Genomic DNA, 57,671 nt, shown 5'->3' with positions numbered 1-57,671 from the left:
GGCGCAACCACGGAAGTCTTCCTGCGCGAACCATTCACCTAGGGCTTCCGCGACGACGGACAACTCGGCACGCTGAGCAAAACGAGCCTCCACCTCGTCGACAAACCAGCGCATCCAGAACTCATGACGACGGTCCAGGAACGCTGCAATAAGTTCGCTCTTGGAGGCGAAGTGCCGGTAAAGCGACATTTTTGCGACGCCTGACTCGGCGATGATCTTGTCGATGCCCGTGGCACGGAACCCGTCCTGATAGAACAGGCGCGCCGCGGTTTCCAATATCCGGTCGCGTGCGGAGGGTTGTGACATTTCGGCCCCTTTTTTGCCAAATCATGCCTCCATTATGGCAGACAGACCTGTCTCTGCACAGGCGCCGAGAGGCACAGAAATTTCTTGACAGACAGACCTGTCTACACCAATATTGAGACAGACCTGTCTCAATCATTCACGGTCGGTACGTCAAGGAGACTGTCATGTGTCCCTCAGATTGCGAAGTCACTGCCCTTCATCAGGCTCTGCAGGCCGATAAGTCGAATCCGGCCACATGGCGCTGGTACAGCGACCTGGTCGACAAGCAACGACTCGCGCTTCGCCTCAAAGAAGACCAGTGGGTCGTCGCGATTGACGGCAGCGACTTTGCATGCGCCGAGGGGCTGTACGCGGCCGTGCGTTGGGCGCACATCATGACGCACTCGGGCGGTTACATCACCTTCGCGGTGTAAGCGAGCGAAGTCCGCCCTGCACACGGGCTAATCGCCAGACTAAGCGATCGAGAACACGCAGCACTGCTCTTATCCACCCTTCGGCCCGGTATCGGGTCTTCATCCACCAGCCACTGAGGTAACACCATGTCGACCAACACTGAACTCCGTCCGCCGCTTCCTCCTTTCACACGCGAATCCGCCATCGAGAAAGTCCGTCTCGCGGAAGATGGCTGGAATTCGCGCGACGCCGTCAAGGTTGCACTCGCCTATTCGCTCGACACGAAATGGCGCAATCGCGCAGAGTTCGCGAACAATCGAACGGAAGCGCAGGCGTTCCTCGAGCGCAAGTGGAAGAAGGAGCACGAGTATCGTCTGATCAAGGAACTGTGGGCGTTCGGCGGCAATCGCATTGCCGTACGCTACGCCTACGAATGGCACGACGACTCGGGCAACTGGTTCTGCTCCTACGGCAACGAGAACTGGGAGTTCGGCGAGGATGGCCTTATGCAGCGCCGCTATGCGTGCATCAACGACATGCCGATCAAGGAATCCGAGCGCAAGTATCACTGGCCCCTGGGCCGTCGGCCGGATGATCATCCCGGCTTGTCGGAGCTCGGCCTCTAATAGCTGGGCTGGTCGTATCGCTTCGATTGGAAGTACGCGGGAAAACGAAGGCAACGGTGAGGCAGTCTCTGCGACGACGGCCTCCCGAAGTTTGGTATGACGGAGCATCCATAGACCCCACTCGCTCTCTCACTCGAATCCAAGGGTGGACCCAAAAGGGCCAACGGGGCTTTTCGCACGTCTCCACAACAGCCGCTCAATGTCGCGCGTAGCTTTTGCAGACATCGCAAAACAGCAGGATAACGAAATAACGCCGCACAGCGACATTATGGTTGGTGCGCCCAAACTCGTGCAATACGGATCGCGCCTTGCTTGCGCGGCGCGCTCCACTTCCGAGTCGGTAGAGTTGGTGCCGATCGACTCAATTATGTCAAACGAAAATATTGAATCACCGCTCGACCACTTCCTTGGCTGGTACTCCTCACTGCCGACGGAACAGCAAGAAGTCATCGCCTTGAGTGCGCATTTCATTCCAGGTTTCAACATTGACGTCGCAGAAGCGATCGAAAAGAACAACGCAGCAGTTCTCTTTGCTGATCGTGTTGTGTCATATAGAGACCGTTCATCGAGCGAACGCTGTGCGGCAACGGTCCTTCACATGTGCCTCGAACATATCGCGTTTGCTAACCAAGGTACCGGCAATTGGCGTGAGCGACAGGCAGCCCTTCGCGAGTATGCCGACGACTTTGGATATCCGGCGCTTCACGATGCAGCAAACGCTGCACAATTTAAGCACGCGCAGTGGGTGCAAACTCGCAAGAAGTGGAATCAGCTGAAAGCTGGTCCGTTCTCCATTGATGCCATCTCCAACTTTCGGGTCTTCGGTCCAAGTGGAGCAGCCTCCTGAAACGCCGGACACGGTCACCCACCTGCGATAACGGGCAGGCATACGACTGTGGTTTTGACCAACACTGTTGTAAGAGTCGGGCAACACATCGCCCGGCGTTTCGCCGCCGTGCAAACGAACGGTCGAAGGTGCGCGCGACCGCACGACACAGAGCGGGAGGTCGAGGGCAAGCAGAAAAGGCGGACACGATGGTCGCTCGAACGAAGATCATTAGGAAAGTCTACGAACCAAAATAATTTCCCTCAGCGCGTGCGTACTAACGGCCCGGTTCAGCGTATCCGCAACCCATCGACGACCTCCCTCATGATCGGCTTGGATGCGTGCCTTGATTCGATGGATGAAGGATCGATGCAATTTCAATAGCGTCCAAGACTGGTTTTCGATAGATTCGATAGGGATAGCCAATAGGTGAGGGAATTCCCGTGTTGCTACGTCATATCCGTTACTTCCTTGCAGTAGCAGAACAGAAGAACTTCACGCGCGCTGCCGAGGCGCTTCATGTATCGCAGCCCACCTTGTCGCAGCAGATCCGGCAGCTCGAGGACACCCTGGGAACACTGCTGTTCGACCGTTCCGGCAGAACTGTGCACCTGACCGACGCGGGCGAAGCGTGGATGCGTTATGCCAAGCTCGCGCTACAGGACCTTGACGCAGGGGTGAGGGCGATACACGACGTGGCGGAATTGAGTCGGGGCAGCCTGCGTTTCGCAGTAACGCCGACCTTTACGGCTTCCTTGGTCGGGCCGGTCGTCGATGGCTTCCACCAGCTGCATCCTGGCATCAGGATCGATATCCGCGAACTCACACAGGATCAGATGGAGGCGCAGCTTGCAGACGACAGGCTTGATATCGGTGTCGCATTCCATCCGGCCTTTTCAGTCGACATCGAAAGCCAACCCCTCTTCGCGGAAACGCTGAGCCTGGTGGTAGGCCGCAACCACCCGCGTGCCGCACGCCGCAAGGCACTCGCGGGGCCTGACTTTGGCAAGGAGCCGCTGGTCTTGCTGAACGACACATTCGCGACGCGCCGGTTCATCGATGAGCATTTTGCGCGTCACGCTATTCGACCGCTTGTCGCAATCGAAGTGGATACGGTCGGTGCAATCGTCGAGATCGTGCGTCGCGGGCAGCTGGCGACGGTTCTCCCTGATCACATCGCACGCGTGCAAGAGGGCCTACATCCCGTGCCGATCGATCCCCCTCTGCCAACGCGTACGGCTGCCGTCTTAGAGCGCAAGGGTGCGTATCGCACTGCGGCAAGCAGGGCGTTCTTACAACTGCTGACTGAGCAGTTTGGAAAGCCGACGTGACCACCCCCGACATCGCCGTCGTTGCGTAGTTGAGTAACTTGCTTTGAAGCTGATGCCGCGCGAGGGATTGGCCCGCAACAGCGCGTTTTGCCGAGATCATCGACAGGAAGCCCGCTTTTGCTGACCATTGGATGCTGCAACTGACGATCCGCCGGACATAAACACATCGAGGCGACTCGCACTTTGTGAGGCGGCGTACGACTCGCTTCGTCGCAGCCGCTTGGTCTGGCGTCACGAGCCGTGGAAAACCGTATCGTTCAGGCGTTGCAGCGTACCGTCCTGCTCGGCCTGGATCAGCTCGTTGATCACGTCGCGGCGGGTCAGTGCGCGCTGGGCTTCCGGCGCCGCGTTCCGCTGGATCAACGGTGCAGCGGAGTGGTAACCGGGTGCAGCCGCTTCTGCGGAAGAGGCAGCAAACGCGGTCGTGGTGGAAGCAGCCAGCGTGAGTGCCGACAGGACGTAAGAAATGTGACGGATGCTCTTGTTCATAATGTTTCCCTTTCCTTGTTTCGATATGAATTAGGTAGTACTAACTGTAATGATGTTGCGGTTCATAGTTTCTGCTAGCCGAATCACCGGACGAGATTCGCGCACCGCCCGACAAAACGAGCAGTACCAGTGAACTTCAATACACGCCCAACAATCCGTCGTTCTTCGCAACCAGATCGTTGGGCGCTAATCGCTCACCGCGGCTGTAGCGATCCGGGCTTCAAAGCCCCAACTCGCTCAGCCCCGGATGATCGTCCGGCCGACGGCCCAGGGGCCAGTGATACTTGCGCTCGGATTCCTTGATGGGCATGTCGTTGATGCACGCATAGCGGCGCTGCATAAGGCCATCCTCGCCGAACTCCCAGTTCTCGTTGCCGTAGGAGCGGAACCAGTTGCCCGAGTCGTCGTGCCATTCGTAGGCGTAGCGTACGGCAATGCGATTGCCGCCGAACGCCCACAGTTCCTTGATCAGACGATACTCGTGCTCCTTTTTCCACTTGCGCTCGAGGAACGCCTGCGCTTCCGCTCGATTGTTCGCGAACTCGGCGCGATTGCGCCATTTCGTGTCGAGCGAATAGGCGAGCGCGACCTTGGCGGCGTCGCGCGAATTCCAGCCATCTTCCGCGAGACGGACTTTCTCGATGGCCGTCTCCAGCGTGAACGGGGGAAGCGGCGGGCGAATTGCTGCGGGTGAAGTCACTTCGGATCTCCTTGTGGGGTACAGCGCGTTGTTGGTGCTCGACGTGGAGCCCGGCCCCGTCATCGTGCAACCCGAGAGCGCAAGGCCGCCCGAAGCAAGCGCGGCACCGGTGCTCAGTAAGAATTTTCGTCTTCGCATCATTGGTTCAGAACGGCTTGGTCGGCAGATACTTGCCGTTGAGCGTGATGACGGCACGCTCGCCGCCTTCCGGGTCCGGAACCTTCTGGATATCGAGTTTGAAGTTGATCGCGCTGATGATGCCGTCGCCGAATTTCTCGTGAACCAGCGCCTTCAACGTTGAACCGTACACCTGCACCATTTCGTAGAAGCGGTAGACGGTCGGATCGGTCGGCACGCCACCCGGAATGCTGCCGCGCACGGGAATGGTTTGCAGGAGGCGCACGGCGTCGTCGTCGAGCCCGAGGCGTTCCGCGACGAGCTTCGCCGCATTCTCCGGTAGCGCATGCTGACCAAGCAGCGCGGCTGTCGTGTATGCGAGGCTCAGGCCCGTGCCTTCGTTGATGGCTTCGAACGTGAGGTTCTTGCGCACCTTCGCGTCGACGATCGTTTCCGTCAGAGCTTCGCGCGCGTTCGGTGTGACTTGCGATTGGGTCATGATGTTGCTCCTTGAGTAAATCAACCTAGTGAGATCGGCAGTCGGTGTGACGAGCCGGGAATCAGAGCGCAGCCACGCACTCGGCGGGCGTCGCGGTGACATCGGGATGCGCGGCGAGCGGCACGAACTGGCGAGTCGCGGCGTCGAGCGCGTCGATCGAGCCGGATTCGATGTCGTAGACCCATCCGTGCAAATTGAGGCGGCCTTGCGCGAGTCCCAGTGCAACGGAGGGATGGGTCTTGAGGTTGTCGAGCTGTGCGATGACGTTCTCGCGCACCATCGAGTCGACGCGCTCGCGCTCGCCTGCATGTTCACGCGCCTCGTTGACGAGCTTCGCCGAGTCGGCGTAGCGCAGCCAGTTCGCGACGGCGGGCATATGGTCGAGGCACTTGCACGTTGCGACGGCCGTCATCGCGCCGCAGTCCGAGTGGCCGCAGATCACCACATCCGTCACGCCGAGCGCGGCGACTGCATATTCGACGGTTGCCGACACACCGCCCGGCTCGGGACCGAACGAAGGCACGATGTTGCCGGCGTTGCGGATTACGAACAGATCGCCCGGTTCGCGCTGAGTGACCAGTTCGGGAACCATGCGGCTATCGGAACAGGAAATGAACAGAGTGCGCGGCGTCTGGCTGGTGGCCAGCTTGCGGAACAACTCCCTGCGAGCGGGCATGATGTCCCGTTGAAATTTCAGAAAACCGTCGATGATCTCTTGCATGGTCAGCTCCATTCAGTCTGGCGTTCGTCGCCGCGTCGGTCAGTGCGATGCGTTGAACAGAGAATGGACCTGTTGCGTCATAGTGTCCAAGACGGGTTTGTGATGCTAACCATAGGCAAGACCAATTGTTGTCGGACACGAGGAAATTCGCCGTGCTGTTGTGTGATGTCCGTTACGTCCTGGCCGTCCCGGAACACCGCAATTTCACATACGCCGCCGAGGCACTGCACGTTTCGCAGCCCACGCTGTCGCAGCGGATACGTCAACTGGAAGACACGCTGCGCACTCAGCGGCTAGACCGTTCGGGGCGGAACGTGCAATTCATGGATGCCGGCGCGGCGTGGATGCGCTATGCGAAATCCGTGCTACGGGATCTGGATGCGGGCGGGCGTCGGCAGTCGAGATATCCTCCTGGTCATTCGGCTGTTGGTCTTCGTGAAGAACAAGCGCTGCCCCAAAATCAACGGAGACTGCGGCGGCTCAACATCGGAGGACCGGTTCATGGCGAACAAGAGTCATTGGCGCGAACGTCGCCATGGCACTCAATTCTTGTCCGAATCTGCCGTTAACTCATGGGGCCGGCCCTGAGAGGGCGGTGTTCCGGCGTGTGGATTGGCTGGACAAGGGGGCCGTCAACCGCAGTCTCGAGGCCACAGTGCCGCGCTCGTCGCCGCGACGCCCCGACGATGGGTCAATTCCTCGTTTGCGAGTTCGATGAGTACGCAACCATTCGAGGCAGGTGATCTCATATCCTGCCTGCCGCCGCAGGCGCGCCCGAAGATTGCCGGATCGAAGTGCGCCGGCGAGGGTTTTTCGTATTGGTTAGAGAATGTATCCGAACAGTTATGATGTTCCGATTGCGCGCCTCGTTGCGCGTCAGATTCTGTCCTGCGCCCCCGCCACGCCGGTGCGGGAGGTCGCGCGACGCATGTTCGCCGAACGTTGCAGTTCGATCGTCGTGATGAAGGATGAACAGGTCGTCGGGATCTGGACCGAGCATGATGCACTGTCGGCCGGCGATAATCCGCGCGAACTCGATCGGCCGGTCAGCGAGGTGATGAGCCATCCGGTGCTGACGCTCGAGGCCAATACGCCGCTGGGTGAAGCCGCGATGAAGTTCAAGCAGTCGGGCGTGCGGCACTTCGTGGTGGTCCGGGACGGCGCCGCGATCGGCGTGCTGACGCAGACCGACATCGTCGTGAACCAGGGGGCGGAATTTTTCCTGCACCTGAAGCCCATCGAATCGATCCGCGTTCATCCGCCTGTTGTGGTGCCCGAGCAGACCGCGCTGCACGAAGTCATCGCACGGATGCGTGCGCAACGGCTCGATGCGATCCTCGTCGGCTACGACGATGGCGAGCACGGCATCCTTACCGAGCGGGACATCGTCCGGCTCTTGGCAGACGGCGGGGCCCAAGGCGCGGTCGGCGCCTACGCGAGCAGGCCGCTGCAGATGCTGACCGCAAGGCAGAGCCTGTATGCGGCGCAGCGTTTCATGACCGAGCACAGTGTGCGGCATGTTGGCATCGAGGACGAGGATGGCCGGCTGACCGGGCTGCTCTGTTTCGCGGACGTGCTGCAGAGCATCGAGCACGAATACGCGAACGAGCTGCGCAGCGCGTTGCGCGAGCGCGACGAAGCGCTGGGTCTCGCGCGCTTTAACCTGCGCATGGCGGATCGGGTGTTCGAATCGGCGCTCGAAGGCATCATGGTGACCGACCGGCACGCGAAGATCGAGCGTGTCAACCAGGCCTTTACGCGGTTGACCGGGTACACCGAGGACGAAGTGGTCGGGCGCAACCCGGGGCTGCTGAGTTCCGGGCGCCAGACGCCCGATTTCTACAAGCAGCTGTGGCATTCGCTCACGACCGATGGCCACTGGCAAGGCGAAATCTGGAATCGCCGCAAGACCGGCGAGCTGTTTCTCGAATACCTGACGATCACCAGCATTCGCGACAGCGAAGGCGAGATCTCTCACTACGCGGCGATTTTTTCCGACATCACGCAGCGGCGCCAGGCGGAGGAGCGGCTGGGCTATCTCGCCACGCACGACGTGCTCACCAATCTCGCGAACCGGATGCTGTTCGAGGAGCGGCTCACGCACGCGATCGTTCATGCGAAGCGGTTCGGTCGCAAGGTCGCGGTGATGTACCTCGATCTCGACCGGTTCAAGCTGGTCAACGATACGCTCGGCCACAACGCTGGCGACGAGGTGCTGAAGATGGTCGCGGAGCGCATCGTCGCGAACGTGCGCGCGAACGACACGGTGGCGCGCATGGGCGGTGACGAATTCGCGCTCGTGCTCGAGGAGGTCGACGATGTCCGCGACGTCGGGCGAGTCGCGCGCAAGCTGCTGGACGAAGTGGGACGGGCGATCGATATCGGCGATCGCCAGATCTTCGTGACGCCGAGCATCGGTATCAGCATCTATCCGGACGACGGCACCGACGCGGAGGACTTGATCCTGCTCGCGGACCAGGCGATGTACGGTGCGAAGAGCCGTGGCAGGAACGTGTTCCAGTTCTTCGAGAGCAAGATGACGTCGTCGGCGATCGAGCAGCTGGAGACGCTCGGCGAGTTGCACCGCGCGCTCGAGCAGAATGAATTCCGCCTGTTCTACCAGCCGCAATACGATCTGGCCAGCGGCCGGATCGTCGGCGTGGAGGCGCTGCTGCGCTGGTTGCATCCGAGCAGGGGTTTGGTGCCGCCGGGCGACTTCATCGGGCTCGCGGAGCGATCGGCGCTGATCGTCCCGATCGGCAGGTGGGTGCTGCACGAAGCCTGCCGCCAGGCGCGCCGCTGGCTCGACGAGGGCTTCGAGTTCGGGCGTGTGTCGGTGAACGTGTCGGCGCGGCAGTGCTTTACCGACCACTTCCTGAGCGACCTGACGACCATTCTCAGCGAAACCGCGTTGCCGGCCGAATACCTGCAGCTCGAGTTGCTCGAAAGCATGGCGATGAACACCCGCGAGGAAATCGGCATCCTGCTGCGCGAACTGGCGACGCGGGGGATCAGCCTCGCGATCGACGATTTCGGTACGGGTTATTCGTCGCTGGTGTATCTGAAGGATCTGCCCGTCGATACGCTGAAGATCGATCAGTCGTTCCTCACGGACTGCGGCTCGGGCAGCACGGACGACGCGATCGTGCGCGCGATCGTTGCAATGGGGCGCGCGCTGGGGCTCGATGTCGTGATGGAGGGCGTCGAGACGGCAAAGCAGCTGGCCTTCCTGCAGGAGATCGGTTGCCACCAGGGGCAGGGCTTCCTGTTCGCACGGCCGCAGCCTGCCGACCAGCTGGTCGGCATCTCGTCGCGCCGCGGCGCTGAATTGCTGGCAGAGTGAGCCGATCGCGCCCCGGCCGTTCCGGCTGCGGCGCGACTATCCCGCAGACAGTTCGATCGACGGGCACACGGGATCCAGCGCCCGCTCGGAAAGCCAGTTCCAACGCACTGCATTCGGCCGTGCACGCGTTACGGCTGGCTGGGTACTGGTTTTTCCGAGGTGCGCAGGCGGCCGGGCCGCTTTCCCGTGACGCGCACCGCGAGCTTACGTACGCAGCGCGGCGAGTAATGGTGCCCAGAATGCGCGGCTCCCATACGCCGCGACATCACAATCGGTTTCGAAACGGATCGCGATCGCGGCCTCCGCTTCGGTCAGCGGGTCCGCATGCTCGATCTGTCGTGCCAGCACGGCCGTGTCGGCATCGGAGGCATCGCGTCCGGATGCCGCCCGCGCCGCGACACGTGCGGCGAGCGTCGCCTGGCTCGCGGTGAAATCGAGAATCGCGACCCGCGCGCCGCGGCGTGCGGCGAGCGAGATGAACGCCGCGCGGTTGCGTTCGCGCAGGAACGTCGCGTCGATGATCGCCGTGTAGCCGCTGTCGAGCACCACGCCGGCCTCTGAAAGCAGCCTTTCGTAGACCCGGTCGATCGCCGTGTCCGAATAGGCGCCGCGCGGCAGACGGGTGCCCCCGGGGACACCGGCATTCCGCTTGCGTTCGACATCGCTGGACAGCCGGATCGCCCCGAGCCGCTCCGCCAGCGCACGGCTGGCCAGCGATTTGCCCGAGCCGGAAACCCCGTGACACAGGAGCAGCATCGGTTGCGCATCGCGTCGTGCATTAGCCATGGTCGACGCGATGCGCAGATAGCAGGCACGCGCCGCTTCGTCACCGCGTAATCGTGCGGTCAGCGCGCGCACCAGTGCCCGATAGACGAAGTAGCACGGCAGCACGCCCAGTGCCGCATGGTCGCCCGTGCGTGCCAGCCATCCGGAAAGGAGGCGGTGGGCGCAATCGTCGCGCCCGTGGGCGGAGAAATCCATCAACGCGAACGCGAGATCGCTCGCCACGTCGATCCAGCGCAGCGTGTCGTCGAATTCGATGCAGTCGAACATCAGGATCCGGTTGCGCCAGCGGACGATATTGTCGAGATGCAGATCACCGTGGCACGCGCGCACGAATCCGTGTGCATGCCGATCGGCAAGCCGCGGTGCGATGCGGGTCAACTCGGCTTCGTACCAGGCGCGCAGCGCGGCCTCGTCCGTCACGGCGACGTCGAGCGTGTCGAGCAAGGGCCGGCACTGGGCCGCGACGCATTCCGCGCTGCCGGGATGGCCGCGCGGGGCGCGGCGCGGCGCATGCAGATGAAGGCGGCCCAGCATATCGGCGAGGGCGTCCGCATCCGCCAGCCCTTCATCGAGCGACGTGCTGCGTGCGGACAACATCCCTCGCGCGTCGAACCGGCGCATGCGCACCACGTACTCGCCGGGCGCCGCCTGCTGCCGCTGACGGCGCCCGCCAATCCGCACCGGCGCATCGAACGCGCATCGTCGGCCGCGTGCGACGAGCGGCCAGACGCCCAGGTACAGCGGGCCGGCAAACGGCCGATTGAGCGTGCATTCCGCGAGCGCACAGCGGCGGCGCCGCGCAGCGCGCACGAGATCGACGAACGCGAAACGCACCGGCTTGATGCGCTTGTACGCGTAGCGCCCCGCCAGATAGACGACGGACAGATGGGTTTCGATCCGCTCGATGCGGCCCGCGGGGTGCGGATACGTGGCGGGCCGACTCAATGCGCGATCGAATTGCATCGCCTTTCGTCGTGCATTTCCGCGGCCCAGCGCAAACGGTACGTGAGGCGTTCGGGACATGATGGACGGATCGGTATGGCGGGCGCGCGCGTCGTTGCCGCACCGCGCAGGTTGGATTCGAACGAGAACGGCACGTTCCAGTCTGCTCGATTTTGTCGGATCGGTGTGGCAAGCCACACACCACCGCTTGACGGACTCCATTGCAGCCGAGCAGCGCGCGTGCCGACTTGATACGCGTCAAGCCTGCAACGAAAGAGGACGCTTGACGCAAGTCAACCGCGCTCGCGGGAGCGGCAATACAGTCGGTTCCAGCACCCGTGAAGGCGTGACAGCGCGCGGCATGTTGCATGCGCGCCGCGACATGGCGGGATTGGCGGCCGCCGGGCGCGGTCATGTGCTCTTGGGGGCCGCCGGTGACAATGTGAACAGTACCCAGTCACTCCACTGGCGCGAGGCTTCCGGCATGCGGACGCGCGCGCTGCAGCAACTCCATGAGCCGCTGCGCAAGCGGCGAGACATAGCCGCCCACGCGTAACACTGCGCCGACGTTGCGCGCGAGATTCAACTCGGTTTCGTCGATGTTCAAGGGCAAGATTCCGCGCTGCGAGTTGGCCGTCGCATTGCCCGCGATGCAGAGCATGCGCGAGCCGCGCACCAGTTCGAGCAGCGCGGGAATCGCGAAGTCCGTTTCGACCCGCAACGCCGGCTCCGGCAATCCCTGGCGGCGAAAAGCGTCGTTCACCTGACGGCGCAGCGGGATGTTCATGCCCGGCAGCAACCATTCCTCATTCGCCAGATCGCGCAGCCTGAGCCGCGTCTTGCGGTGCAGCAGATGCGATTCGTCGGCCATCACATGCAGACGATCGCGAAAGAGCGGCAGCGTGTCGAACTCCTTGCTCATGTCCGGCGGCTCGGGCGCGACTGCCATGTCCAGTTCGCCGGCCTTCATCAGCGTGAACAGGTCGTTCGCGAGCCGCCGCCGCAGACGCAGCCGCGCGGCCGGGCGCTCGTTCATCAACTGCCGGCAGGCGCGCAGCACGATCGAGTCGGGCACCGTGGGCGAATAGCCCACCCGCAGAATGCCTTGCTCGCCAGTCTGGATCGCGCGCGGTTCCTTGAGCGCATCCTGGTATTCGAGCGCGATACGCTGCGCACGCTCGACGAACACCGCGCCGCCAGGCGTGAGCGCGACGCCGTTCGGGCCACGGTGAAACACCGCCTGGCCCACTTCGCTCTCGATGCGCTTGACCGCCTTGGTCAACGCGGGCTGACTCATGCCGAGCGCTTCTGCGGCCTTGCCAATGCTGCCGCAGCGACGGACTTCCAGCAGATAGTCCAGATCGCGTGTCTCCATGCCATTCCCCTTGGTTATGGGTTTATAGCCACCGCTTCATTGCGGGAATGAACGACATCTTACACACTGGCTCGACATTCATTGGAGACCTGAATGAGCTTCCCGTATTTTCTGCGGCGCGCGGCGGCCTTCTGGGGTGACGTGCCCGCCGTGATCCATCGCGACCGCCCGCTCACTTACCGGCAACTCGAGGCGCGTTCGAACCAGCTTGCGCACGCGCTTATCGCCCTCGGTCTGCGGCGCGGCGACCGCGTGGCGGTGCAGTCGCGCAACTGCACGGAACTGGTCGAGATCGAATGCGCGCTGTACAAGACGGGTCTCGTGAAAGCGGCGCTCAATCCACGCTTTACGACGGCGGAAGCGTCGGACGTGGTGGAAAACTGCACGCCGCGCGTGCTGATCGCGGGCCGCGGCTATACGGGCTATACGCGCGCCATGCCCGGTTTTGCGAGCGTCGAGACGTTCATCGCCATCGGCGGCGCCGAAGGCTATGTCGATTACGAAGCGCTGCTGGGCCGGGCTGCTTCGCACGCGCCCGATTTCGCCAGCCACGCGGACGATCTCGCCGTGCTGCATTTCTCGTCGGGCTCGACCGGCAAGATCAAGGCCGCGATGCAAAGCTACGGCAACCGCATGGCGTCGCTGCGCAAGCTGCTGATCGGCATGGACACGCAGCCGCGCCCCGGCGACCGGCTCGCGCTCGTCGGGCCGATTACGCATGCGTCGGGCATGCTCATGCAGCCGTTTCTCTATTGCGGCGCCACGCTCGTGCTGTTCGACGCATTCGAGACCGCGCAATTTCTCGCCGATCTCGAACGCCTGCGCGTCACGCACGTCTTCATGGTGCCCGCGATGATCAACATGCTGCTCAACGAGCCTGCGCTCGCGCACACCGACCTGAGCGCGCTGAAGTCGCTCTCGTATGGCGCCGCGCCGATGGCCCCCGCGCGCATTCAGGAGGCGTGGGCGCGCTTCGGGCCGATTCTCTCGCAAGGCTATGGCGCGAGCGAATCGACCTCGGGCGTCACGCGTCTCACGATTGCGGACCACGCGTATGCGATCGCGCAGTGCCCGGAACGTCTCGCTTCGTGCGGGCGGCCGATGGGCGAGACCGAAGTGTGCGTGCTCGGCGAAGACGGGCGGCCGCTGGCGGCGGGTGAAGTCGGCGAAATTGCCGTGCGCGGCGAGGACGTTTTCAAGGGCTACTGCGGCGCGCCCGACCTCACGGCCGAAGTGCTCGTGAACGGCTGGCTGATGACGGGCGATCTCGCGCGCACCGATGAAGACGGCTACCTGTATCTGGTCGACCGCAAGAAGGACATGATCGTCTCGGGCGGCTTCAACGTCTATCCGACCGAGGTCGAGGCCGTGCTCTATCAGCATCCCGACGTGCTCGAAGCCTGTGTGTTCAGCGTGCCCGACGAGCGCTGGGGCGAGGGCGTGAAAGCGGCGGTGGTGCTCAAGCCGCAACGCACGGCGAATCAGGACGCGCTGGTCGCGCATTGCCGCAGCTTGCTCGCCGACTACAAGCTGCCGCGCTCGATCAGTTTCGTCGCGGAACTGCCGCGCAACGCGAGCGGCAAGATCGCGCGCAAGATGGTGCGCGAACAGTACTGGCAAGGCGCGGAGCGGCGCATCAACTGAGGATTCCCCATGATGTTCGAACAGGTAGGAGATGCGGTATTCGACGCCACGCGCGAGGGCATTCGCCGTTTCGTGGCCGATGAACTCGAGCCGATGGAGCGCGAACTCGGTCTCGATTCGGAGAGCGTCTGGCCGAAGGACGTGTTGCGGCGCGTGTGGCGGCGTTCCGCCGAACTCGGTTATTACTCGGCGTGCCTGCCGGTGCAACTGGGCGGCAAGGGCTTTTCGGTTCTGCAGCAGTGCGCGCTGAAAGCCGATCTCGCGGCGAGCGGCTGCTCGCTCGCCATGCACGTGCTCGGCGATCTGGGCGGGCCGCCGCGCGTGGGCAACATGCTCAAGTACGCGACGCCGGACCAGTTGCAGCGCTACTTCATGCCGGTGATCCGCGGCGAGAAGTCGACCTGCTTCGCGTTGACCGAGCCGCATTCGGGCTCGGACGTGCAGAGCATCGCGACGAGCGCCGTGGCGGACGGCGACGATCTGATCGTGAACGGCCACAAGCACTACATCAGCGGGGCACCGTTCGCGGACTTCGCGATCGTGATGTGCGTGACCGACGCCACGACCACGCCGCCTGCCATCAGTGCGGTACTCATCGATCTCGATCTGCCGGGCGTGACGGTCGAGCAGGCGTACGTGCCGATGTCGGGCCAGCATATCGACGCGGACATCCGCTTCGAGAACGTGCGCGTGCCGCGCACCAACCTGTTCGGCGGCGCGGGCAATGGCTTCAAGCTCGGCATGTCGCGCATCAACGTGAACCGTTTGCTACATTGCCCGACCATGCTCGGGCTCGCGACCTCGGTGTACGAAGCATCGCTCGATTACGCGCGCAGCCGGCGGCAGTTCGGCGGTCCGATTGCGAGGTTTCAGGCGATCCAGCACATGCTGGCCGACATGGCGGCCGCGTTGTGGGCCTGCGAAAGCATGATTGCGCAGACGGCCATGCTCGCGGATGCCGGCGGCGACCTGCGCATGAAAGCGGCCGCGTGCAAGGTGTTCGTTTCCGAACGCTGCTTCGAGATTGCCGACAAGGCGGTGCAGATTCACGGCAACGTGGGCGTGACGCGCCATCATCCGGTGGAGCAGGCGTTCCGCAAGCTGCGGATGTTCCGCATTTTCACGGGGACGAGCGAGATTCAGCGCAACACGATTGCGCGTGCGATTCTCGATACCGGCGCGCAGGCCTCGTAAGCGGTCCGGAGCAGGTTGGGCGAACCCGTCGGGTTCGCGCCGCCGCCTAGCGGCGAGCAAGAGAAAAAGACTGGAGACAAGGATGTCCGCATACGGCAGAGACAACCCTAACTATCGGCCCGCGCGCGCGTGGTCGATCGCCATCATGCTCGCGTTGCTGATGACGGTGAACTTTCTCGACAAGGTGGTGTTCGGCATGATCTCCGTGCCGATGATGCGCGACCTCGGCCTTACGCCCACGCAGTTCGGCCTGATCGGCGGCAGCCTCAACTGGCTCTTCGCAATCGCGGCCGTGGTGGGCGGCGTGCTGGCGGACCGCGTTGCCACGCGCGCCATCCTGCTGCTGATGGCGCTTTCGTGGTCGCTGCTGCAATTGCCGATGCTCTTCGCGGGTTCGATGACGGTCGCGCTCGTCACGCGCGTGCTGCTCGGCGCCGGCGAAGGTCCGGCATCGCCCGTTTCGCTGCACGCGCTCTACAAGTGGTTTCCGGACCAGAAGCGCGGCCTGCCCGCCGCCGTGCTCTATCAGGGCAGCGCGCTCGGCTTGTTCGTCGCCGGTCTCGCGATACCGGTCATCACCGCGCGCTGGGGCTGGCGCACCAACTTCGCTGTGCTGGCCGCGCTCGGCTTCGTGTGGTGCGTGTGCTGGTTTTTCTTCGGCGCCGAGGGCCCGCTGGAACGGCCGCGCGCCCTGCGCGACGAACGGCGCGTACCCTGGCGCACGCTGTTGGCCGACCGTACCATCGCCGGCAATTTCTGCGGGCATTTCGCGGCCAACTGGGTACTCGCTACCAGCCTCACGTGGATGCCGCACTATCTCCAGGCCGGACTGGGCTTCGGCGCGGAGAATTCCGGGCGACTCTTCGCGTTGTTCGTCGCGATTACCACGCCGATGGGCCTCGGGCTCGCGTGGCTCTCGCAGCACCTGCTGGGCGCGGGGATGCCGTCGCGCAAGTCGCGTGGTGTCTTCATCGCCATTGCACTCGTGGCAGCCGGGGTCTTGCGCTTCGCGGTGTATCTGCCCGCGCTCGGGCCGCTCGTGAAGGTGCTGATGCTTACGCTGAGCAGCGGGCTCACGCTCGCGATGTATTCGGTCGGCCCCGCCATGCTCAGCGAAGTTGCGCCGGACGGTCAGCGCGGCGCGGTCCTCGCGTTGAGCAACGCGATTGGCTCGCTGGCCGGACTCGCCGCGCCCGTGCTCACGGGCGTGCTGATCCAGCACGCGCACGGCATGACGGCCACGGCACAGGGCTTCGAACAATCGTGCGTACTGTGCGGCTTCGTGCTGATAGGTTGCGGCGTGCTGTGCGCGCGCTGGCTCGACCCGCAGCGCTCGCGCGCCGCCATTCAAACCGTGCGCGAAGCCGAAGCCGTTTTGTCCTGAGCGCGGCTGCGCTTTCGCCGCTCTTCCCCTGCGCAGGGCCGCGAGCCTTGCGCGTCTCTCATTTCACCACGCCATGCAAAACACTCCGATTTCATCGGCGCTTGCCGATCTGCCCGTGCAGCGCGCGACCGAGGCGACTCGGCAAGCTAATCACAACGCGTTGCAGGCACTGCCCGCGAACGACGATCTCGACATGGAGGAAGCGCAACGCGGCTTTATCGGCACGCTTGCCGACGCCGAGATTCGCGATGCCTATGGCCGGCTTGTCTGGAGCATGGCCGACTATGCGTTCCTCGACGAAGAAACCGCGCCGCCCACGGCGCATCCCGCGCTATGGCGTAAGGCGCGGCTCAATTGCCTGCATGGGTTGTTCGAGGTCATGCCGCGGATTTATCAGGTACGCGGCTTCGATCTCGCGAACATGACGCTGATCGAAGGCGATACGGGTCTCATCATCATCGATCCGCTCACGTGCCGCGAAACGGCGCAGGCGGCGCTCGAACTCTTCTACGCGCACCGGCCGCACCGGCCTGTTCTGGCCGTGATCTACAGCCATAGCCATACCGATCACTTCGGCGGCGTGAAGGGCGTGGTCGACGAGGCACGCGTGCGCGCGGGCGAGGTCGCCGTGATCGCGCCCGCGGGCTTCATGGAAGAGGCCGTCGCGGAAAACGTGATGGCGGGCACGGCCATGGAGCGGCGCTCGCAATTCCAGTTCGGCCAGACGCTCGCGCGCAATGCCTGCTGCCAGATCGACGCGGGGCTCGGCAAGACGATGCCGAACGGCACCGTTACGCTCATCGAGCCGACCCAGCTGATTCATCAGGAAAGCGAAACACATACGATCGACGGCATCGACATCGTGTTTCAGTTGACGCCCGATAGCGAAGCGCCCGCCGAAATGCACTTCTTCTTTCCGCAATTGCGGGCGCTGAACGTGGCGGAGAACGGCACGCGCACGCTGCACAACCTGTGTCCGCTGCGCGGCGCGCAGGTGCGCAACGCGAAGGCCTGGTCGCGCTATCTGCATCAGGCGCTCGAACGCTACGCGGGCGGCGCGGACGTCGTGTTCGCGCAGCATCACTGGCCTACGTGGGGCACCGCGCGCCTCACTTGTTTTCTCGAACAGCAGCGCGATCTCTACAAGTACCTGCACGACCAGACGCTGCGCATGATGAATCGTGGCGGAACCGCCGCCGAAATCGCCGAACGGATGACGCTGCCCGATACGCTTGCCGCGCAATGGCATACGCGCGGCTATTATGGCACGGTGTCGCACAATGTGAAGGCGATCTATCAGCGCTACCTGAGCTGGTACGACGGCAATCCGGCGCATCTGCACGCCTTGCCGGACGAGCTTTCCGCGCCGCGCTACGTGGAGTACATGGGTGGCGCCGAGGCGATGCTCGAACGCGCGCGCCGCGATTTCGAGCGCGGCGAGTATCGCTGGGTCGCCGAGGTGATGAACCGCCTCGTGTTTGCACAGCCGACGCTGCGCGAGGCGCGTGAACTGGGCGCGGCGGCGCTTGAGCAAATGGGCTTTCAGGCGGAATCCGCGACGTGGCGCAACGCCTACCTGCTTGGTGCGCGTGAACTGCGCGAAGGCGCGGGAGCGGGGGCCGGACAGATCATGCGTAGCCAGGACCTCGTGCGCGTGCTGAGCGACGGCGTGTTTTTCGACTACCTGGCCGTGATGGTCGACGGTCCCAAGGCGCAGACGCTCGACATTCGCATGACGTGGCGCTTTACCGACCGCGATGCATGCTATGCGCTGTATCTGAAGCATGGCGCGCTGACCTGGTCGGCTACGCCGCATCGCGAAGGCCACGACCTGGATATCACCATGGAGCGTGCCACGCTCAATCGCATCCTGCTCGGCGAGACGCAGTTCGGCGCCGCGCTGGCGGAAGGCGAGATCGTGCTCGAAGGTACCAAGGCGCTGTTCGGCGCGTTCCTCAACACGCTGGAAAAGCCCGACGGGCGTTTTAACGTCGTCGAGCCGTGATGTCGTGCAGGCGCATCCGGCGCGCAGCCGGATGCGAACGTCAGAGCGATGCGCCCGATACGCGAATGCGGTTATCGACGTCGATGACGCCTTCGACCTTGCGCGCGGCCTCGACCGCGAATGTGACCTGCTTGTTGTAGTTCACGGCGCCGGAGAGCATGACGTGTCCGCCGCGTACCGTCACGATGATGCGCGCGGAGTTCAGGCCGCGCGTGCGCGCCAGTGCGTTTTCCACGCGGTGCGCGAGCTTGCGGTTCGCGGCCCTGGCGGCTTTGACGTCGCTTGCGGCTGCCTTCGTACCGGTCGCGGACGAGGGCGCCGCTTCTGATGCAGCCGGTTGGGCGCTCGCGCAGTCGCCGAGCGCGGCGAGCATCACCACGACGGCGATGCATGGGATGCGAGTGGATATCTTCATGTTGACGTGTAAATGCTGAGTGAGGAAGAACGCGGCAAAACTGCCTAGAACCGCGTCATGAGGCCGAGCGTGACGCCGGTCGTCGAGCTTGCGCCGCTGCGCATGCCGAGCCCCGCGATGTTCATGGCGTCGGTTCGATAAGCGCCGGAGAAGCCGTTGTAGTCGACTTCGGCGTAAAGCTCGGTGCGCTTCGAAAGGTAGTACTCGGCGATGGCATAGGTCGTGATCTTGTGCCCGCTGCCGTCTTTGGCATTGGCGAGATGACGGGCGCTGTCGTAGTACGCGGCGGCCGTGAATTGCAGCCCGGGGGTGGCCACGACCATGACGCCGATGCTCGGAATATGATCGCGCCGGGTGGGTTGGCCTTCAGTGGCCGCGCTCACGCTGAAATCGGCGTAGCTCATGTAGAGGCGCGCGGGACCGAGTTGCAGCGAGCCGCCTGCGTGAAAGGTCTGGGCCCATTGCGTCGCGGTCGCGTTCCAGGTCTTCTGATAGCCGAAGCCGCCGAGCGCCGGGCCCCATTGGTACATGGCGGTACCGGAGACATTGGTGCCCGAGCGCAGATTGCCGGCGACGCCGCCCGGCGAATAGCTGGCGCCAAAGCGGAAACCGCCTGCACGACCGATGTAGCTGATCGTGTTGTTAAAACGGGTTTCGTTGGTGAAGTAGTTGAAGAAGTAGAGCGCGTTGGGCTGGATGGCGAGCGACTGTGCCTGACCGCCGGTGGGATCGACGAGCGTGGCGAAGTACTCGCTCGCGCTGACCTGGCGGCCGAAGGTGAGCCGCCCGAAGCTGCCTGAAAGACCGACGAACGCTGCCTGCGAGAAGAGTACCCCGGCGCTCTTCAATGCGCCGGTTCCGCTGTTGAAGGCGTTTTCGAGCTTGAAAATGGCAGCGAGGCCATTGCCGAGGTCTTCCCTGCCGTAAAGGCCGAAACGATTCACGGTGAGGATGTTGTTGTTGAACATGACTGCGCTACCGCCCTTCTGACCATTGACCCAGCGCACGCCCCCACCGATGTCGCCATACAGCGTGACGCTGGATTGCGCATGAGACAGACAGGGTGACAGACCGGCAATTAGCGCGGATAAAACGATCTTTTTCATTTGTCTCCTTCGTTCATTGTTATTCGATAAGACTGCGAAGTGATGGGCGATGGCAGATTCGCCTCGACAGATTCGTCGCTGCCTTCGGATAGTGTGGAGCAGGAGAACGCCCTGGGCCATCAAGCGTCGGGAATAGAACCATTCCTCCTGGAGATGTCCGTGGTAACGCGAAGTGGCGGCGCGGACGTGCCAATGGCATGTCTGACGGTTATCCCCTTATGCCTGATGCGGCCTTGACGCCGATTTGCTCATCTTTCATTCTCGGGCGACGGTAAAAACATCATCAGATTGGAGCGTGCATCGACATGAATCGCCTCGTCCATCGTTCGAATCCCGCGCTGCTCGCCTTTTTGTTGGGCGCGGCATGCGTCTTTGCACCTACTACGCGTGCGGACGTCCCACGTGAACCTGTCGCGAAATCCGACAGCACCGCCGCTACCGGCGCGCGACCGGAAACCACGCTGCGCTGGAAGCTGCGCAACACGCGCATGTTCATCCCTACCGCGAACGTCGAGCGCGCACGTACGCCCCTCGCGCTGCCCGACGGCCCGCAGCTCGATCCGGATTCGATTGCCTTCACGGTGGATGGCACGACGCTCACACTTAGCGACTACCTGCGCCGCACGCAGACCGATGGTTTCATCGTCGTGCGCGACGGGCACGTCGTGCTCGAGCGCTATTTCGACGGCTTCGGCCCGCATCAGACGCATATGTGGGCGTCGATGACGAAATCGGTGACGGGCCTGCTCGCCGCGCAACTGATCACCGCCGGCAAGCTCGCGCCCGACGCGCCTCTCTCGACGTATGTGCCTGAACTCGCCGGCACGCCGTTTGGCGACGCGACACTCCAGCAGAATCTCGACATGGAAGTGTCCGTGCGCTATCCGGCGGCATTGCCACCGGACCTCGGGCTCTTTGCGGCAGTCGGCTTCGTACCGCGCGGGAGTGGCGCGCCCGACAGCATCCATCGCTTCCTGAAAGCCGCGCTGCCTTCGCCCGATGCACGAGCGGGTAGACTCTGGTATTACCAAAACGGCTCGCCGGAAGCGGTGGCATGGGCGATCCGGCGCGTGACGGGCGAGTCGTGGAGCGCGCTGGCATCGCGCGAGATCTGGAGCAAGCTCGCCGACGACGACGCCGATATCGTCGTCGATCACACCGGCACGGAAATGGCAAGTGGCGGCCTCAACACCACGTTGCGCGATGCGGCGCGCTTTGGCGAACTCGTGCGCACGAGCGCGACCGGCGACAACGCGCGCTTTCCCTCGAGCTCAACACGCCTCGCCCTGCAACCGGCCTCGAACGCCGCGGCTTTCGCAAAGGGCAATCTCGCGCCTGGCCGGCCTGGCTACAGTTATCGCGACTACTGGTATCAATTGAACGATGGCGATGGTTCATTCGCGGCGAGCGGCCGCTTCGGTCAGGCGATAGTCGTCGATCCGCGTGCGCGTCTCACGGTCGTCAAGTTCTCATCGTCGCCCGATCAGGCAGCGCGCCCGACGAGCGCAACGGGCGGAGCGATCGAGCACGCGCCGCTCGATACGGCCGACGCCTTGCATCGTGCAGTCATTGCCATCGCGAAGGCGGCGCGACGCTGAGTGCGATAGGAGCCCGATTTGCGCGCAGCGCCGGGAAGTCGTGCAGCAGGTAATTGAACAGCACGACTATTCGGAGCGCCGGGCGTGCGCGCTCATTGGCTTGAATCGCCGAACGTTCCGGCGGCCGGCGCCGCCTGACGCCGACCACGAAGTGCGGCAACGGCTGCGCGAGCTGGCACAGGAGCGGCCGCGGTTTGGCTCGCCCCGCCTGCATGTCTTGCTACGTCGAGAGGGCCTGGTCCAGAACCACAAGCGCACTGAGCGGCTGTACCGCGCAGAAGGCCTATCTGTTCGCCTGAAGCGTCGAAAGAAACGCCCGAGTCATCTCCGCGTGGTCATGCCGACGCATACGCATGTTGACGATCATCGACGAGTGGAACCGCGAGTGCCCGCACATCGAGGTCGACTTCTCTCTAACGGGTGTACGCGTGGCGCGTGTGCTCGAGCCGTTGCGGCAACGAGGACGATGTCCCAATCTGATTCAGGTGGATAACGGGCCGGAGTTCATCAGCAAGGCTCTCGATGCCTGGGCGCACGAACATGGCGTCAAGCTGCAGTTCATCCGTCCAGGCAAGCCGGTGGAAAACGCGCACATCGAAAGCTTCAACGGCCGACTGCGCGAAGAATGTTTGAACCAGCATGCATTCGTCAGTCTCGACGATGCACGCACGCGAATCGAAGCCTGGCGCACTGACTACAACTCAGTGCGCCCGCATAGCGCCTTGGGGCAACTGGCGCCGGACCAATTCCGGCAACTGCATCAACCCAAAACCGGCGAGCCCACTAAATTACGAATGGTGTACTCGGCGGGGTAGGGTCACTTGGCATCGTCCGGAATCGCGCGTGATCCACCCCACGCCCCACTACGCCCGGTCAAGCAGGTCGACGAGCAGCCTGGCCCCGTCGGCCCCCTTCGTGGAATCGGTCCACAGCCGGTCGATCATCTTCCGGTACATCGCGACGGCATCCGCCGACGTGGTGATCGTCGCGATGCCGGTACGAATGTTCGGCAGCTCGCCGAGCCGGAACGGCGATACCGCGATATGCGCGCTGTCGTCGTCCTCGAAGATCTGGAAGGTCTCGTTCGGCAGGTTGTCGCTGACGATGCCGATACGCACGCCTTTCGCATCGTCCTCGAGCATCCCGACGATCCGCATCACTTCCCGGCGCGCGGCGAGTTTGCGCTCGAGCTGCACGCCCGGCGGCAGCCCTAGGCGGCCGACAAGGCCGTGGTGCAGGAACTGCTCGATCTGGCGCAGCCCGATCAGGCTCGTCACGTTCAGCGGTGCGCGCCGGAACGCGGCTTTCCGGTCCGCGAGGATCGCCATCACTTTCGACAGCGTCTGCCGCCACGCGGCATCGGTCAGCGACGGCGGGATGCTTTCCTCGAGCATCTGGCGCAGCCAGCCTTCGTAATCGTCGGAGGTCAGCAGGAACGAGAACGGATCGAAATGCGCGAAGATCCGCTGCGAGCGGCTCTCGATCTGCCGCATGCGCTCGAAATAGCTGATCGCCGAATCGTGATACTCGACCTCGACGCCCATCAGGTTCGCGAGCGACACGCCGAACAGCGCGGCGAGCCGCTCGAGCGTATCGATCTTTACAATCTCGCCGCGTTCGAGCTTGTAGACCGCCGCGCGCGAGATGTTCAGGCGCTCGGCGACATCCTCGCTGCGCAACTCGGCAGCCATCCGGTACGCGCGCAAGCGCTCGCCAATGCTGTCGAAGTCGAAGCGCGCGCCGCGCAGACGCGTTTTTCGGGAACCGGCGGTGGACATGAAGTACCTCTGAGTGGCGGGTGAAAAATCGACAGACACCGGGTTGCGCGACCGCGCCGCGCCGCCATCCTGCCGGGGGCATCGCGAAGATCGATGTTTGTCTATTTTTTTGTATCGGGTATTTTAACGTAGCCGACAACGGATGCTCGCACATCCGCGGCTTGCGCTCGTCTGGTGCGCGGTAACGGCCTGCGCCCGGACCGTGTCCGTGCGCGTGCACATCGTCTAAATATTTGGACGAACGGCGAGCGCGCGGACGCTGTCGGCGATAGAGGCATCGCCCCTTCCAGACATTCACACGTGCCGGCCCATTGCGCCGGGAGGAGAAAAGCATGACGTTGCGTACCCCGCGCGCCCGATTTCGGGCAGGATTCCTGATGGCCGGCGCGGCAGGCGCCATTGGCGTCGCGCCGCTCGCGCACGCGCAGTCGAGCGTGACGCTGTACGGCGTCGCCGACGCTTTCGTCGGTTCGGTGAAGCAACCCGGCGGGCGCACGGCGCTCGTGCAGTCGGGCGGCGGGATGACGACGTCGTTCTGGGGGCTCGGCGGCAGCGAGGATCTCGGCAACGGCAACAAGGCGTTCTTCGTGCTCGAAAGCTACTTTCAACCACAAAGCGGCGCGTACGGCCGCTACGCCGGGGACAGCCTGTTTTCGCGCAATGCGTACGCGGGATTGCAGACGCGGTTCGGCCAGCTTCGTCTTGGCCGAATCACGACGCCGCTGTATCTCGCGACGATCCAGTTCAACCCGCTGTTCAATTCGTACACGTTCTCGCCGATGATCTTCCACACGTTCAAGGGCGTGGGCGCCGAGGGCGTGGTCGGCGATTCGGCGTGGAACAACGCGCTCGCCTATACGAGCCCGACGTTCGGCGGATTCAATGCGGGGCTGCTGTATGCACTCGGCAATACGGCCGGCCGGAACGGCGCGAAGAAATGGAGCGTCAACGCGAACTACGCGCGCGGCGCATTCGCGGCCGCCGTGGTCTTCCAGTACGTGAATTTCAGCGCGACGCCTGGCGATCTCGACGGCGCGCTCGCCGCGGCGCCGGGCCTGTCGAGCCAGCGCACGGTGCAGGTCAGCGCGTTGTACGACTGGCGTGTCGTGAAGCTGTTCGCGCAGTACATGAACGTCGCGAACCGCGCGCAGCGCGGCAACTTCCACGGCGATACGCTGCAGGCCGGCGTCAGCGTGCCGATCGGCGTGGGTTCGCTGCTGGCGAGCTACGCGTATACGCATTCGAGCGGGGCGCTCGCCGACGGCGCGCATCGCAGCACCGGCGCGCTCGGCTACGACTATCTGCTGTCGAAGCGCACCGACCTCTATTCGGCGATCAAGGTCGATCACGTCGGCGGGCTGTCGACCGGCATCACGTACGGCGCGGGCCTGCGCACGCGTTTCTGACGCAGGCATCGCGATGCGAGGCTTCCCGGTTTACCCCGATACATCGGACGCTTGCATTCCGTTTTTGATGCGGGTAGTCTAAATATTTAGACGAGGAGGAAAGCATGAACCTTATGGACGCCACGCAGTGGCTGGCACAGGACGTCGTCGGCTTTTCCGACATTCACCGGTTCGCGACGCGCTGCCGGGACGCGGCGGCGCCGCACGGGCGGGAATCGGCGGCGCTGGTGCTGCTCGCACAGGCGGCCGCGACGTTCGCCGAACGGCAGGAGGGCGTGGCGGTCTGCACGGAGACGGTGCAGGCGTTTCTCGCCGAACTGCGCGAGCACGCGCGGCGGCTGAGCGATGCGAGCGGGCGCTCGGACGACGCGCTGCTCGCGGCGCTCAACGGCTTCGCCGCGCAGGTGTCGAAGGAACTGGTCGTCTGATGCGCGACGCCGGCGCGAATCCGCCCGGGCCACGCCCTTAAGCTGTGCGATGCCGACGATCGGGTTGTGGTCCGTCTGTCTAAAAAAAACGACAAACGACCGCGAGGCGGACCGCCGGCATCGATATCCCCTCCTCACGATACGGACAATCATGGAAGCGAACCTTCGATCCTCCGCGGCCGCGCCCGCCGACGCACCGCCCGAACGGGTGTCGCGCTACGCGTGGAAAGTGCTGGCCGGTTCGGCCATCGGCTATGCGATGGACGGCTTCGACCTGCTGATCCTCGGCTTCATGCTGCCGGCAATTGCGGCGTCGCTGCACCTCGGCGCGCAGCAGGCGGGGGCGCTCGTCACGTGGACGCTGGTCGGCGCGGTCGCGGGCGGCGTGATTTTCGGCGCGCTCAGCGATCGCTACGGCCGCGTGCGCGTGCTGACCTGGACGATCCTGCTTTTCGCGGTGTTCACCGGGCTGTGCGCGTTCGCACAGGGCTTCTGGGATCTGCTCGCGTACCGGACCATCGCCGGCATCGGCCTCGGCGGCGAATTCGGCATCGGCATGGCGCTCGCGGCCGAAGCGTGGCCTGCAGCCAAGCGCGCCCGCGTGTCGTCGTACGTGGCGCTCGGCTGGCAGAGCGGCGTGCTCGCGGCGTCGCTGCTGACGCCGCTGCTGCTGCAGAGCGTCGGCTGGCGCGGCATGTTCGCGATCGGCGTGCTGCCCGCGATCGTCGCCTGGGTGCTGCGCAACAAGCTGCACGAGCCGGAAGTGTTCGTCCGGAGCCCGCAGCCGGCGCGCACGGGCGCGCGTTTCCGGCTGCTGTTCGCCGATGCGCGCACGACCCGCACGAGCATCGGCATCGTCGTGCTGTGCGCGGTGCAGAACTTCGGCTACTACGGGATCATGATCTGGATGCCGACGTTCCTGTCGAAGCAGCTCGGCTTCTCGCTGACGAAATCCGGATTGTGGACCGCCGTGACGGTGCTCGGGATGATGGCCGGCGTCTGGCTGTTCGGACACCTGGCCGACCGGATCGGCCGCAAGCCGACGTTCCTGCTGTACCAGCTCGGCGCGGTGGCGATGGTGTTCGCGTATTCGCGGCTGACGGACCCGGCCACGATGCTGTGGGCCGGCGCGCTGATGGGCATGTTCGTGAACGGCATGGTCGGCGGCTACGGCACGCTGATGTCCGAAGCGTACCCGACCGCGGTGCGGGCGACCGCGCAGAACGTGCTGTGGAACGTCGGCCGTGCGATCGGCGGCCTCGGGCCGCTCGTCGTCGGCGCGCTCGCCGCGCGCTATTCGTTTCAGATCGCGATCGCGATGCTGGCCGCGCTGTACGTGCTCGACATGATCGTCACGGTCACGCTGATTCCGGAACTGAAGGACCGCGCGCTCGACTGACGCGCGTGCCACCCGCCCAACCGTAACGAGGAGAGAACGATGGACGTGATCGACGGGGCGCGCGCCTGCGCGCAGCCGTGGGCGGCCACGGTCGCCACGCACGCGTGCGACGTGGTCGCGCATCGCGCGGTGAACCGGCGCTATCGCTATCTGCGCGTGCGCGCCGACGCGCCGCTCGCGAGCGTCACGCAGGCCGGCCAGTTCTATCAGCTCGTCTGCCCCGTCAGCGATCTGCACCGGCCATTCCTGCCGCGCCCGATGAGCGTGTACGGCGTCGGCCCCGGCGCCGGCGAAATCGAGTTCCTGTACAACGTGACCGGCGAAGGCACGCTTGCGCTCGCGCAGCTCGGCGTCGGCGCGCGGCTGTCGATCGTCGGCCCGCTCGGCCGCCCGTTCACGCTCGACGCCGGTGCGCGACGGCTGCTGCTCGTCGCGCGCGGCGTCGGTCTCGCGACGATGGCGCCGCTCGTGCAGCGCGCGGCGCAGGCGGGCATCGCGCTGACGGTCGTGATGTCGGCGCGCACGCCGGACGACCTGATGACCGCGGAATTCCTGCGCGGCGCGCCGGCCGACGTGCATGCGGTGTTCGACAGCGACGGCTCGTCGGCGGTCGCGAACGTGGACGCGCTGCTGCGCGCGGGAATCGCGCGCGATCGTCCGGACGCGGTCTACACGTGCGGCTCGCAACGGTTGCTCGCGCTGCTGCAGCGCGTGCTCGCCGACCATCCGTCGATGCGCGGCGAGGTCGCGCTCGAGCAGCGGATGGCATGCGGGATGGGCGTCTGCCTGTCGTGCGTGCGGATGTTCGACGACGGCGCGACCCGCGCATTCCGGCGCGTGTGCCGCGAGGGCCCGGTGTTCGCGATTCGCGACGTGGTGACGGAGGTGGAGGTGGAAGTTGGCTGACCTGAGCGTACGCGTGGGCGAACTGCGCCTGCGCAATCCCGTGATGCCGGCATCCGGCTGTTTCGCGATCGAGTATCGCGATGCGCTCGACCTGAGCGGGCTCGGCGCGCTCGTGATCAAGAGCGTGTCGCCCGTCAGCCGCCCGGGCAACCCGACGCCGCGTGTCGCCGACGCGGGTGACGGCATGCTGAATTCGATCGGCATTCCGAGCCGCGGCATCGACGACTATCTCGAACACGTGCTGCCCGCGTACACGGGCCACGGCACGCCGGTCGTCGCGTCGGTATCCGCCGATACGGCGGACGCGTTCGCGCGCGCGTGCGAGGCGCTGTCGCGGCCGGACGTCGCGGCGATCGAGGCGAACATCTCGTGCCCGAATCTCGAGGCGGACGGCATGGCGTTCGGGATGGACCCGGGCATGACCCGGCAGGTCGTCGACGCGATCCGCACGCGCACCGGGCATCCGCTGTGGGTGAAGCTGACGCCGAACGCGGGCAACATCGCGAAGATCGCGCAAGCGGCGCAGGACGCGGGCGCCGATGCGATCGTGATGGGCAACACGGTGCTCGGCATGTCGATCGACGTGCGCACGCGCCGGCCGTCGCTCGGCAACGTGATGGGCGGCCTGTCCGGGCCGTCGATCAAGCCGATCGCGCTGCGGCTCGTCCACCAGTGCTACCGCGCCGTGTCGATTCCGGTAATCGGTTGCGGCGGCATCCGGAGCGCCGCCGACGCCATCGAGTTCCTGCTCGCCGGCGCGAGCGCGGTGCAGGTGGGCACTGCGTCGTTCCGCGATCCGGGCGTGATGCGCACGATCATCGACGGGCTCGAGCAGTTTTGCGCGGACGAGGGCATCGGCGCGATCGCGTCGCTGACCGGGCAGGTCAGGCTCGACGCGGAGCTGAGCGAGCGCTGGCAGCGCTTTTGCGCGGCGCCGGCGCGCGCGGGCGGCACGACGGCGGGGGCGTGATGAACGCGCATACCGACAGGCCGGACGCGCCGACGGACATCGAGGTGCACGACGCGGCGGCGCTGCCGCTTGCCGAACTGACGGCGCTCGCCGAGCAGTGGTTCGACGAGATTCGCGTGCTGTCGGCCGACGGCGTGGGCGTCACGCGCGAGAGCTACGGCGACAGCGAAACGGCGGCCGCGCAGCGGCTGGCGGCGCACGCCGAACGCGAGGGCATCGCAGTGCGCGCCGACCGCGCGGCCAACCTGGTCTTCAGCCTGCCCGACGCGGACCCGCATGCGCGTGCGATCTGGGTCGGCTCGCATCTCGACTCGGTGCCGCATGGCGGCAACTACGACGGGCTCGCGGGCATCGTCGCGGGGCTGCTGTGCCTCGTCGCGCAACGGCGCAGCGGCCGCGCGTCGCCGCACCCGTTGAACGTGATCGCGCTGCGCGGCGAAGAGAGCGCCTGGTTCGGCAAGGCCTACATGGGATCGAGCGCGCTGTTCGGCCGGCTGACGCCGGACGATCTCGCGATGAAGCATCGCAGCACCGGCCGCCCGCTGGCCGACTGCATGGCGGCGGCGGGCGTCGACATCGACGCGGTGCGGGCGCGCAAGCCGCTGTTCGACGTGCGGCGCGCGCATGCGTATCTGGAGCTCCACATCGAGCAGGGGCCCGTGATGGTCGCGCGCGGGCTGCCGGTCGCGGTCGTGTCCGGCATTCGCGGCAACGTGCGGCACAACTGCATCAGCTGCATCGGCGAGGCCGGCCACTCCGGCGCGGTGCCGCGCGACCTGCGGCACGACGCGATCTTCGCGGTCGCCGAGCTGATCACGCGGCTCGACGAGCACTGGCGCCGACTGCTCGAGCGCAACATCGATCTCGTCGTGACGACCGGCATCGTGTCGACCGACCAGGACGAGCATTCGATTTCGCGGATTCCCGGCCAGGTGCATTTCAGCTTCGAGGCGCGCAGCGAGAGCACGGAGACGCTCGACGTCTTCCATGAGCTGCTGATCGCCGAATGCAATTCGATCGCGCGCGAGCGCGGCGTGCGATTCGATTTCGACCGGCGGTTGGCGAGCGCGCCGGCGCGGATGGATGCCACCCTGCGCGCCGCGCTTGCCGATGCGTGCACGCGGCTCGACGTGCCGTATGCGACGCTGCCGAGCGGCGCGGGCCACGACGCGGCGCTGTTCGCGAACGCGGGCGTGCCAAGCGGGATGCTGTTCGTGCGCAACGATCACGGGTCGCACAACCCGCGCGAGGCGATGTCGATTGATGATTTCATGCTGGGCGTGCGCGTGCTCGCCGACACGATTGCGCGGCTGTGACCGGCGACACGGGAAGCGATGGCGGCCGACGCGCCGTGGATCCGGAACGCGTGCGGTTCACGCCGACGGAACGTGTGCGCCCGCGCCGCCTTCCGCGCGGTTCACGTGCGCGAGCACGAATGCATAGACGTCCTCGAGCGCCGACACGATGCGCGTGCCGGCCGCGACGCCATCGAACGCGCTCGCGGGCCCGGTGCAGATCAACGGCTTCGCGAAGCGCGTCGCGAGGCGGATCTCGTCGAGCGTGCCCTTGCTCCCCGGCAGCGCGACGACGACGTCGCTCGTCAGCACGTTCACGTAGTTGCGGCTCAATGCGTCGTCCGGCGCGTCCGCTTCCTTGCGCGGCAGTGGCGTGACGATAGGCAGGTCGATGAACGGATTCGGATAGCCGGCGATCGGCACGAAGCCGAACAGCGGGTGCGCTTCGCTCGGCACGATGCCGATCGAGCGGCCGCGGCGCCCCGGCGTCGTCGCGTACGCGCGCGCGATCGACAGCATCACGCCGCGGCCGGCGCCCGTCAGCAGGTCGAATCCTTGCGTGGCGATCCACGTTCCGAGCGGCGTCGCCAACTCCGGCCATTCGTTCTTGCCCGAGCCCATCACGCCAATGATCGCCATCTTGTCCTCCTGGTTGGCCGACGCGCGGCGCGTCGATCTCAGCGATCGCGCGTGCCGTTCGTCTTTTTAATTATACACATCGGCCGATTTCTGGCGATGCGACGGCGATGACGGCCTGAAAATTGTGGACTTTCCCGTCTTGCATTTTCCCTTCACTTTATTTAGTCTAAAAAAATAGATTTATCGACGGACGTATCGCGACTCGAGGGTTCGCCGGTACGCAGACGTCTCCGGGGCGATACAGCCCGCTATAACCTGAGAGAGAGGTGTATTCATGCTTGACCACGCCACCAACGAATTGCTGACCCGCGTGGGGCCCGGCACGCCGTGCGGCGAGTTGCTGCGTCGCTACTGGCATCCGGTCGGTTATTCGTCGGAGCTGGCCGAAGCCGGCCAGACGAAACGCGTGCGGATTCTCGGCGAGGATCTGGTGCTCGCGCGCACCGGCAACGGCGGCGTGCTGCTCGTGCAGGAGCGTTGCCCGCATCGCGGTGCATCGCTGCTGTACGGCTTCGTCGAGGAAGCCACGATCCGCTGCGCGTATCACGGCTGGCAGTACAACGCGGCCGGCGAATGCGTGGAGCGGCCGTTCGAATCGGCGAAGGCGAGCCGCGTCTGCAAGAAGCTGATCGACAGCTATGCGACGCACGAATGCGGCGGGCTGATCTTCGCTTACATGGGGCCGGCGGAGCAGAAGCCCGCGTTTCCGAACTGGGACATCCTCGTGCGCAACGACGGCGTCCGCCATTTCGAGGTGCAGGACGATCTCGCGTGCAACTGGTTCCAGGTGCAGGAAAACGCGGTCGACGTCACGCACACCTTCTATACGCACTCGAAATACTTCGAGCACCTCGGCATGCGCGACGCGTCCGGGTTCGGCAAGCCGTTCAAGCGGTTCGGCTTCCAGCGCTTCGACTGGGGCATCGTGAAGAGCTGGGAATACGAAGGCGAGGGCCGTGGCTGGGGCAACCTGATGGTGTTCCCGAACATGCTGCGGATCATGACCGAGATGCACTGGCGCGTGCCGGTCGACGATACGACGACGCGGATCGTCTGGGTGTCGTTCACGCCGAACGCGGACGGCGGGCAGCCGCCCGCGGACGAGGCGCCGAAGATCGTCCGGCAGCCGGCGCGCACCGACGCGGCGGGCCGCTACCTGATGGACACGTTCATGAGCCAGGATGCGATGGCGGTCGAGACGCAGGGCCCGATCTTCGATCGTTCGCGCGAGAACCTCGGCGCGTCCGATCGCGGGATCGTGATGTTCCGCCAGATGCTGCAGGAGCAGATCGACGCGGTCGCGCGCGGCGAGCGGCCGGTCGCGAACGTGTACGGCGGCGCGCCGGACGTGACCGACCTGCGCGCATGGATGGGCGGCTATCTGCCGATGAGCTGCGCGCCCGACCCGACGTTCCGCCAGCAGCGCGAATTCGGCGACATCTTCGACGAGTCGCACGTCGAATACGAGATCCCGGCGAACTCGCCGGTGATGCGCGCTTGAGCGGCGGTGCGCTCGGCGGGCCGGGCCGCGGCGCCGGCATGCTGACGGGCGGCCGCGTCACGGCCGCGCTGCTCGCGGCGGGGCTCGCGAGCGTCGCCGCGCTCGGCGCGCGCGGCACGCTGTCGGCCGGCGACGCACGCATCGTCGCGATTGTGTTCACCTGCATCGTGCTGTGGGCGACGGGCGCCGTCGCGAGCCTGTGGGTGTCGCTGCTGTTTTTCTTCCTCGCGGCGACCTGCACGGCGGTGCCCACCGCCGAGATCTTCTCCGGCTTCGGGTCGAGCGCGTTCTGGCTCGTGTTCAGCGGCGCGGCGATCGGCTTCGCGCTGAAGGAGAGCGGCCTGAGCGAACGGATCGGCATCGCGCTCGCGCGCCGGATCGGCGGCTCGTATCTGAAGGCGCTGCTCGCATTCGCGATCCTGAGCTTCCTGCTGTCGCTCGTGATGCCGTCGACGTTCGGACGGATCGCGATCCTGGTTCCGATCGCGATCGGCTACTGCGACGTCGTGAAGCTCGGCGCGCATGCGAACGGGCGGCGCGGCATCCTGCTGCTCGTGATCGTCGGCTCGTACGAGCTGGCTGCCGCGGTGCTGCCCGCGAACCTGCCGAACGTGATCATGGCGGGGATTCTCGAGCAGTCGCACGGGATGCATCTGCGCTTCTCCGAGTATCTGCTGCTGTTCTTTCCGGCCGGCGTGATCGTGCGCGGCGCGGTGCTGGTGCTCGCGTCCTGGTGGCTGTTCGCGGATACGGTCGGCGAAGTCGAGATACCGGCGACGCGCGTCGCGCTCGGCCGCCGCGAATGGCACGCGATCGTGCTGCTGGCGATCACGCTCGCGTTCTGGTTCACCGACGCCGTGCATCGCATCGCGCCCGGCTGGGTCGGGCTCGGCTTCGCGCTCGTCTACTTCGGCACGTCGCCGCCCGCGCAGCTCGAGCGCTTCACCGCGACGCTGAAGATGGACCTGCTTTGGTTCATCGCGGCGATCATCGGGCTGACCGCGCTCGTCAACCATCTCGACGTGCGCGTGCCGGACACGCTCGCGCTCGACGCGCTGCGCGACAGCCCGATGCTCATGTACTTCGCGCTGACCGCGCTGTCGATCGTCGTCTGCTTCGCGGTCACGTCGAATGCGGAACCGGCGCTATACGTGCCGATCGTGTCGCGCCTGCTCGCGCAGGGGCTGCACCTGAAGGCCGGCCTGCTCGCGCAGGTGATGGGCTATGCGACCACGGTCCTGCCGTACCAGTCGCCGCCGATCGTGTTCGGCAACGCGCTCGCGCAGCTGGACCGGGGTGCGGTGCTCCGGTACTGCATCGCGACGGCGCTGCTGGGCGTGGTGTTCGTGATCCCGGTCAATGCGTTGTGGTGGCGGCTGATCGGGCTGCTGTGAGTTTTCCTGAACGGTGAATCCTATGATCGAAAACGATCTGCTTGCCGCGCGCGTGATTGCGCGCGAGCGCGTCGCGTGCGACGTGATTTCGCTGCGGCTCGTCAGCGACGCGCCGGGTCTCGACCTGCCGGCGTTCGAAGCCGGCGCGCATATCGACCTGCATCTGCGCGACGGGCTCACGCGCAAGTATTCGCTGTGCAACGATCCGGTCGAGCGTGGCGTGTACGAGATCGCGATCAAGCGCGAGCCGGCGTCGAGCGGCGGCTCCGCGCACGTGCACGATGCGATCCGGGTAGGCGACGTGCTGCGGATCGGCGCGCCGCTGAATTACTTCCCGCTCGCGCCGGACGACAGCCCGGCCGTGCTGCTCGCCGCCGGGATCGGCGTGACGCCGTTGCTCGCGATGGCGCATAGCCTGGTGCGTGCCGGGCGGCCGCTCGCGTTCCACTACTTCGTGCGTTCGGCCGACGCGGCCGCGTACGGGGCGACGCTTGCGTCGCGGCTCGCGGACGTCGCGACGGTGCACACGGGGCTGACGCCCGACGCGACCCGCGACGCGATCACGACGATCGTCGGCGCGATGGATTCGCGCTCGCATCTGTATTTCTGCGGACCGGCGCCGTTCATGGCGGCCGTCGACGCGATCGCGCGTCCGGCGCTCGGCGATGCGCGGCTTCATCACGAGTATTTTTCCGCGCCGGCCGCGGAGCCTGCCGACGGCGAGGCCGACGCGTTCCGGATCGAGCTCGCGCGCTCGCAGCGCGCGCTGCTCGTGCCGCCGGGACAGTCGATCACCGATGTGCTGTACGAGCACGGCATCGCGGTCGCCACGTCGTGCGAGGCGGGCGTGTGCGGCGCATGCCGGACGACCGTGCTCGAGGGCACGCCCGATCATCGGGACGCGTTCCTGAGTGCGGTGGAAAAGGCCCGGAACGATTGCATGATGCCGTGCGTGTCGCGATGCCGTGGGGGACGGCTAGTGCTGGATCTGTGAGCCGTCACGGGGGGCTGTGTGCGCTGGCAAACTGGGTACGCGCGGCGAAGGCCGGTAAGCTGAAGGATGTCGGTCGGCACCGGAAGCCACTGACGGAAATGGAAGTCGAGCGGGCGCAGGTCAAGCGCGAACTGGCCGAGGTCAAAATGGAGCGCGATTGACCTGCCCCCTGAGCTGCCCCCTTCAATAAGGCCAATGAGCTTCCGGCAAAGTCCCTTTGAACCAACTCCTGGAAAGCGGCAGGAGCATCCGCGGTTGTCCGATGTTCCGCCCCAAACTCTGACGGCGCAAGGTCGTTCAGTGCACTGTGCGGCCTTTGCTCGTTGTAGTCCTGACGCCATGCCGCGCTGACAGCCCGAGCGTGCACGAGTGTCGTGAACCAGTGCTCGTCAAGGCATTCGTCGCGGAACTTGCCGTTGAACGATTCGCTGTACGCATGCTGCGTTGGCTTGCCCGCCTGAATCAACTTCAGCGTGACGCCGTTCGCATACGCTCACTGGTCAAGCGCGCGGCTCGTCAATTCGGGCCCCTGGTCTGTTCGCGCCGCCTTGGTATAGCCACGAAAGCGAGCTGCACGGTCCAATGCCCGATCCGGCCTGTCGCACCGATCGATCCCATCGCCCCGGTCGGTTTTCTTCTCCGTTCTCTCTTCGCATCCCGATCGTTCCGTTCGCATCGCGTCGGCGAAAGCCGACCCGATACAAGAGACTAACCGCCAGGGGACGCCCACGACGCACGAGCCGGCAGCAAGCGCGGCACGGCTGTGCGTGGCGCCGCCGTGCGCTTTTTGATTGCAGCACTCCAGCAGACGAGGACATCGTGACTTACACAGGATGCAGGGATGAGATTGCCGGCGGCCTAACCAAGGTGCTGTGGACGGCTTCGCAGCTCGACGACGAAGCCGATTTCGAGGATCTCCTCGAAGCGATCCGCGTGCTTCGGCCCAAGTGGCCCGGGGCGGGGACGGTCGCCGCGTGGCGCTACGTCCGGCGCCAGGCATGGAGCGACGCGCGCCGCGTGCTCGAAGACGACGACACCGAAGCGAAGCGCTCGGGGCTTCATGCCGCACTGATGGCGGTGTGTCTGTTTGGCCTCGAAGACCCGCTGTGGCACAGCTATGCGCTCAGCGCGGCCGAGCAGCGCGAAAGCATCGAGGGCGCGACGATCGGCGCGCGTCTGCTCGAGCGTGCCGCAAAGCTCGACGCCAGCGTTCAAGCGCCTGCGTCCACCGACGCACCGGCGAGCACGCACGGCGTGCCGGCCGACCACAGCGGATTCTCCGCGTCGATGACGTGGGTCCGCGCATGAGCATCCATCCGTTTTCACTTTCCGCGCGCTGGGCGATTCGCATTTCAATTGCAGCCTTCGCATCGGTGCGCTTGTAGCAGCGACAGCAACCTAGACTGACTTTGCCTCGTAGTACCCACGGTCACGCAACCACTTACCCGACAGGAAGGAAACATCATGAATCTGAACGTTCCGAGTATGAATACCTACCCCACCGATCCGGCGAGCTACCTGCAACGGCTGACCAACGGTGCCTCGACAGGCTCGACGCAGGACGTGCTCAAGGATCTCATCGGCCTCATCAGCCAGTTGCTCAAGCAGATGCAGGCCGGGCAGAACGGGCAGGCCGGCGGCATGCCGGGCGGCGCCGGCGGTGCTGGCGGCATGCCCGGCGGCACGCCCGGCGGCGTGCCCGGTGGCATGTCCGGTGGCATGTCCGGTGGCGGCGCGGGCGCAATGCCCGGCGGTGTGGGGGCGACGCCCGGCGGCATGGGGAGCGCGGGCGCCATGCCGGGCGGCACCGGGGGGATGACGGTGCAAAACGCGGCGGGCGTGCTGGCCTCGTACATGGGGCAGCATGGCCTCAGCGCGTCGGACCCGAACACGATGTACAAACTCTCGACGAACGCCGACGGCGGCACCCCACCCACGGTGCAGCAAGCGGCGCAGACAATGCTCGCGAACCCGGGTGCCTACCAGCAGATCGAGACGCACGACGTGGCGGGCACCGACGGCAAGTCCGCGGTCAGCAATTTCCAATGGGCGGCTCAAGGCGGACTCGGCGCGGCGGGCAACGCAACGGGTGGCGCGGGCGGCGTGGCGGGGCAGTCGGGGACGACCGGCGGCTTGCCTGGCACGGGCGGTTTGCCGGCGAACACCAGTCCGCTGCCGACGACGGGTGGCTTGCCGACAACGGGCGCGACGGCAGGCTTCACACCCGGTACGGGCGACCTCCTGAAGGACGGCAAGCCGCTGCAGATGGCCGACGAAGGCAAGGCGCTGGCCAACTTCAACGCGCAGGATGGTGCCGACTTCCAGGCCATGGAAAGCGCGTTGTCGCACGGCGACGGCAATGCCGCGGCGAAGACGCTCGCCAACGCGGTGAAGTCGGGCAAGCTGAGCCAGTCGGATGCGGCGGCGATCGGCGCACAACTGCAGCAGACGGCGAACGCGCATGGCGGTGGCAAGATCAGCCACGACGCGAGCAAGGCGCTTTCGGATGCACTGGGCGGTGCGAACGTGCTGACGCCGGGCAAGACGCGTGCCGCGGTTGCCTTCGAGAACATCACCGGCATTCACACGGGTACGATCGCCGGCGTCAGCACGAAGTAACGTCGTCGGCAGTTCCGGCGATCATCCCGATCGGCGACCCGAGCGGCCGCCGATCGGGGGCTGCAGGAAGCGACAATCGGGGACAAGCGGCGACAATCGGCGGCCGCGCTGCGAAACACCGCAGCGCGGCCGCTTCGTTGTTTACCGGCGCAACCGATGTCCCGATTCAGCCCTCCATCTGCTGACGAAGGGACGCGTTCAGCGGGCTCCATTCGAGCAACGCGACGAAGCCGTCCTGCGCGGCGACCACGACCCAGCGCCGGTACTGATGCACGATCTGCCCGGGCTCGTACGTGTGTGCTTCCTGCCAGGCGGTGGCGCGCCGCACGTGGACGGTCGTGCCGAACAGCGGCGCGATCGATTCGACGTTCCCGCAGGCCCGCACGACGCGCATCACCTCGGCCACGGGCTGCGCGAAATCGATCGTGCGCTCGGCGTCGGCAAGGCGCGGCCAGTAGCTGCCCGCACCTTGCGGACGCCGTTCGTTCCAAAGCCGATCGAAGTCGCGGGCCACGCGCGTGGCCAGCCGATGGGCGGCCATCTGCAGCTTCAGCTGCAGCGTCTCGTGCCATTCGTCGGCATCAAGCGGAAAGCATTCGGAATCGACGATCTCCCCGGTATCGAAATCGGCATCGATTCGATGGCAACTGACGCCCCACTCGCGCCGCCCCTCGAGGATGGCGCGCATGGCCGGGTACGGGCCGCGCCCGTCGGGTAGCGGTGACGGATGGAAGTTCGCCGCATGGCGCAGATAGGGCTGCCACGCCGGAATCTTCCGGTTGTAGCCGGCCACGATCAGTGCGTCGCATTGCCGTTCGGCGAGCCAGCGCAGATCGTCTTCGTCGATGCGTGACAGCTGCACCGGAATGCGCAGCTTGTCCGCGCGCTCGACGAGTTCGCTATTGAAGTCGAGCCGGTTGTCGACCGGAATCGAGTAGAGCGCCACAGGCTCCCAGCCGGCGGCAACGAACGCGTCAAAGACGACACGCCAGCGATCGAAGCCGGCGAACGCGAATCGCATGATCGGTTCTCCCTTTCGCAATGAAGGTCATGGCGGCATGGACGGCGATGACGGCCGACGGCCACCCCGCTTCACGGTAAGCGCGCGCGGTGGAGGACAGCCTGCGCATTCCGAAGTTTCGTCGAGTGCCGCGAACCGGCAAATAGATCGCCGACTGCGCGGCGCGCGTCAGGACCTCAGCCCGAGGTTTTTCTTGATGGCGTCCTCCGCCGTCTTGGCGGCGGTTGCCGTGAGGCCGGGCTGCCCGATGATGTTGGCGATCTGTTTGAGCCGCTCGCTTTCGGTCAGCGGTGCGGCGCTCCGGCTGGCAGCCGATGTATCGCGCGGCGCCGGCGCCTCTTGCGGTTTTTCGCGCCGCGCGCGTGCAAGCTGCGAAAGCAGCAGTGCCGCTTCGCCCTTCGGAATGCCGCTGTCTGTCAGCAGCGTGTGCGCGGCGACCAGATCCTGATTGCGGCTCGCGCGCGGATGGTTGCCCACGATCGCGAGCGCCTGCTTCGCGCGCTGCGAGCCTGATGCGTCGACTGCCATGTCGGCACCCGCGAGCGCCGCAAGCGACGCCGGATCGAGGCGCCCGATGCTCTTGGTGACCATCGACAGAATGTGCTTGACCACGATGTCGCGCTCGGCATCCTTGTGTACCTTCGCCTTGTCTTCAGCGTGCATGCCCGAGATCAAGCGCTTGCCGAACGACGTCGTGCTGTTGGCGTAGCGGCGTGCATCGTCATAGAGCGACGCATAGATACCCGCCTGCGCGTGCGGGCTGCGCAAGTCCGCAGGCAGGCCTTCGTCCGCTGGCCGCGCCTCCATGGCGCGCAGATCGTCGATCTTCGCGCGGCTCGTTTGCAGCGCCGCGCGCAGGCGCTCGTCCTGTGTCTGGCCGGTGTAGTCGTGCGGGGCCAATACCGTGTCGACGTAGCGTTGGATCGTGGCGGCCTTCGCATTGCGCAGGTTTTGCCGTCCTTCGACAAACGGCTTCTTCAAATCGAGCGCTTCCTTGACGGCGTTGGTCAGGTGTCCGGATGCCGCGAGGGGTGCCAGCGCGCCGTGCGAGCCGCCTATGAGCAGCCCGCTTGCCGTCAGACCGATGGCGGACGTGACCGACTGGTAGAGCGCGCCGTTACGTTGCTTGCCCTTGTTCTCCGCGATGCTCATGGCGGTCAATACGTCGCGGGCATGCTGCGTGAGCGGATGCGCGTCGTCTCGCGCGATGCGTGAGAGCTTGCCTTTGTCGTATTGCCATTCTCCGTTGCTGTTTTTCGTCAGCAGCAGATTCTCGACCTGGTTGGGCATCGGCGCGCCCGGAGGGCGTTTTTCGGGGTGCTCGAAGCGTTCGACGTCGGCGGCGAGCATCGCCTTGACCTTGTTTTCGTAACGGCTATGGATCGAATGCGCGGCGGCGGCGTTCGAGCCCGAGGCCAGCGCGTTCACGAGGTCGGTGGCGGGCGCCGCGTCGTAGCCGAACTGTCCGTGCGTCGCCGTCGATACGCCGTTCAGGCCGTCTTTCGCGGGCCGCTTGGCGGCGATGGCCGTGAACGTCATGCCTTTGCGGTTGACGCCCATCGCGTGCGCGAAATCGGCGAAGCGTCGGCCTTTGCCGCCGGCACCCGGCACGAATGCGCCGATGTCGTCCACACCGGGCTTCTGCGGCGCGATAGCCGCTGCGGGCCTGGGGGCAGCGGGAGCAGCGGGCGCGGCGGGCGCGGCGGGCAGACCTTCCGCGCCCGGGCGCTTGCCGAGGCTGCCGAGTTCCTCGATGAGCGCACCGGCACTCGCGCGCCGGGTCGGCACCGGCGCGGGTTTCGCTCCCGTGGAGGGGCCGGGGTCGCTCGTCGTGCGGGTGAGGGATGCGGATTCGATCGCATGCGAGCGGAACTCGATCTTGGGTGGAGGCGCCATGATGTTCTCGGACGGGGAGACAAGATGGACTGCACTGTGCGGGCCGGTCATGACACTCCCGTGAACCGCGCGAAGCCTCGTTCGGATTGGCGAAGCAGGTTCGCGGCGGCATACCGCCGAGCCGTCTCGCGGGTGTCGCTCATTCGGTTTTCGCGGTGCGGCTTCGCGCGCGCGAACGCTTTCGCATCCGCATTCATTAGATTGGAACGAGGGCCGGCTTCACGCGGCTCGGTTTCGCGCGTTTCATCGAACGCGCGCTTTGTTCACGATCAAGGAGAAAACGAATGAGCTTCATCGGCAATATTGTGAAAAGCGTAGTCGGGGATGTCACCAAGGCTGCCGGGGGTGTCCTCAATGGTGTCGGCAACGCGCTGCACGGCGCGGCGACGTTCGGCAAGGGGCTGCTGAGCGGCAACCCGAAGGAAGCCCTTGCGGGGGCGGGGGCCATTGCGACGGGTGGGCTCGAGGCGCTCGAGGGCGGCACGGCGCTCGCGGAAAACCTGACGCCGGAGGGCGCCGCTACCGCGCTCGCATTGGCGGGCGGCAAGGAGGCGGTGCGAACGCTGACCTCAGGCACTGGCGCAGCCTGATGCACGGACGGTGACGAGCATGATGGAGCTTCTTACCGAACTGCCGGCCGATGCGCCGGCCATGGCGCAGGCGATCATCGAGCATATCGAGGCCAACGAGCTGGACGAGGCCGAGGCGCTGCTGGCGCGCATGCACGATGTCTACCCCGAAACGCGCGAGGTGCACGTGTTTGCCGTGACGATCGCATTGGTGCGCGGGCGTCCGCACGAAGCGTGGCAGATCGTGAACGGATTGCCCGACGATCGCGCGCCCGAACTGAAGGCAATCTGCCTGAAAGTCCTCGACGATCCGTCGTGGCATGGCTATGCGACGGCACACGAGGACAGTACCGATCCCTACGTGCGCCTTGCCATGCGGCGCCTGCTCGAAAGAGACTGATGGCCGCTTCCGGGGCCTTCGGCCCCGAGCGGCGAGCGCTTCTGAAGTGGTCAAGTAACTTTGGACACAGCGCCGGGTCAGGCTGCGAGCGCTTCGAAACGCGCTGGCGGCAGTCGGCTTCGTTGCGCCTGGTGACACATTCCTTCGCGCCGGCAACTTACGATGCACACGACCTCATTACTGTAACGCCTTTAGACTGCGATGCCTACGGAGGCCAATGCCATGAGACCAAAGGTTTCGAACTCCCCCAGCATTCCGAGGGAATCAGATACAAGGCAGGAAAATTTATCGGCATCGTCTTCGGTAGCTTCGCAACCGCGAGCCGTGTCTCGACCAGCAGGGATGCTGGGGAATATCCAGCCGCGAGCAAATACCCGATCGGAGAACACCGCGGCCATAGGTTCCAGCTCCATTCGGCGGTCGGGCAATTTCATAAACCTTTCCCGCACGCCCGTCAGGTCCTCTGCATTCTCAGGGACCGGCACAGGTACGCTTAGTCAACCTGCTACGCAACCGGTACCAGCGCGGCCTCAGCGCCTCGCCGGGTCCCAGCGGGAAGTTCGCACGGTCGATTACGACTTTGCGAGGAAAGGGCCATCTCGGGAGGCAATCGCCTACCATCCCGTTGGTGGCCCCGATGCGAAGGCCCTGCTCGAACAGCGCGAGCAGCAACAGCTCTATCTGCAACATACCGCCAGATATTCACGCGCGGAAGTGCTAGACCTTGCGACCACCAACGTGCTTGCAGGGAAAAAGGGGCATCCGAGGGCGCTCGCCTTTCTGGATCCGAAGGGCAAGACAGATGTGTCGCTGTTTTTACTCGGTCGATATGTGGACGCGCTCGACAAATGCACGCTGCGCTCGGGGGACGGCCGGCACGAGCCTCTGCAAGACCCGCAGGTGGAGCAGCGCATAGAGGATGTGGCGCACTACTTGGTCAAGGCGGAGTGGTTGAACGGTGGGTCCGTTTATCACCTGGCCCACTTGTCGAACCGGCTGAGCAAGTTCGAACGTCTTCCCGTAGCTCTAGGTGCAATCGAAAAAATCGCTCGCGAGGTGAAGGACCGTGGGGCCGACGCGGACTTTAGGGATCCAAAGGTGACGGCACTTCTGCTCAACGCGTTTTCCAAGCTCCCGAGCGAACCGCGTAATGCTGCACTATCCCATGTCGCAGATGTTCTGCTGGAAGACGGGAACTGCCTCGATAGACTAGAAGGGCAGGGCCTCAGTATGGCACTCAATGCATTTTCGCAAAGTGCTGATATTCCCCAATGTGCGCAAGCGGCAGCGTATCTTGCTCAGCGTATCGTGAGCACGCCGACGTTAGCGACGACACTGGACGCGCAAGGCGTAAGCAACGTGCTCGGCGCGCTTGCCAAGTGGCCGGGAGATCCTTTGTGCGTGGCGGCAACCGAGAATGTCGCCGCACGCTTGAACAGCAGCAGTACGATCCTTACCGATCTTTCCCCGCAGGGTGTTAGCAACGCGCTCGCGTCCGTGGCGCGAGACGGACTCAAGGATCAATCGCAAACGGGGTTACGGCTTCTTGTCGGGCGTCTGCAAAACGAACCCGCATTGCGCAGTAAGCTGAGCGCACAGGAAGTCGCCAGCGTACTCAATATCGTCAGCAAACGGCCTTCGGCGCGCCCCTGTATCGAAGTCGCGCAAGCGCTTGTTGACCGCCTCAAAAACGAGCCAGCATTGCGGGAAAAGCTGCAAGAGCAGTCCCTTGCGAACGTGTTGACTGCCCTGTCGAAATGGCCGGAGCGGGCTGTCCAGTCGATCGCGAGCACGCTTGCTGGGCGTATCGTTTCTAGACGCGACCTTCAGGTCGGCTTCAATGAACAGGAGGTCAGCAACGTATTAGGTGCGCTGTCAAAATGGCCGGATGTGCCCCATTGCACGGAAGCCGCGCTCACGCTCATTCCGCGCATCGCGACCGATCCGAGCGTCGTACGCTCTTTCAACCAGCAGGAGGCGGTTCAAACGCTCAATGCATTGCGGGCGTGGGCGAAGGACCCCGGCTGTATACAGGCGGCTCGCGCACTCGCGGGCGTTCTCGTGCCGAGTAAAAACGATCAAGGTCCGTTAGCCCGTGGCCTCACTGGGGGCCACGTTAGTTTGACAGCGAATGCGCTCAGTTATTGGCCAGAAGACGACCAGTGCCGCGATGCGGCACTTACTTTGATTCGCCGCTTGCGTGCAGAAGGCGACCTGGTGAAGCACCCGTTGGATTCCCTCAATGCGCTTTCTGCAATGGCGCGGCTTGCACATGTGCTGGAATTCCCCGATGGGGCTCGCGAGATCGCCCAACGCTTGCGCAGTGACGAGGAGGCAATCGCTACTGCCGGAGCACAGGAAATTTCAGGGATGCTCGTAGCACTGTGCAAATTTCCGCAGTACGACTCGTGTACAGAACTTGCTGCCGCATTAACCGAACGCATCGTTGACGATGCAGAGTTACGCAAAAACTTTTCTGCTCATCAAATGAGTGGAACGCTGAACGCGCTCAGCAAGATGCCGGATCTTCCACGTAGTGCCGAAGCTGCTCGGGAGTTGGCAAGGCAACTCGATCAAGACAGGTCCAAGCTCATCGCGATGAACAGCGAGGACGTCAGCAACACGCTTAACGCCTTGTCCCATTGGACCGCCGAGCCGACCGCTCTAAAGGTCGCCGGTGCGCTTGGTCAGCGGATCCATGAGGAAGATGGTCTTTGCGCTAAGTTCAACGATCAGGGACTTTCAAACACGCTCGTCGCGCTAAGTAAATGGCCTGACGATGAGCAGTGTGTTGCAGGTGGGCGGGCGCTTGCCGAGGCGCTCATCGAGCGCCGCGCCGAATTTGCCAATCCGGACAAATTTGAAGCGCGTTCGCTTGCTACGATCGCCAACGCGTTGAGTCGCTGGCCTCGTGAGCCGGCATGCACCACCGCTCTGCAGGCCATCGCCGAAACGCTATCCGAGGGCAAGCGGCAATGGAGCGAGTTCAACATGGTGTCGCTCTCGCAACTCGCGAATGCGATGTCACGCCTCCATTCGGCCGATGATAGTGCCGACGACCTACAAGCTCTTTCGCAGACATGTTTGCACATGCTCGCGGCCCATCTCGACACGCACAAGAGCGAGCTGCTCGGAACAGCTTCCGTCAAACATATCGGCGTTATCTTCAAGGCGCTGGGTTCGGCCAACATGCAGAAGGCGATGAAGCCACTCGTCCCGACTGCGCTTGGACGCGTCCATGCGTTGATCGACACGGACGCCCTGCGCGGCGAAAACCTGGAGTCGCTGGGAACACTGTGCATGGGCCTTGTGCCGGTACAGCGAAGCCCGGAACTCGTGCGTCATCGCAAAGCCGCGCTAAAGCTGATGGATCGCCTGAAGCCGATTGCGGATCGTAAGATCCAATTGTTGTTGGACCAGGAAGATTCCACACTAGGAAATAGTCGAGAGAATCAGTCTGCTACGGGCGAGCCGGCAGAACAGTTCGATACGCGTCGCCCCGCCCTGACTTTCGTGCACATCCTGAAGTCGTTCGCGATCACGCAAAGCTTGTGGAAAACGCGCTGGGTAGACGCGCCACGTACCGAGGTGGCACAGCAGCGTGCTGAGCTAAAAGGTTGGGTCGAAAGCCTGCTTGAGCGCACGCGCAACACGGTCACCACCGATCTGCAGGAGATGAGTTGGAATCTCATTGCGCAGATCGAAGTCGGCGACGACATTCTCAATGCGCTAGATGTTCGTATGCGCAGAGACGAAGCTTTGTTGACGGCAAAGAGCAAACCAATTCCGCTCGACCTCGATAAGCTGCAGGCGAGCATGAAGACGAAGCCGGGCACGCTACGTCCGGTTCAGCCAGGAGAAGGCTCGCCGCACTACACGCTCATTGATATGACCGGCAAGACGTTGAGGAGCGACGAGTCAGAAGGCGGGCCCCAGTATTCCTTCTACTCACGCTTGACAGGCCAGCCTGTGACAGAAGTCAAGCTACCGGGTCCTTTGAGCCCCTTCATGCTGGCGCGCACGATCAACCACAACGGCGAGCAGTGGCGCTTTGATATGTTCGGTGGCAGCCATTTGAAGGTGCCGAGTATGCGTCCGCAAGCTATCCTGGCGGGTTCAAAGCGTGGATACGGCCGGCTTCCAGCTATTCGGTACTCGGACAGCGCGCCGACGAGCCCATTTATGAAGCTGGTCTCAAAGCTGGGACCGCAGCGAGAGGATTGGTCGCGAATTCAGCGTTCTCTACTCGAGATCGTGCCCGCCGACCACGCCGTAGAAGGGACAGTGAGGATTGGCTGGTTCCCGGACGTGCCCGGACCGGAACATCCGTTCAAGCCGGTGGATCCCGCCTCCGGCAAGGAAATAAAGCTATGTCCGAACGACGGTTGCGGATTCTTGCGCTACGAGGCTGCCATACAGATTCCGGTCGTGGCCGAGCTCATCAATGCGTGGACCGCTTGTCGAAAGGGTCACGCTGACCAAGCGCAGCGCAAGCTGATCGAGTCGTTCAAGCAAGAGCCCAGTTACATGGCTCCCCAGGCGCTACAGCATTTTCCACGCGACGAAGCAGCGGTCAAGGAGGCGAGCGATCTTATCGAGGAAAAGCTGAATGAACTCGCCAAGGTAACGACGGGTGTCGGCAAGGCACCGGTGCTCGACGTGCGCATGCCTGGTCCTCTGGCTCCGGACAACGTCACAAAGCTTGAGCAGTATCGATTGCTCGTTAACGGCGGCTACGAAGGGTGCAAAATCCGAGCGGTGCCGTCTGCCGACGACGACCTCCACCTACCCCGGCAAAAGGGCGAGACGTTCGACAAAAAGGGCGGTGCCGTCCTACTGGGGAAGCCGCCGTACGACAAGGAAAACTTGTTGCCTATTGAGGAAGACCGTGTGAAGACAATAGGGGCCGGCGATGTCACGGCGAAGTTCCTAAGCAACGACTGCTTTGCGATCCAATATAGCTATGCGGGCTTCGATGACGCCAAGCAGTCGGATGCAGACATTCTCCATTGCAAAGGGATGCTCATTATTCCGCCGAAAGGATCCTGGCCACAGGCGTACCAGCACCTTGATCTAGCATGTTCCACGGAAGACATGAAGACGCTATCTACTTGGGCGGAATCTCGAAACCGCCCGCAATCGCCCACGTCGATGACTACAACGGGGAGCCTTCGTGTGAAGGATCTGCTGTTGCCTGGCGAACTAGGCGCGGTGCCGATCAGAGAGTTGCGTAAGCGGGACATGGATACCGATGGAGATGACGCATATGTATTTGCCGGTTATCCCAAACTTACCGAACACATCGCGAAAGTTGTGGCGGATCGCGCAGATCGCAAGGGCGTACATCGCTCCTTTAAGCCGCCGAAGACGGCACAGACGGCCTTTGATTCGGATCGCAACTACCACGCGGGGCGGGCGCGAAACATCATCGACGCCCAACAGGGAGATGCGCTCGTAGGCAAGGCCAGCATGGCGGCCGTCCGCTTTATGGCGCAACCTGAGGCATTGCGTCACAAAATGGCGGAGGACTGGATGTTCGGTACCTATGACGGTATCGAGCGCGATCTTCGCAATGCGTTGCAGGATCTGATTTCGGACAGCAGCCCGAATCGCGCGATGCTCGACCAGCAGTTCGAGGCGGCGCAGCAGGCCGTCGAGGCGGCTCATCATCCTGTCGCCAAGGAGGTCGCTGAACTGTTGCACGGGGCCGTCGCCGATTGGAGGCGGACGCTGGGTGGAGAGAAGGCAACGCCAGCCGTTTCGACCGGTGCTGAACTGCAAAAACGGTTTCCAGAATTGGCGGAAAGCTACGGCAAGGCCCAAGCGCCCGTCGATCGAATCGCCGCAATCCTCGACCACTATCCGGTGTGCCGCCTGCCGGCATCGAAATTCCCGCAAGGGCAACCTGGCTACGTGAAAGGAGAAATCGAACTTACCGCGCGCAATCTGCTAACGCTGGCAGTCAAAGTGGGTACTGATGCGCTCAAATCGAACACCGGGACGGAGACCTTTATGTCGGTCATGGCGTTGTTCGAACGTGTCGAGAAGCAATACGACGAACGTGTCAGGACGGTTCCCTACGGAAAACAAACAGCGCGCCTGTTGCGTGATGACCGCTTCGATGCCGATAGCGCGTTAGAACAATTGCGTAAGATGCCTTCCATGGCTGCAGCCGTCATGGAAACCTCGATCGAGCAGCAGCAGCGCTTCGGTCTGCTGGCGCGATCACTCACTCCTCGTGAGCGCATCGCGCAAACTGCGTCACCGGCAGAGATCGACGCGGAAGCAAAGCGCATCCGAGCCACCGCTGCGCGTGTTGAGGAAACCGTAACGCCTTTAGTGACCAATGTTGTGGGCAAGATCGAGGGCGGCAGTTTGAAGAATATGGAGCACCGGCTCAAATCCGTAGGTTCGCTGCAGGAGAAGTTGAAGCGTTTCATCGGAGTGCGCAAGCTATCGCTCGCTGAGGCGAGTGCCGGCGTGAACGACGCTGTGCGATATTCCGTGGTGTTGGATTCGGCTACGTTTGCCAAATCGTATGACCGGGCGATCGCTGAGCTGGCGAAGAGCGGAATGGAGCGCGTGAAGGTTGTCAACCATTTCAGAAAGCCGTCGGAGGCGTTCAACGCGGTGTCGGTCACCTGCGAACTGAACGTGCCAAACGATCAGGGTAATGAAGAACGCCGACTCGTCGAGATTCAATTTCATACCGCTGAAAGCTTTGAGCTCAAGGAGGCTAACCACGACCAGTACAAGTTATCACATGCGCTTGAGCTGGACGGCCGGCACGAGGACCGAGCGAAGTTGCTCGCGGGCACGCTTGAGAAGGCGAAGGCGATGCCAAAGCCGGAGGGATGGCTAGAGATCGATGACTGGACTCGAGAGGTTGCCCGTCCAAAGGAAATCAAGCCGAAGGCGCCGCGTTTGGGTGGAATGGTTGCGTCGGGGCCGGCGAATCAGAGAGCTCGGGCGTTGGCGAACTCGGCCTTGCAACTGGAGAAGGTGTGCACGCCGACTGTTGAGAAATTGGTAAAACGCGTCGGCGGCGAATGGGCAGAGGGGGAAAAATGGCGTGCTTCATTGCTGAAGAAGGAGACATCCATCGCGCGCAAAATCGACCTGATCAGACGCGAACGGGGGCTGACTTTGGACGAAGCGGCCCAGCACGTGCACGACGCGCTTCGCTATACGGTGAAACTGAAGCCTGAGTCGTTTACTGCGTCCGCAAAACGACTACTCGAGGACTTCCCCAAGAACGGCTTGGAGGTGATGCGGGTTCGCAATGCTTTCGTCGAAGCTGACGGTACATATCGCGGAATTAACGTCGGGCTGCGGACCAAAGACGGCAAAGATCTTGAGGTTCAAATCCATACTGGTAAAAGCTTTTACGCCAAGCAGAGGAATCACAAGTATTACGAAAAATTGAGGTCGCTTAGCAGCACGATTGAGGCTGGCAGCGATCGGGCGGACGGCAATGATATCGCTGTCTTCGACGCGGAGCGCGCTCGCTTGTCGGATTTAATGCGTTCGCAGACTGCGAGCGTCGAGATGCCGGCTGCTGTTGAGACAATCAGATCTTTCCGGCGCTACTAATTACGAGGCGGTTTCAAAACGAACCGGTACTGCCACCATCCAAGCCGCGGCGCGAGAAGAACCCGGGACGCCTGCCTGTTTCGAATCGCGCCGCGCTGACCGGTATCTTGTTCGTTCTCGAGACGGGGCTTCGCTGGCGCGACCTGCCGGCCGAGATGGGGTGCGGCTCGGGCGTGACATGTTGGCGACGACTACGCGACTGACAGGCGGCCGGAGTGTGGGACCGCTTGCACGAGCTGCTGCTCGCGAAGCTGCGAGCAGCAGACCAGATCGACTTCTTGCGAGCCGCTGTCGATTCGTCATCGATTCGCGACCTTGGCGTGCAGCTTCGCGATATGCCGCTTGTGCTTTCGCGCCCGTTGCGCTTTCACCAGCTTTGCTACCGTGGGCGGCTACCTCAATCGTCACAATGATCCTCCACCCGGCGCAACCGTCATCTGGAGAGGCTTCCTCGTCCGGCAAGAAATTACCGAGATGTTGCGCATCTTTAATCCAGGTCCGTAACTTGTGGGTAAAACCCAGCCATCAATGGCGGGGTTTCTCGGAGCAAATTCTGATGAATACGGCGCACCGCTGCCAGCACCATCGCGTCGCGATTTGATCTGCCTTGGCGCGACCGGTCGTCTGTGTATTGCCGACGAGCGGTGTTTTCGCGCGGCGGAAAATGCCGGTCAAAAAAAATCCCGCCCGGACATCGGACGGGATCGTGCGAGCTTCAAACGCCCCGGGGGGGCGGATGCGTTCGCGTTCAGAGACCTTGCGCGAGGAATTGCTCGGCGTACTTGTTGCGGTTTTCCATTTGCGGATCGGTGGCCTGTTCGTAGTCCTTGTCCCAGACCAGTGCCGCTTGTTCCGCCGTCGTCGTCTGCTTGATGTCCGTGATCGTCTTGCTGTACGTCGTGTCGAGTTCCTGATTCATGAAGCCGATGTTGGCTTCGAGGCTGCCCGGGTCGAGCCCGTGCTCCTTCGCATAGTTGATTTCGCCTTGTTTGCGTGTGCCGCCCCATTGCGCAAGACCCCAACCGTTGGCGTTGTCGTCCGCGAAGTTGCCGGAGGGCGCGCCGGTCGCTCCGCCTTGATTGACGTTGCCTTTCAGCCCGCTTTCCTGCTGCAGGTTACCGAGCACGCCGGCTACCTGCGCGTCGGTCAGGCCGTAGCGCGATTTGAGGTCCTGTGCGATGGCGTGCGCGGCGTCGCCGCCCGATACGTTGGGCAGCGTGTTGCCGCCGCCACCGCCACCGCTTCCACCGCCGCCTATTCCCGGCGACGCGCCGCCACCGCCCTGGCCGCCACCGCCGCCACTCACGCCAGCGGGTGCGGCGCCGCCACCGCCGGCAAAGGCGGGCGGCGCGGAGTACGAAGGCGTACCGCCGCCGATGCCGCCCACACCACCGGCATCGCCTGAATTCTGGCTGGAGGGATCGAGAATCTGCTTGATTTCTTCGATGAGCAACTCGAGCAGTTGTGCGAGCTGCGATTCGTTCGTGCCGCCGATGCCGCCGACATCGTCGATGCCGTTCAGATAGCCGGCGTTATAGCCTTGCACTGCTGTGGTGGACATGATTTTCTCCGCGTGAGAATGACGGTATTCGTCAGTTGCTGGTGGAGGGCCGATAACGGCCGCCTGCCAAACCTAATTTATTGCCCGGCGCTTACAGCGCGTTGACGGATGCGAAGTCGTTGTCGGATTGCCGAACTGCCGAACCGGGTGGCGGCCGCGATGCCGATGCAAGCGGCTTGCGGCAGGCGAGCCGCCGCCGATGCGGCCACCTGCGTGAACCTTCATCGTTTCGCGTGCTCGGCGCGGCCCGCGTGCTCAGGAGGTCGAGCGACGCATCACGCTCAGTTCCGCCGCGTTGTCGGCGCCGATCGTTCGCCCCTCGTTCGACCGGTTCGACGGGCTCGACGTGCTCGCGGCAAACGGCAGGCATCCCGCGATGATGAGCAGTGCGCCCAACGCATTCTCCGCGAAGCTCTTGGTGCCGGCGGACCAATCGCTTCCCTCCACGGCGTGATTGACCACGGCGGTGGCGGCATAAAGGGAGAGGAACAGGCTGAGACGCGCGATTCCCGCGCCGGCCGCCTTGTTCCCGAGCTGCTTGACCGTGCTGGTTTCGGAGGTGTCGAGCTTGCCCCAGCTCACGCGCAGCGTCTTCAGTTCATCGAGCGCCTTGCCCGTGAAGCCGTGCGTCGAGATTTCCGAGGCCACGCGTCCCCCGATCGCATCCAGCCCCTCGCCGGCGGCATTCGCTGCCGAATAGCCGAACAGTCCTTTGATCGCTGCGTTGGTCTTCGTGTGGTGAATGAGGCTGTCGACGTAGGACGGGGCCGACCATTGCGAGCTGCCCTGCGCGGTGTTGACGGCGAGCTGGTTTCCGAAATACGGAACGCCGTTGAGCGTCTGGCCTCTGACGGGGCGCTCGTAGCCTGCGTCGTGATTGCCTTCGAGCGGGCGGAACACGTTGATCACATCGCGCGCCAGGTATGCGTACGATTTGATCGCGCTAGGCAGTATGCTGGAGAGCTGCCCAAGATGCCCGTTGCCTTCGTCGTTCTTGCCGGTATAGGCTGCGGCGCCCATCGTCACTATCAGCGACAAGATCTGCGCAACGTGGCCCGTGTAGGTCTTGTTGTCCGCGGCGCCGGTGTGATGCTTGTGCAACATCGCGGCCAGGTTGCCCATCGCCGCCGCTGTGAACAGCGTGGCCGTAATTGCGCCGCGTGTTTCGGGCCCGGCGCCGGTCTTGTCGAGGGCTGCTTCGGCCGCCATCGAGCACAACTCCCGGAAGAGCGTGGCGCCGCCGGTTGCGACGAATTCATGACTGAACGCGTTGACGAGGTTGGCCGTCCACCCTTTGAGCGGTTGCGCGGCGCCGTAGGGGTTCTGCGTCAGCATGTCGCCGATGTTCGAGATGAACGATTGGATCTGCCTCGGCCGGGACAGCGCGGCCGACAGGTTGCTGGTGATCGAGGCGGCCGACGCCGGACTTATGTCTTCGGTTACCGCGGGCACCGATGTCCTGGCGGCGGCCAGCGTGCGGGTTTCCGGTGCTGCCAGGGACGACGAGCTCGGAGCGCTTGCTTCGGGCGGGCTTTCCGGCTCTTGACTGTCGATGTCGTGCGCGGCGAGGTGAGGCGCCGAGAAGCTGGTTTCCTTATCGAGCGGCAGTGGGCTGCTCGAGCTGGACGTCGCGGGCATTTTGCCGGCAGCGCTCGTCCCTGCCTCTTTCACGAGCGCCGGCGACTCTTTCGGGAGCGGCACCGGGCTGGCCGAACGGGACGTTTCGGGTTCCGATTCGGCCTCGCTCGTCGTCGCGGCTGTCAGCCCCGAGGCTTCCTTCTCGTGCGGCAGCGGGCTGCCCGAACGCGACGTGGCCGGTTGCTTGCCGGCAGCATTCGTTTCCACTGGCTCTTCATGTCGAACGGACGCCGCACTCTCGCGCTGCGATGCAGGCGTGTGTGGCTGCGGTTCCTCGTGTACGGGCAAGTCTTCGCTCGACTGCCCGCCCCCCGACAAGTCGAGCACCGGCACTGCCTCGTCTCCCGGGGCTGCACGTTGAGCGCCCAGCTTGCCCGAACCGGGCAACGACCGTGAGCCTCCACCTGGGCGGCCGATCGCGGAGCCTGACGGCGACGACGCGCGCGCAGGCAGCGAGCTGCGCCTGACTGGCGCCGGCAGCGGCGACGATGGGGGCTGCGCCGTCCCGGCCGGTTGCGATGTTGTCGAAAGCGGGCCCGCCTGCGCCGGTGCATGGGTGCCGGTGTGCGCCGGCAAGGCGGGTGCATTGCTCAGCGCGCCGAGCAATGCGCCGCCGGAGGGGCGCGGGCCGCTCGTCGATGCGCTTCGTTGGCGCGGGGCCGGCGCGGGCTGCGTGTCGTTGCGCGGGAGGTCGAGCGATGATGACCGTACTTGCGTGCTGTTGCTGATCGTCATGACGTTTCCTTTCGGTTGATTTCGATCGTTCGACGTCGCCTCGCGACAAAGGCCTTGATGGACTGACGCGCTGCCTCATCGCGTCCAGGCGGTCGACGTGCGTTCGCCCGTCGATTCCGTCTTCGCGCTTTGCGAACGTGGGTTCTCGTGTTGGAAAGGTAAAACGACATAACGGTGACAGCCTGCCGATTCCGAAGTGGCGTGCAAAAAAACGCACGTCGATGCCGGCGCCGGTGCTGCGACCGCGGATCCATTTGCGCACTTCATCGCATTTGACGTTTGCCGCATGCGCGCTTCGCAATTTCGCTCGCCGCGTCGCGTCGCTTGCGTTGCGCAATGTCGTGGCGCATAAGCTTGTGCTTGCATTCCTCGATATCGCTCCGCGTGAGTGGGATGCGGGGACCGTACCGCGCCGACATCGAGCGATGTTGCTGGCGACGGAAATCGTCATGTCACTCAAGGAGTTCGCCATGAACAACATAGGAATTCGACCGGGGCTCGTCCAGTCCCGTATCGCGGAGTTCGAGAAAGGGACGAAGAACGGTGCGACCGACGGCGCACAAAAGCAAGCGCCCGCGCGCAGCAAAGGCCAACTGGACGGGCTATCCAGCTTCAAGGGGGCCGACGGCGCGCCGCCACCTCCGCCTCCGGCGCCCCGCAACTTTGCCAGCCTGCCGGGGCGCGCGGGGAACGTCGGTGCACAGTTTCTGAGTTCGGCGCTTCATGCCGGAAGTCACTTTCTGCCGCCCGGCGTCGCGTCCACCGCAATGCATGCGGCGGGTGACATGATGCGTCCATCGGCCCTCGGTGCAGGGAATCCCGTGACGCAAATGGCTGCGATGCAAAACGACTTCATGCAGCAGCAAAGCGAGATGACGCGGCTCAACAACGCGAACACGTTGGCGGCCGCTGTCAACCAGCAGTCGCAGGAGCTCACATCGGCGCTGGCGTCGGTGGGTAACAAGGGTGCCAGCAACATTTCGAACGCCGCCAAGGGGCAGTAACGGCTACGGCGGGCCGCCGCGTTTTCGCGCGCGGCTCGCGAACGCCCCGGTCTGATCGTCCACGCTTCGCTCCTGCTTCGTCCCCGCTTCGCGCTTGCCTCGGCGCTCGCCATACGGGACGACTCCCTCATGCAACGTCGCTTTCTCTCTTGATGACGTTCGCGGGCAGCCGGATCTCCCCGGCTGCCGCTGCTCGTCCTACTGCCCGTCATCCGCCAGCTTCATGCGCTCGACGATGCTTTGCACCGAACGCGCGTAGCGGTCGCGCTCGGCAGGTGTCTCCGAATGGTAGGCACCGATCGCCGCCCAGTTATTCCCGTACTTGACCATCATCTTGTGCAGGTGCCACGCAGCCACGTACACGCTCAAGCATGGGTTCATGAGGTCGTCGGCCGAGACGCCGTAGCGCGACAGCAGCGGAAGGTGAATCGAGTTGATCTGCATCATGCCGTAATCGGTCGAACCGTTCCGGTTGCGATGGAGCGCGTTCGCGTTGCCATGCGATTCTTGCCACGCGATCGCGCGCAGCACGACGGGGCTCACATGTTGATAGGCGGCGGCCGCCGCAAAGCAGTCGGCGGTCTGCGCGCGCACTTCGGCGGGCGCCGCGGACAGAACGGCAAGCGCCAGCGCGAGCGCCGGCTTGGGCGTGAATAGTCGCATCATGGATCATCCGGTAAGAGAAGCGGTGCGGGAATCGCTTCGCACCGACGTGGGAATGAAAACGCCGTCCGACCCACGCGTGTGCGTTTCGTCGGACGGCGTTGGCGGAAAAAAGCCGTGGGCCGGCCGTGTTACCGATCGGTGGTGCAGGCGCTTTGGCGCCGCACACCGCTGCCCTCAGCGGCCCATCGTCTCCGAGGGCGCTTCCTGGAACACGCGCCGGTAGCCGTTGATCAGCGTCGAACGATGGCGCACCCCCCACTTGTTCGCGACGTCGAGCACGCGCGTGGCCGGTGCGCCGTCGTCGAGCAGATCGTCGCGAATGCGCTCCATCCGCTGGCGCCGGATCAGCTCGCTCGGCGATAGCCCGAGGTGGTTCTTGAACGCTGCCTGCATCGCGCGCTCGGTCACGCCCACATGCGATGCCACTTCGCGCACCGAAAGGTCCTTTTGGTCGAGGTTGTCCATCAGGTAGCGATAGGCGCGGCGGTATTTCGCCGGCAGGCGGGCGCTCACGTCGTCGGAGCGCTGCGCCGTGCGCGATGCCTGCATGTGATCGGCCGCGGCGGCGGGCATCGACATGTCCGCGCGCACGTGCTGAATCGACGCGAGCGCGTAGCGGCCGTAGAACTGTGCGAATTCCTGCGTGCGCATCTGCTGCTGCATGATCTTCGCGCGGCAGTAGAGGTAGTCGAGGTACCAGCGCGCATGCTGGCTGCCTTGCGAATTCGCCGCGCCGGACGCATCGAGCATCGCTTCGGCCAACGGCGTCGCGTGGCCGGCGATCGCGGCCAACGTGATTTCGAGGCACAGGCTGCGGTGATAATCGTTGAGGCCGGCCTGGCGGCTCCAGCTCACGTGTTGCTTGAGCGTTTCGCCCGCGCTCGTCCGGCCGTCGGCCAGCGAAACGAGCCGGTTCAGGTGCGAGAGTCGTTCGGCCAGCAGCGGCAGCACGGTCCCGGCGGGCTGCGAGCCGGGTACCGGTGCCTCGCTCGACTCGAACTCCCCGATAGCCGAGCGCCAGTAGATGTGGTCGGCGAGTCGCTCGGCACCGTGCAGTTCGTGCTGCGCGAAGAGGTCCCGCCGCAGCGCCTCCACGAGGTAGCTCCAGCGGCGATCGCCATGCGTTGCCGCCAGCGCGGCCAGCTCGCCGAGGCGATGGCACGCCGCCTGGATCAAGCCCAGATGAAACGAAACGAGTGTCGCACCGACGAGGCTGTCGAAACGTTGGTGCGGCGTGGCCGCCTTTTCCTCGCCGACGCGCTTGAAGCAACTGAGCGCGACGTTGAACTGGTTGCGGAAGAAGGCTTGCCAGCCGGTGTTGCGGCACGACGCGATACGCAGACCGTCGCGTTGGGCGCGAATGGCTTTTTGCGCGCGGCGATACGTTTCCTCCGCTTCTTCATGGCGGCCGAGCATCAGCTCGAGGTCGGCGCAGACTTGCAGTTGTGCGTAGCCGGGCTGAGCTTGCGCCGTGTCGGTATCGGCATGGCGTGCGGCGTGGCGGACAGCGTCGAGAAACTGGCCTTGGAGCATTTTCGAGACGACGTCCGCAGGGGTGTCGTCGAAAGCGAGGGCCGAGGCCGCGGCGAAGTAGATCGTCGAGAACATGTCGTGCTCCTGATTCAATGAGCGATGCGTTAAGCGGCGTGAAACGATTCGTGAAGCAGTGAGCGCATGTTTTCATCGCGGGCCGATTTAGGCTCGTGTTTGTGATGGTTTGTTACCTTCGGCTTGGCATCGGCATTTGCCGGAGAGCGGGGCGCCGCGGTGGACTTTCACGCACGAGCGGGAGGCCTGCATCGCTTTTTTTGATGATTTTTTGTTACGTTTTCCGCCGCCGTACGCTGTTGGCGCGGTGCACGGCACCCAATGGGCGGCTCGCCCGCGAACGTCGCCATAGCACATGTTTGTATCTGGCATATTTCTGCGGGCGGCCATTCCGCGATTCGCGCCGAAACGTCCAAAAAAAATGCGGCGACTGCCGCAGCGCCATGCTGGGCGGGGCTTGTGACGCGAAGGCGACATTCTTGCGCCGGTGCCTGTATCATCCATGCTGGCCGAGAAAGGATGATTTTCCAGGGGTATTTTTTTACTTAAAGGTGCGGTGTACTTTGCCGTAATTACCCATTGGGCTGTAGCTATCCTTACAAGTCGGTATTGTTTTCTTGCATACTTGCTTTCGAATTCCGGACGCCATTCGGTACTGCTTCTTTTAGGGCAATTATTGGCGTTTCCGGAACAAAGCGAGGGGTCGGCTTGCCGTTGCTCGGTTTGTTCCGGCAGGTGTAATGGTTCAAGCAGAGTGAAAAGAACGTGGCAACAAAAAAAATAGAACTCCCGGTCCATCCGAGGTGCGTGAGCGACAACAGGCGGAGCCGGCCGAGGGCGAATGTTCGGATAGCGGCGATGCCGCCGGCAATTCGGGCGCTGCTGTGCGGCGTCTGGTTCGCCTGCACGGTCGCGCACGCTTCCGATCAGCAAGTAATCGTCGACGGCGGGCAGCGCCTGGGCGGCGTCGTGCGCACGGGCGGCCACGACGTTCCGTTGCTGCGCGCGCTCGAGCAGATCATGCCGACGAGTTACAGCATCAATGTGCCGAACGCGGGCGCATGGGCCGACGCGTCCGTGAGCTGGCGCGCCGGCTCGTCGGTCGTGCACGCGCTCGGCGAGGTGCTGTCGGTCGATCCTGCGCTGCAGGCGCGCGTCGATACGGATATGCGTTTGCTCACGGTGACCGCGCATGCGCGGCGCGCAAACGTTGACGCGCCGCAGCCTTCCTCGCCGGCGGCCGGCGCGGCGTCGCGCATGAACAGTGCCGCCACGAATGCGTCTTCCACCTTGCCCACGGGCGCGGCGGCGATGGCTCCCGCGGCGGCCCCTGCCATTGCACCGGCGCAGCCCCTGGTGCAGGCGCGCGTTTCGACGTGGATACCCGCAACACCGGCATCGGCTCGCACACCGGCGGCAGCACTGGCGGTCCCGCCCGTGCCGGCACCGGCACCCGCGCCCGCGCCCGCTCCGGTGATGTCGTCCGCACCGGCGCCCGGGCCGGCCATGCCGGCACCCGCACCCGCACCCGCACCCGCTCTGGCGATGTCGCCCGCACCGGCAGCCGGGTCGGTCATTCCGGCATCGGCACCGGCACTTGTTTCAGCACCGCCGCGAGCGCAGGTGCCCGCGCCCGCAAAGCGTGACGCCATCGAGCCCCCGTTGCTCGCCGCCACGCAACCGGCGTCCGGCCCGGCCTCCCCGGCGCCATCGTGGGCGCCCGCCGCGACTCCGGCGTTCGTACCCGCGGCGGCGCCCGAGCGCACGGAGTGGCAGATGCGCCTGTCGGACGGCTCCGTGCGCAATGCGCTCGCGCGCTGGGCGAGCGAAGCCGGCTGGCAATTCATCTGGGACGTGCCGACCGATTTTCAGGTCGACGCGACGGCCACGATACACGGCACGCTCGCCGAA

At 64.4% G+C, this 57,671-nt stretch carries 46 protein-coding genes and 5 pseudogenes (2 of these 51 only partly in view); 31 read left to right on the top strand and 20 right to left on the bottom strand.

Features of this window, described 5'->3' with window-relative positions:
- Positions 1–306, bottom strand: the 5' portion of a protein-coding gene (locus ABIC50_RS15695) for a TetR/AcrR family transcriptional regulator (protein WP_011660841.1). Its footprint begins 282 nt before the window's first position; the window shows 306 of its 588 coding nt (coding positions 1–306); the start codon lies at positions 304–306; its stop codon lies off the left edge, out of view.
- A 164-nt stretch (positions 307–470) separates the two neighbouring features.
- Between ABIC50_RS15695 and ABIC50_RS15690 the strand changes: the two genes are divergently transcribed.
- From ABIC50_RS15690 to cynR, 4 genes are all read left to right on the top strand, one after another.
- Positions 471–719, top strand: coding sequence for a hypothetical protein (locus ABIC50_RS15690; RefSeq protein WP_354165195.1), 249 nt, complete (start codon positions 471–473; stop codon positions 717–719).
- Between the two features lie 126 nt (positions 720–845).
- A complete protein-coding gene (locus ABIC50_RS15685) occupies positions 846–1,325 on the top strand; it encodes a nuclear transport factor 2 family protein (protein ID WP_354165192.1) in 480 nt (159 codons plus the stop codon).
- Between the two features lie 199 nt (positions 1,326–1,524).
- Positions 1,525–2,172, top strand: a complete 648-nt coding sequence (locus ABIC50_RS15680) for a hypothetical protein (RefSeq protein WP_175764542.1) — start codon at positions 1,525–1,527, stop codon at positions 2,170–2,172.
- 422 nt (positions 2,173–2,594) lie between these two features.
- Positions 2,595–3,482: a transcriptional regulator CynR gene (gene cynR / locus ABIC50_RS15675; RefSeq protein WP_012372076.1), complete on the top strand. Its 888-nt coding sequence runs from the start codon at positions 2,595–2,597 to the stop codon at positions 3,480–3,482.
- A gap of 231 nt (positions 3,483–3,713) precedes the next feature.
- Here the strand turns inward: cynR and ABIC50_RS15670 are convergent, their stop codons facing one another.
- The 4 genes from ABIC50_RS15670 to ABIC50_RS15655 form a co-directional block, all read right to left on the bottom strand.
- On the bottom strand, positions 3,714–3,971 hold the full coding sequence (locus ABIC50_RS15670) for a DUF4148 domain-containing protein (protein WP_011660836.1): 258 nt from the start codon (positions 3,969–3,971) through the stop codon (positions 3,714–3,716).
- 220 nt (positions 3,972–4,191) lie between these two features.
- Entirely contained in the window at positions 4,192–4,671 is a 480-nt protein-coding gene (locus ABIC50_RS15665; protein ID WP_010808884.1) for a nuclear transport factor 2 family protein, read from the bottom strand.
- Positions 4,672–4,816: 145 nt separating this feature from the next.
- The gene (gene cynS, locus ABIC50_RS15660; RefSeq protein ID WP_124657387.1) at positions 4,817–5,287 is read right to left on the bottom strand and encodes a cyanase; all 471 of its coding nucleotides are present in this window, start codon (positions 5,285–5,287) and stop codon (positions 4,817–4,819) included.
- A gap of 61 nt (positions 5,288–5,348) precedes the next feature.
- Positions 5,349–6,008 (bottom strand): carbonic anhydrase, encoded by a 660-nt coding sequence (locus ABIC50_RS15655; RefSeq protein ID WP_012372075.1) that lies wholly within the window; start codon positions 6,006–6,008, stop codon positions 5,349–5,351.
- Between the two features lie 152 nt (positions 6,009–6,160).
- Here ABIC50_RS15655 and ABIC50_RS15650 point away from each other — a divergent pair.
- Positions 6,161–6,400: pseudogene (locus ABIC50_RS15650) on the top strand (LysR family transcriptional regulator); the annotation flags it as partial.
- A 437-nt stretch (positions 6,401–6,837) separates the two neighbouring features.
- Complete coding sequence (locus ABIC50_RS15645) at positions 6,838–9,351, top strand: EAL domain-containing protein (RefSeq protein ID WP_354165190.1); 2,514 nt, start codon at positions 6,838–6,840, stop codon at positions 9,349–9,351.
- Between the two features lie 204 nt (positions 9,352–9,555).
- Here the strand turns inward: ABIC50_RS15645 and ABIC50_RS15640 are convergent, their stop codons facing one another.
- Positions 9,556–11,301, bottom strand: coding sequence for a bifunctional aminoglycoside phosphotransferase/ATP-binding protein (locus tag ABIC50_RS15640; protein WP_354165187.1), 1,746 nt, complete (start codon positions 11,299–11,301; stop codon positions 9,556–9,558).
- A gap of 235 nt (positions 11,302–11,536) precedes the next feature.
- Positions 11,537–12,454: a LysR family transcriptional regulator gene (locus tag ABIC50_RS15635; RefSeq protein WP_354165184.1), complete on the bottom strand. Its 918-nt coding sequence runs from the start codon at positions 12,452–12,454 to the stop codon at positions 11,537–11,539.
- A gap of 93 nt (positions 12,455–12,547) precedes the next feature.
- Between ABIC50_RS15635 and ABIC50_RS15630 the strand changes: the two genes are divergently transcribed.
- The 4 genes from ABIC50_RS15630 to ABIC50_RS15615 all read left to right on the top strand — a co-directional run bounded on the left by ABIC50_RS15630 (position 12,548) and on the right by ABIC50_RS15615 (position 18,681).
- Positions 12,548–14,098 carry an AMP-binding protein gene (locus tag ABIC50_RS15630; protein WP_354165181.1) on the top strand — a complete coding sequence of 517 codons (1,551 nt, stop codon included), beginning with the start codon at positions 12,548–12,550 and terminating at the stop codon, positions 14,096–14,098.
- Positions 14,099–14,110: 12 nt separating this feature from the next.
- Complete coding sequence (locus ABIC50_RS15625) at positions 14,111–15,292, top strand: acyl-CoA dehydrogenase family protein (RefSeq protein WP_354165295.1); 1,182 nt, start codon at positions 14,111–14,113, stop codon at positions 15,290–15,292.
- A gap of 82 nt (positions 15,293–15,374) precedes the next feature.
- Positions 15,375–16,676, top strand: a complete 1,302-nt coding sequence (locus tag ABIC50_RS15620) for an MFS transporter (RefSeq protein WP_175737231.1) — start codon at positions 15,375–15,377, stop codon at positions 16,674–16,676.
- Positions 16,677–16,749: 73 nt separating this feature from the next.
- Positions 16,750–18,681: an alkyl/aryl-sulfatase gene (locus ABIC50_RS15615; protein WP_354165178.1), complete on the top strand. Its 1,932-nt coding sequence runs from the start codon at positions 16,750–16,752 to the stop codon at positions 18,679–18,681.
- Between the two features lie 40 nt (positions 18,682–18,721).
- Here ABIC50_RS15615 and ABIC50_RS15610 read toward each other — a convergent pair whose 3' ends face one another.
- From ABIC50_RS15610 to ABIC50_RS15600, 3 genes are all read right to left on the bottom strand, one after another.
- Positions 18,722–19,054: a BON domain-containing protein gene (locus ABIC50_RS15610; RefSeq protein WP_354165175.1), complete on the bottom strand. Its 333-nt coding sequence runs from the start codon at positions 19,052–19,054 to the stop codon at positions 18,722–18,724.
- Positions 19,055–19,140: 86 nt separating this feature from the next.
- Positions 19,141–20,202, bottom strand: coding sequence for a porin (locus tag ABIC50_RS15605; RefSeq protein WP_354165172.1), 1,062 nt, complete (start codon positions 20,200–20,202; stop codon positions 19,141–19,143).
- A gap of 248 nt (positions 20,203–20,450) precedes the next feature.
- On the bottom strand, positions 20,451–20,912 hold the full coding sequence (locus ABIC50_RS15600) for a hypothetical protein (RefSeq protein WP_354165300.1): 462 nt from the start codon (positions 20,910–20,912) through the stop codon (positions 20,451–20,453).
- On the opposite strand from ABIC50_RS15600, the gene ABIC50_RS15595 reads away from it, so the two are divergent.
- The 3 genes and pseudogenes from ABIC50_RS15595 to ABIC50_RS33985 all read left to right on the top strand — a co-directional run bounded on the left by ABIC50_RS15595 (position 20,850) and on the right by ABIC50_RS33985 (position 22,615).
- The gene (locus ABIC50_RS15595) at positions 20,850–21,800 is read left to right on the top strand and encodes a serine hydrolase domain-containing protein (protein WP_354165292.1); all 951 of its coding nucleotides are present in this window, start codon (positions 20,850–20,852) and stop codon (positions 21,798–21,800) included. The two genes, ABIC50_RS15600 and ABIC50_RS15595, sit on opposite strands and share 63 nt — an antisense overlap.
- Positions 21,763–22,098: pseudogene (locus ABIC50_RS33990) on the top strand (IS3 family transposase); the annotation flags it as partial. The gene ABIC50_RS15595 and the pseudogene ABIC50_RS33990, both read left to right, overlap by 38 nt.
- 55 nt (positions 22,099–22,153) lie before the next feature.
- Complete coding sequence (locus ABIC50_RS33985; RefSeq protein WP_494178959.1) at positions 22,154–22,615, top strand: integrase core domain-containing protein; 462 nt, start codon at positions 22,154–22,156, stop codon at positions 22,613–22,615.
- Between the two features lie 48 nt (positions 22,616–22,663).
- On the opposite strand, the gene ABIC50_RS15585 is transcribed toward ABIC50_RS33985, so the two are convergent.
- Positions 22,664–23,578: a helix-turn-helix domain-containing protein gene (locus ABIC50_RS15585; protein ID WP_085043334.1), complete on the bottom strand. Its 915-nt coding sequence runs from the start codon at positions 23,576–23,578 to the stop codon at positions 22,664–22,666.
- Positions 23,579–23,910: 332 nt separating this feature from the next.
- On the opposite strand from ABIC50_RS15585, the gene ABIC50_RS15580 reads away from it, so the two are divergent.
- From ABIC50_RS15580 to ABIC50_RS15555, 6 genes are all read left to right on the top strand, one after another.
- Positions 23,911–24,984 carry a porin gene (locus tag ABIC50_RS15580; RefSeq protein ID WP_175664520.1) on the top strand — a complete coding sequence of 358 codons (1,074 nt, stop codon included), beginning with the start codon at positions 23,911–23,913 and terminating at the stop codon, positions 24,982–24,984.
- 104 nt (positions 24,985–25,088) lie between these two features.
- Entirely contained in the window at positions 25,089–25,412 is a 324-nt protein-coding gene (locus ABIC50_RS15575) for a hypothetical protein (RefSeq protein WP_011660795.1), read from the top strand.
- Between the two features lie 151 nt (positions 25,413–25,563).
- Positions 25,564–26,811 carry an MFS transporter gene (locus tag ABIC50_RS15570; protein WP_105830939.1) on the top strand — a complete coding sequence of 416 codons (1,248 nt, stop codon included), beginning with the start codon at positions 25,564–25,566 and terminating at the stop codon, positions 26,809–26,811.
- A gap of 39 nt (positions 26,812–26,850) precedes the next feature.
- Positions 26,851–27,717: a dihydroorotate dehydrogenase electron transfer subunit gene (locus ABIC50_RS15565; RefSeq protein ID WP_354165169.1), complete on the top strand. Its 867-nt coding sequence runs from the start codon at positions 26,851–26,853 to the stop codon at positions 27,715–27,717.
- Positions 27,710–28,687: a dihydroorotate dehydrogenase gene (locus ABIC50_RS15560; RefSeq protein ID WP_175748059.1), complete on the top strand. Its 978-nt coding sequence runs from the start codon at positions 27,710–27,712 to the stop codon at positions 28,685–28,687. The genes ABIC50_RS15565 and ABIC50_RS15560 overlap by 8 nt, the downstream gene beginning before the upstream one ends.
- A complete protein-coding gene (locus ABIC50_RS15555; RefSeq protein ID WP_354165166.1) occupies positions 28,687–30,003 on the top strand; it encodes a Zn-dependent hydrolase in 1,317 nt (438 codons plus the stop codon). Before ABIC50_RS15560 ends, ABIC50_RS15555 begins: the two co-directional genes overlap by 1 nt.
- Positions 30,004–30,060: 57 nt before the next feature.
- On the opposite strand, the gene ABIC50_RS15550 is transcribed toward ABIC50_RS15555, so the two are convergent.
- Positions 30,061–30,621, bottom strand: a complete 561-nt coding sequence (locus ABIC50_RS15550) for an SLOG cluster 4 domain-containing protein (RefSeq protein ID WP_354165163.1) — start codon at positions 30,619–30,621, stop codon at positions 30,061–30,063.
- A 274-nt stretch (positions 30,622–30,895) separates the two neighbouring features.
- Between ABIC50_RS15550 and ABIC50_RS15545 the strand changes: the two genes are divergently transcribed.
- The 4 genes and pseudogenes from ABIC50_RS15545 to ABIC50_RS15530 all read left to right on the top strand — a co-directional run.
- Positions 30,896–32,122, top strand: coding sequence for a Rieske 2Fe-2S domain-containing protein (locus ABIC50_RS15545; protein WP_354165160.1), 1,227 nt, complete (start codon positions 30,896–30,898; stop codon positions 32,120–32,122).
- Entirely contained in the window at positions 32,119–33,516 is a 1,398-nt protein-coding gene (locus ABIC50_RS15540; protein WP_354165157.1) for an SLC13 family permease, read from the top strand. The genes ABIC50_RS15545 and ABIC50_RS15540 overlap by 4 nt, the downstream gene beginning before the upstream one ends.
- 22 nt (positions 33,517–33,538) lie before the next feature.
- Positions 33,539–34,510 carry a PDR/VanB family oxidoreductase gene (locus ABIC50_RS15535; protein WP_354165154.1) on the top strand — a complete coding sequence of 324 codons (972 nt, stop codon included), beginning with the start codon at positions 33,539–33,541 and terminating at the stop codon, positions 34,508–34,510.
- Positions 34,511–34,530: 20 nt separating this feature from the next.
- Positions 34,531–34,668: pseudogene (locus tag ABIC50_RS15530) on the top strand (IS3-like element ISBvi4 family transposase); the annotation flags it as partial.
- 101 nt (positions 34,669–34,769) lie between these two features.
- On the opposite strand, the pseudogene ABIC50_RS15525 reads toward ABIC50_RS15530, so the two are convergent.
- Positions 34,770–35,099 (bottom strand): annotated as a pseudogene (locus ABIC50_RS15525) (integrase core domain-containing protein); the annotation flags it as partial.
- A 230-nt stretch (positions 35,100–35,329) separates the two neighbouring features.
- Between ABIC50_RS15525 and ABIC50_RS15520 the strand changes: the two are divergent.
- Positions 35,330–35,818 carry an HrpB1 family type III secretion system apparatus protein gene (locus tag ABIC50_RS15520; RefSeq protein ID WP_212118447.1) on the top strand — a complete coding sequence of 163 codons (489 nt, stop codon included), beginning with the start codon at positions 35,330–35,332 and terminating at the stop codon, positions 35,816–35,818.
- Positions 35,819–35,974: 156 nt separating this feature from the next.
- Positions 35,975–37,129, top strand: coding sequence for a hypothetical protein (locus ABIC50_RS15515; RefSeq protein WP_354165151.1), 1,155 nt, complete (start codon positions 35,975–35,977; stop codon positions 37,127–37,129).
- 166 nt (positions 37,130–37,295) lie between these two features.
- On the opposite strand, the gene ABIC50_RS15510 is transcribed toward ABIC50_RS15515, so the two are convergent.
- The gene (locus tag ABIC50_RS15510; protein ID WP_175704442.1) at positions 37,296–38,150 is read right to left on the bottom strand and encodes a methionyl-tRNA formyltransferase; all 855 of its coding nucleotides are present in this window, start codon (positions 38,148–38,150) and stop codon (positions 37,296–37,298) included.
- 168 nt (positions 38,151–38,318) lie between these two features.
- Positions 38,319–40,097, bottom strand: a complete 1,779-nt coding sequence (locus ABIC50_RS15505; RefSeq protein WP_354165148.1) for a hypothetical protein — start codon at positions 40,095–40,097, stop codon at positions 38,319–38,321.
- Between the two features lie 233 nt (positions 40,098–40,330).
- Here ABIC50_RS15505 and ABIC50_RS15500 point away from each other — a divergent pair, with 233 nt between their 5' ends.
- The 4 genes and pseudogenes from ABIC50_RS15500 to ABIC50_RS15485 all read left to right on the top strand — a co-directional run.
- On the top strand, positions 40,331–40,636 hold the full coding sequence (locus tag ABIC50_RS15500) for a hypothetical protein (RefSeq protein ID WP_006750728.1): 306 nt from the start codon (positions 40,331–40,333) through the stop codon (positions 40,634–40,636).
- 19 nt (positions 40,637–40,655) lie between these two features.
- A complete protein-coding gene (locus ABIC50_RS15495; RefSeq protein ID WP_006750727.1) occupies positions 40,656–41,015 on the top strand; it encodes an HrpB1 family type III secretion system apparatus protein in 360 nt (119 codons plus the stop codon).
- 342 nt (positions 41,016–41,357) lie between these two features.
- Positions 41,358–48,608 (top strand): XopAD/skwp family type III secretion system effector, encoded by a 7,251-nt coding sequence (gene xopAD / locus ABIC50_RS15490; protein ID WP_354165145.1) that lies wholly within the window; start codon positions 41,358–41,360, stop codon positions 48,606–48,608.
- Positions 48,590–48,949: pseudogene (locus ABIC50_RS15485) on the top strand (transposase); the annotation flags it as partial. The gene xopAD and the pseudogene ABIC50_RS15485, both read left to right, overlap by 19 nt.
- 407 nt (positions 48,950–49,356) lie before the next feature.
- Here the strand turns inward: ABIC50_RS15485 and ABIC50_RS15480 are convergent.
- Together ABIC50_RS15480 and ABIC50_RS15475 are read right to left on the bottom strand one after the other, a co-directional pair.
- The gene (locus ABIC50_RS15480) at positions 49,357–50,169 is read right to left on the bottom strand and encodes a phage tail tip lysozyme (protein WP_175737093.1); all 813 of its coding nucleotides are present in this window, start codon (positions 50,167–50,169) and stop codon (positions 49,357–49,359) included.
- Between the two features lie 255 nt (positions 50,170–50,424).
- Positions 50,425–52,542 carry a hypothetical protein gene (locus ABIC50_RS15475; protein WP_354165142.1) on the bottom strand — a complete coding sequence of 706 codons (2,118 nt, stop codon included), beginning with the start codon at positions 52,540–52,542 and terminating at the stop codon, positions 50,425–50,427.
- Between the two features lie 137 nt (positions 52,543–52,679).
- Here ABIC50_RS15475 and ABIC50_RS15470 point away from each other — a divergent pair, with 137 nt between their 5' ends.
- Complete coding sequence (locus ABIC50_RS15470) at positions 52,680–53,546, top strand: hypothetical protein (RefSeq protein WP_354165139.1); 867 nt, start codon at positions 52,680–52,682, stop codon at positions 53,544–53,546.
- A gap of 198 nt (positions 53,547–53,744) precedes the next feature.
- Here the strand turns inward: ABIC50_RS15470 and ABIC50_RS15465 are convergent, their stop codons facing one another.
- The 3 genes from ABIC50_RS15465 to ABIC50_RS15455 form a co-directional block, all read right to left on the bottom strand.
- Positions 53,745–54,212 carry a lytic transglycosylase domain-containing protein gene (locus ABIC50_RS15465; RefSeq protein WP_354165136.1) on the bottom strand — a complete coding sequence of 156 codons (468 nt, stop codon included), beginning with the start codon at positions 54,210–54,212 and terminating at the stop codon, positions 53,745–53,747.
- Between the two features lie 174 nt (positions 54,213–54,386).
- A complete protein-coding gene (locus tag ABIC50_RS15460) occupies positions 54,387–55,820 on the bottom strand; it encodes a helix-turn-helix transcriptional regulator (RefSeq protein ID WP_354165133.1) in 1,434 nt (477 codons plus the stop codon).
- An 87-nt stretch (positions 55,821–55,907) separates the two neighbouring features.
- Positions 55,908–56,558 carry a hypothetical protein gene (locus ABIC50_RS15455; RefSeq protein ID WP_354165131.1) on the bottom strand — a complete coding sequence of 217 codons (651 nt, stop codon included), beginning with the start codon at positions 56,556–56,558 and terminating at the stop codon, positions 55,908–55,910.
- A 9-nt stretch (positions 56,559–56,567) separates the two neighbouring features.
- Here ABIC50_RS15455 and ABIC50_RS15450 point away from each other — a divergent pair, with 9 nt between their 5' ends.
- On the top strand, positions 56,568–57,671 hold the 5' portion of the coding sequence (locus ABIC50_RS15450) for a toxin co-regulated pilus biosynthesis Q family protein (protein ID WP_354165128.1). It continues 108 nt past the right edge of the window; the window shows 1,104 of its 1,212 coding nt (coding positions 1–1,104); its start codon is at positions 56,568–56,570; its stop codon lies beyond the right edge, outside the window.

This window comes from Burkholderia sp. 567, from assembly GCF_040545115.1.
Taxonomy (GTDB): Bacteria; Pseudomonadota; Gammaproteobacteria; order Burkholderiales; family Burkholderiaceae; genus Burkholderia; species Burkholderia ambifaria.
This window is presented reverse-complemented; position numbering and strand designations above follow the sequence as displayed.

Bases quoted from the DNA above. Each gene is read 5' to 3' on its own strand.
- ABIC50_RS15690 (WP_354165195.1), top strand. From the start codon at position 471: ATGTGTCCCTCAGATTGCGAAGTCACTGCCCTTCATCAGGCTCTGCAG.
- ABIC50_RS15685 (WP_354165192.1), top strand. From the start codon at position 846: ATGTCGACCAACACTGAACTCCGTCCGCCGCTTCCTCCTTTCACACGC.
- ABIC50_RS15680 (WP_175764542.1), top strand. From the start codon at position 1,525: ATGTCGCGCGTAGCTTTTGCAGACATCGCAAAACAGCAGGATAACGAA.
- ABIC50_RS15670 (WP_011660836.1), bottom strand. From the start codon at position 3,971: ATGAACAAGAGCATCCGTCACATTTCTTACGTCCTGTCGGCACTCACG.
- cynS (WP_124657387.1), bottom strand. From the start codon at position 5,287: ATGACCCAATCGCAAGTCACACCGAACGCGCGCGAAGCTCTGACGGAA.
- ABIC50_RS15655 (WP_012372075.1), bottom strand. From the start codon at position 6,008: ATGCAAGAGATCATCGACGGTTTTCTGAAATTTCAACGGGACATCATG.
- ABIC50_RS15645 (WP_354165190.1), top strand. From the start codon at position 6,838: ATGTATCCGAACAGTTATGATGTTCCGATTGCGCGCCTCGTTGCGCGT.
- ABIC50_RS15640 (WP_354165187.1), bottom strand. From the start codon at position 11,301: ATGGAGTCCGTCAAGCGGTGGTGTGTGGCTTGCCACACCGATCCGACA.
- ABIC50_RS15635 (WP_354165184.1), bottom strand. From the start codon at position 12,454: ATGGAGACACGCGATCTGGACTATCTGCTGGAAGTCCGTCGCTGCGGC.
- ABIC50_RS15630 (WP_354165181.1), top strand. From the start codon at position 12,548: ATGAGCTTCCCGTATTTTCTGCGGCGCGCGGCGGCCTTCTGGGGTGAC.
- ABIC50_RS15625 (WP_354165295.1), top strand. From the start codon at position 14,111: ATGTTCGAACAGGTAGGAGATGCGGTATTCGACGCCACGCGCGAGGGC.
- ABIC50_RS15620 (WP_175737231.1), top strand. From the start codon at position 15,375: ATGTCCGCATACGGCAGAGACAACCCTAACTATCGGCCCGCGCGCGCG.
- ABIC50_RS15615 (WP_354165178.1), top strand. From the start codon at position 16,750: ATGCAAAACACTCCGATTTCATCGGCGCTTGCCGATCTGCCCGTGCAG.
- ABIC50_RS15610 (WP_354165175.1), bottom strand. From the start codon at position 19,054: ATGCTCGCCGCGCTCGGCGACTGCGCGAGCGCCCAACCGGCTGCATCA.
- ABIC50_RS15605 (WP_354165172.1), bottom strand. From the start codon at position 20,202: ATGAAAAAGATCGTTTTATCCGCGCTAATTGCCGGTCTGTCACCCTGT.
- ABIC50_RS15600 (WP_354165300.1), bottom strand. From the start codon at position 20,912: ATGCGTCTGATGCGGGCCGAAGCCGTCGAAATAGCGCTCGAGCACGAC.
- ABIC50_RS33985 (WP_494178959.1), top strand. From the start codon at position 22,154: ATGTTGACGATCATCGACGAGTGGAACCGCGAGTGCCCGCACATCGAG.
- ABIC50_RS15585 (WP_085043334.1), bottom strand. From the start codon at position 23,578: ATGTCCACCGCCGGTTCCCGAAAAACGCGTCTGCGCGGCGCGCGCTTC.
- ABIC50_RS15580 (WP_175664520.1), top strand. From the start codon at position 23,911: ATGACGTTGCGTACCCCGCGCGCCCGATTTCGGGCAGGATTCCTGATG.
- ABIC50_RS15575 (WP_011660795.1), top strand. From the start codon at position 25,089: ATGAACCTTATGGACGCCACGCAGTGGCTGGCACAGGACGTCGTCGGC.
- ABIC50_RS15570 (WP_105830939.1), top strand. From the start codon at position 25,564: ATGGAAGCGAACCTTCGATCCTCCGCGGCCGCGCCCGCCGACGCACCG.
- ABIC50_RS15565 (WP_354165169.1), top strand. From the start codon at position 26,851: ATGGACGTGATCGACGGGGCGCGCGCCTGCGCGCAGCCGTGGGCGGCC.
- ABIC50_RS15555 (WP_354165166.1), top strand. From the start codon at position 28,687: ATGAACGCGCATACCGACAGGCCGGACGCGCCGACGGACATCGAGGTG.
- ABIC50_RS15550 (WP_354165163.1), bottom strand. From the start codon at position 30,621: ATGGCGATCATTGGCGTGATGGGCTCGGGCAAGAACGAATGGCCGGAG.
- ABIC50_RS15545 (WP_354165160.1), top strand. From the start codon at position 30,896: ATGCTTGACCACGCCACCAACGAATTGCTGACCCGCGTGGGGCCCGGC.
- ABIC50_RS15535 (WP_354165154.1), top strand. From the start codon at position 33,539: ATGATCGAAAACGATCTGCTTGCCGCGCGCGTGATTGCGCGCGAGCGC.
- ABIC50_RS15515 (WP_354165151.1), top strand. From the start codon at position 35,975: ATGAATCTGAACGTTCCGAGTATGAATACCTACCCCACCGATCCGGCG.
- ABIC50_RS15510 (WP_175704442.1), bottom strand. From the start codon at position 38,150: ATGCGATTCGCGTTCGCCGGCTTCGATCGCTGGCGTGTCGTCTTTGAC.
- ABIC50_RS15505 (WP_354165148.1), bottom strand. From the start codon at position 40,097: ATGACCGGCCCGCACAGTGCAGTCCATCTTGTCTCCCCGTCCGAGAAC.
- ABIC50_RS15500 (WP_006750728.1), top strand. From the start codon at position 40,331: ATGAGCTTCATCGGCAATATTGTGAAAAGCGTAGTCGGGGATGTCACC.
- ABIC50_RS15495 (WP_006750727.1), top strand. From the start codon at position 40,656: ATGATGGAGCTTCTTACCGAACTGCCGGCCGATGCGCCGGCCATGGCG.
- xopAD (WP_354165145.1), top strand. From the start codon at position 41,358: ATGCTGGGGAATATCCAGCCGCGAGCAAATACCCGATCGGAGAACACC.
- ABIC50_RS15480 (WP_175737093.1), bottom strand. From the start codon at position 50,169: ATGTCCACCACAGCAGTGCAAGGCTATAACGCCGGCTATCTGAACGGC.
- ABIC50_RS15475 (WP_354165142.1), bottom strand. From the start codon at position 52,542: ATGACGATCAGCAACAGCACGCAAGTACGGTCATCATCGCTCGACCTC.
- ABIC50_RS15465 (WP_354165136.1), bottom strand. From the start codon at position 54,212: ATGATGCGACTATTCACGCCCAAGCCGGCGCTCGCGCTGGCGCTTGCC.
- ABIC50_RS15460 (WP_354165133.1), bottom strand. From the start codon at position 55,820: ATGTTCTCGACGATCTACTTCGCCGCGGCCTCGGCCCTCGCTTTCGAC.
- ABIC50_RS15455 (WP_354165131.1), bottom strand. From the start codon at position 56,558: ATGGACCGGGAGTTCTATTTTTTTTGTTGCCACGTTCTTTTCACTCTG.